A 46,289-nucleotide genomic window follows, 5' to 3' on the forward strand; every position below is an offset into this window, starting at 1 on the left:
AAGCAGCGCCCCGGGCGGCACATCACCCGGCACCTCCACGTGATACTCGGCGGCGACCGCGTCGAAGTACGCATCAGCGGGCACACTCGCCCGCCCCAACACCCCCCTGGCCACCACCGGAGCCTCCCCCGAAGCCCGGACCAGCGCCACCGGCAGCGCGCCGCCCGCACCGCCCACGTCACCGTCGCCCGCCGTCACCACCGTGTACCGGCTGAACACCCCGTCCGCCGTCTCCTTCACCGTGGCCCCGGCCACCACCGGAGCCCGCTCCAGGGCGGGCAGCACCGCGAACGACGGTTCCGGGGCCGAGCTGTGGACACGCACCTCCGACGCGTGGGCGTCGAAGACGACCCCGCCGTCGGAGAGGACGAGCCGCTCCGCGCCCCAGGCCCGCCCTCGGTAGACGGTACGGGCCGTCGCCGCGTCGAGGACGAGGAGACCGGCCCGGCCGCCGTCGGCCGTGTCGACCTCGACCAGCGCGTCCGTGCCGGCCCGCAGCCCGGTCACCAGGATGCGGTCACCGACGGCCGCGACCTCCCCCGAAGGCGCCGAGACAGCGGCCACCGTGCGGGCGTCCAGGGCGAGTTCGGGGGCGATGCCGTCCGTCGCTGCCAGGACCAGGACGGTACGGCCGCTGCCGTCGTCGACCGTGCAGACGGGCTGCGCGGTGGCCCAGTCGAGCCGTAGTCCGGTGATGTCGAGCCGCAACGGCCAGCAGCAGTAGGCGCCTTGGGGAACCGTGACGGGGACGGTCGGCAGTGTCAGGGGTGGGGCGTCGGGAAACTCGACCGTGAAGGTCACGTCCGTGTGGTCGGGCAACGGCTCGTGCGGTTGGTGGTTGTTGACGAAGAGGAAGCCCGACCGGTCGTCGCCCCGCACGGCCCACCTCAGGGTCTCCCGGTCGCCCTGGCCGGTCGGCCGCCGCTCCGGAAGGGCGGACTCCATGGGTGCGATCACATGGCCGAAGTCGGCCAGCAGCAGGTGCTGGAGGCGGAGTTCGTCGTACGAGGGCCGGTACTGGCCGTACTCGCCCAGCGGGGCCTGGAAGTCGTACGTGAGGGCCGGGAGGTCGTTGGGGTAGCCCGTGGCGTGGGACTCCTGGAGGGGAGTCAGCTCGCCGGGCGGGTTCGTGCCGCCGTGGAACATGTAGTAGCCCTGCCAGACGGAACCGCAGCCGATCTTGGTGAGCCCGAGGGCGCCGATGTCGGACGCGTCGACCTGCGGGCGGCGGTGGTAGGCGACCGCCATACCGCCGCCCAGCTCGCAGGTGGCCCAGGGGAATCGGTCGGCGAGGGCGTCGGGGTCGCCGCCGCGGACCGTCGTCGGTCTGAGGTCCGCGCCGATCCCCTCGTCGTCGCGCTGGTGGGTGAAGAAGAAGTGCTTGCGGCAGGTGTCGGGCCAGCCGCCGTCCGCCTCGGTCCAGAAGGTCTCGGGGTAGCCGCCGTACAGGGGCAGCAGTTCGTCGGGCGGCAGCTGGACGCCGCCCCAGGCGGTGGACGTCCACAGCGGGGCGGACAGGCCGGCCGCCTGGGCCGTCCGCTTCAGGGTGAGCAGATGGCCCGGCTGGTCGTACAGCTCGTTCTCGATCTGGATGGCGACGATCGGGCCACCTTTGGACCGGTCCAAGTCGTGCAGTTGCGCGGCGATGGCCTCGTACCAGGTGCGTACGGGGGCGAGGTAGGCCGGGTCGTCGGTGCGCGGGGCGTCCGTGCGGGCCAGGACCCAGTCGGGGAGGCCGCCGTTACGGACCTCCGCGTGGACCCAGGGGCCGATCCGAGGGATGAAGTCCAGGCCGTGGCGGGCGCAGAGCTCGGCGAAGCGGCGCAGGTCGCGGTCGCCGTCGAAGCGGATACGGCCCTCGGTCTCCTCGTGGTGGATCCAGATGACGTACGCGGCGACGACCGTCACCCCGCCCGCCTTCATCTTCAGCAGTTCCTCCTCCCACTCCCGGGCCGGGTAGCGGGTGTAGTGGAACTCGCCGGAGACGGGGAACCACGGACGGCCTCCCCGGGTGAGCCAACGGCTGTTGACCTCGATGGGGTCGGGCACGCCCGGCGCGTCGGAGAACGGGAGGTGGCCGCGCAGCGGGGGTCCGCCGGGCGCCGGGAGGCGCAGCCGGTGCGGCGGCGTCATCAGGGCTTCACCGGTCCCAGGTCGGGCGTGTCCGTGAACCGCGCGCGGGCGCCGGTGGTGGCGTTGAGTTCCAGCAGGACCAGGTCGTTGGCACCGGGGCGCAGGACGGGGGCGGGGACGTACAGGGTGCGTTGCGGGCCACGGTTCCAGTAGCGGCCGAGGTGGAAGCCGTTGATCCAGGCCTGGCCCTTGGTCCAGCCGGGCAGGGCGAGGAAGGTGTCGGCGGGGGCGCTGATGTCGAAGGTGCCGTGGTGGAAGGCGGGCACGGTGAGGGGGGTCGCCTCGGCCGGGGCGAAGGGGACCGTGGACACGTCGGCCAGCGGCAGCCGGTGGGTGTCCCAGCCGAGCAGCGCCGTGCCGTTGAAGGTGACCGGGCCGAGCAGGCCCTTGGCGGCGCCGATGCGCGGGCCGTAGTTGACGCCGCCCATGTTCTCGACCAGGACGTCGAGCGTGGCGCCGGGGTGCGGGACGCGCAACGGCAGGGTCTCGTCGTGGCGTTCGCGTTCCAGTACGCCGACGGGGGCGCCGTCCACGAAGACCTGGGCACGGTCGCCGACACCGCCGGTGAAGTGGAGCAGTCCGTCGCCCGCTTCGGGGAGCGTGGTGCGGTAGAGGGCGTAGCCGGAGCGCTGACCCAACTCCTCCATGGTGACGGGGTGTTCGGTGCGCACGGCCTGTCCACTGGCGCTGGTCGCGTACGGCAGCAGGGGCGCCCGGCGGTCCAACTCCACGGTGATTCCGGAGAGTTTGGGGGTGGGGGCCGGGGCCGGCTCGTCCGGGACGGGGGCGTGGCGGGCGATCACCTCGCGGAAGGCGTGGTACTTCGGGCCGGGGTCGCCGGACTCGGTGAGAGCGGCGTCGTAGTCGTAGGAGGTGACGATCGGCGCGTAGCACTGGTCGTGGTTGGCGCCGTTGGTGAAGCCGAAGTTGGTGCCGCCGTGGAACATGTAGATGTTGACGGAGGCACCGGCGGCCAGCAGCTTGTCGAGGTCGGCGGCGGCGTCGGCCCCGTCGCGGACGTGGTGCTCCTCGCCCCAGTGGTCGAACCAGCCGATCCAGAACTCCGAGCACATCAGGGGCCCTTCGGACTGGTGGGCCCGCAGCGCCTTCAGGGACTCCTCGATCCGGCCGCCGAAGGTGGCGGTCGACAGGACCCCGGGCAGGCTCCCGGCGGCCAGGTGGTGGCCGGAGCCCGCCTGGTCACACGTGAACAGCAGCTCCTCGACACCGCGTGAACGCAGCGCCTCGTGCACGTGCTTGAGATACGCGGTGTCGTCGCCGTACGCCCCGTACTCGTTCTCCACCTGGACGGCGATGACAGGGCCGGCGTTCGCTGCCATGTACGGCAGCAGCGGAGGCAGCAGCAGGTCGAGATAGCCGTCGAGGGCGTCCGTGAAGCGGGGGTCGCTGGAGCGCAGCCGGATGTCCGGGTCCGAGGTGAGCCAGGAGGGCAGGCCGCCGCCGTCCCACTCGGCGCAGATGTACGGGCCGGGGCGCAGCAGCACATGCAGGCCCTCGGCGCGGGCGAGGCGCAGATAGCGCGGCAGGTCGAGGAGGCCGTCGAGGACGAGGGCGCTGTCGGGGTCGGGCTGGTGGAGGTTCCAGGGGACGTACGTCTCCACGGTGTTGAGGCCCATCAGCCGGGCCTTGCGCAGCCGGTCGGCCCACAGGTCGGGGTGGACGCGGAAGTAGTGCATCGCGCCGGAGATGATCCGGAACGGCTCACCGTGGAGGAGGAAACCATCGGACGACGTGGTCAGAGCGGGCGTGCGCAAGGCTGTTTCCCTTCGACTCGGGCGTACGGGTAGCGGGGGGGGGACGAGGACGTAACTCGGTTACGGGGCAGACGAGTTGGATGTGGTGGCGCGGATCAGCCAGAGCGTGGCCAGCAGGCACAGTGCCGAGACCGCGCACAGCAGCAGCGGTACCGCGCGGACCCCGGACCACTCGATGGCCTTGCCCAGCGTCGGGCCGGCCGCCACTCCCCCGACCAGGGAGGCGGCGATGACGAGCGCTCCGGCCCGGCGGGCGCGGGGTGCGGCTTCGTTCAGCCAGGGCAGGCCGGTGGGGAAGATCGGGGCGATGAACAGACCGACTCCGGCGTAGGCGTACGGGGCGAGCCAGGGGACGGCGGCGAGCAGCAGGCAGACCGTCGTGCCGGCGCACGACACGGCGATGATCGTCCCGGGGGAGTACCGGAGGGCGATCGGGGCGACCAGGAAACGGCCGACGGTCATCATCAGCCAGTACACGGAGGTGGCGGTCGCGGCGGCCCCGGCGCCGTATCCGACCGTCTCCAGGTGGGTGGGTTCCCAGCCGCCGACGCCGGCCTCGATGCCGACGTGCAGGACGTAGAGGGCGACGAACACCGCGAGCACCGAGCCCAGGCTGCGACCGAGGGCCGAGCCGCCGGCCTCCCCGCCGGAGGTGCCGGCGGCCGGCTGGGGCACCCGGTCACGTACGCCGCGCAGGCACAGCAGCAGCGGCAGGTTGGCGGCGGCGAAGGCGAGGAAGACCGCCGGGTAGTGCTCGGCGCCGACGGTGGCGATCACGGCGGGGCCGAGGATCGCCCCGATGCCGAAGTGGGCGTTGAGGATGTTCAGCATCGCGGTCGAGCGGTGACCGAAGCCGACGGCGAAGAGCTGGTTGAGGCCGTAGTCGATGCCGCCGAATCCGAAGCCGGCGAGCAGGGCGGCGGCCAGGCAGCCGGGCCAGTTCGGCGCGAGCGCGAAGCCCGCCGCGCCGAGACCCATCAGCAGGTACGAGAGGCCGAGGATCCGCCGGTTGCCCATCCGCCCGTACAGCCGGTCGAAGAGCAGCACCCCCGCGACCCCGCCGGTGAAGTGGGCACTCAGCCCGAGCCCGGCGGCGGACGGCGACAGCCCGAACTCCTCACGGAAAGCCGGGATCGCGGGCCCGTAGAACGCCTGGAGCGCCCCGATGAGCATGAACCCGAAGCAGGACGCCACCACGGCGGCCGGGCTGAAAACTCTTGCGCCCGAGGCCACTTGAAGGTGCTTCACCTCTTGCACGGTCGGCATGTCGGGCATGCGGGACTCCACCTCGTCGCGGCCGGGACTTCGATAATGTTACCGGTAACATGCCGACCGTCAAGGTTGTTGACGGGCTCTTGTGGGATGGGGCGGGGGGCGGGCCGATGCGCGCGAGCGGGGCGCGCGCGAGCGGGGCGCGTCGATGGGGCACGTCGATCGTCATGACACCGGGGGCGGCCGGGCCGGTGCGCGTCGACGGGGCGCGAGGACGGGGCACATCGACCGCCATGCGCGCCGGCTGCGGCCGGAGCGCCGGGGCTCGGCCCGATGACCGGTCGTCGACGGGGCGCGTCAACAGGTCGCGTCGATCGTCATGACACCGGGGTCGGCCGGGGCGGCCGGGCCGGTGCGCGTCGACGGAGCGCGAGGACGGGGCACATCGACCGCCATGCGCGCCGGCTGCGGCCGGAGCGCCGGGGCTCGGCCCCATGACCGGTCGAACCCCGGCGCGTTCGTCTCGCGCCGGGCTTCCCTCGCGCCGGGTTTACCTCGCGCCGGTGTTCGACCGGATGTACTCACGGACAGCCCGCGCACCTGTCGCACAGGCCCCGCCCGGCACCCTCCCCCCGGCCCGCACCCTCATCCGCCGCTCGCCCGCCGCCCTCAGCCCGCACCGAACGGCCAGGCGCGCGGGCGCGCCCGGGAGCGGGCGCCGGGCGCGCCCGCGTCAGGGGCGGGTCAGCAGATGGTCTCGGTGCTGTTGACCAGGCGGTTGTTGCGGAAGGTGGTGTTCTCGCCGCAGGGGCTTTCCCGGATGGAGGAGTTGGTGACCGTGAGGTTCTGGACGGTGATGTCTCGGTTGTTGGCGAACTCCGAGCGGGCCGCGAGGCGGATCTCGCCGCCGCCGGAGACCGTGCCGCTCTGGGCCGCGAGGTTCACGTTGTAGCAGTTCTCGATCAGGATCGCGTTGTTGCCGGTGTTGGTGAGGTTGATCCGGTCGATCACCGCGCCGCCGCTCTCGGAGACACAGAAGACGCCGCGCCCGCCGCCGCGCGCGATCACCTCGCCGACCCGGATGTTGACCGGGTACGAACTGCCCACCCGGCCATTGCGGTTGGCCATCCGGAAGGCCGCGTAGCCGGTACCGGCGCCCGCGCCGTCCGCGTCCACCTTGGTGACCGTCGCGTTGATCGTCTGGTTGAGGAGCAGCCCGGACTCGCCGACATTGCGGGCGGTCACCGTCCCGACGGTGAGGCCGTCCACGCCGTACGTCTCGACCGCGTGACTGCTCGCGCCCGACACGTACACGTTGTCGATCCGGACGTTCCGGGTCCACTGGCTGGTGTCGCCCCGGTTGTCGATCCGGACGCCGAGGCCGCGCGAGAGACGCATGTCGAGCTGGCCGAGGACGACGTTCTGGACGTTGCGCAGGAAGATCCCGTACAGCGGGGTGCCGGTGAGGTTGAGATGCTGGACCTCGATGTCCCGGGTGCCGCGGGAGTACACCGGGGCTTGGTCGCCGGAGCCCGTGCCGGTGACGTCGATCGTGCCGCAGACGTCGAGCACGGTGTAGCTGGGCAGCGAGACCCGGGAGCCGGCACCGATGGAGCCCGAGCCCCGGACCACGACCCGTTCCTTCGAGGTCCGGCCCGAGGTGAGGCTGTTGACGGCGGCCTGCATCGCCGCGCGCATGTCGGTACCGGTGTACGTGACGCTGCCACCCCGCCGGGCGGTCCAGGTACCGCCGCTGAGCACGGCCTCCGCCTGGTACGAGCCCTCGCCGCACGCCGCCGCGACCCGCGCAGGGGCAGCGGCGACCGGGGCGGCGACCAGCTCCGCCGGGGCCGCGTCCGCGGGGGCGGTCAGCGCGGCGGCCCCGGTGAGCAGGGCGGTCGCGCAGGCCGCGGTGACGAGTGCCCGCGTGCGGCGGACGGTGGAGGTCGCGGGGGTGGCGGTGGAGGTCGCGGGGGTGGCGGTGAAGGTCGCGGGGGCGACCTCATCCGTGGGCGCGACCGCGTCTGTGGGCGCGACCGCGTGCGTCGGCGCGACCACGTCCGTCGGCGCGACCGTCGACGTGGCGGCGGAGCGGTGAGTTGCTGGTGCACTGCGTCGCATCTCGGCTTCTCCTGTGGGGGGATCGGCGCGCCTGCCCCTTCGTCCGCCGTACGCCGCCCGCTCCTCGTCGAATCCGATTCGACCGAATCGACTCGCGATCGAGGGGCCCACGAGCCGGATGAGGGCTCATGACCTGGAGCGGCGTGGCTCCGCACGACACCAGGGCGTACGCCGGTGATACGGGAGGCGCTTCATAGGGCGGGCCGCGAGTGTGGCAAGCGCTTTCCACGGGCGTCAAGGGTCAGGAGCGCCCTACTCCGTTCCCTCACGAGCCGTACGACCCTCACGCGTCATCGGCGGCTCGGCGGGCGTCTGCCGGGCGGGCCCGAAGAGGACGGCGCGGGCCACGGCCGGGGCGAACAGGGCGCCGAGCGGCTCCCTGAGGGAGACGACGGAGCGGAAGGCGCGACCCACGACGGGATCGCCCGGGGTGCGCTCCTGGATACGGCGCAGGTACCACCCGGCGACGCGGTCCGCGACCCCGACGGCGGCCGCGTCACCGATCACGCCCGGCATCTTCCTGTCCGCCCCGGCGGAGATGTCCCACGCCTGCCGCGACGCCCCGAGCAGCGCCTTCTGCACCCGGCGCGTGGTGGGCGTACGGCGCGGGTCGCCCAGTACGTCGCGCAGGGCCACGGCGCTCATCGCGGCGACGGCCATGCCCTGCCCGTAGACCGGGTTGAACGTGCACACGGCGTCGCCGGTCGCCAGGAACCCGGCGGGGCGGTGGCCGGGCAGGTCGTAGCGGCGCCGTACGTTCGCCGTCCGCCGGAAGCCGGAGACCGGCGACAGCGGCTCGGCCTCGCGCAGCCAGCGGTGCACCACCGGGTGCGGCAGCCGCTTGGCGTACTCCTCGAACCCGGCCTCGTCCGTGGGCGGTTCGTCGCCGCGCAGGCCGGAAAAGGTGGCCAGATGGGTACCGTCCTCCAGGGGCAGGACGACGACGCCGTACGGCTGCGCGGGGTTGGGGACGACATAGAAGCCGAGCGACGCGGCGGTCGGTCCGCTGCCGAGGGTGCCGGTCGTGTCGCGGTAGACGCGGGAGGCGTACGCGAGCCCCGTGTCGATGATCTCCTCGTGCGGGGCCTCGGCCCCGATGGCCGCCAGCCACCGCGGTGCCTTCGTGCCGCGGCCGGAGGCGTCGACGACCAGGTCCGCCGCCAGCTCCCGCTGTTCGCCCGACGGGCCGTCGCCGCGCTCCCGCAGCAGTACGCCCCGTACGCGCGTGGCGTCCCCGAGCAGGCCGACGGTCTCGGTGCCGTCGACCAGGGTGACCGAGGGGTCGGCGAGGACCCGACGCCGTATCAGCCGCTCCAGCTGGGCCCGCGACCCGGTGTGTATGTGGGTCGACGCGGGCACCCGCCGGAACCAGCGGCCGTCCTGCCACTGCACCAGGTCCTCCGGCATCCCGACACGCGGGGCGCCCGCGGCGTTCAGCTCCGCCATGAACCCGGGCAGCAGTGCGTCCAGGGCGAGTTGACCGCCCTCCAGCAGGACGTGCGGGTGGCGGCTCTGCGGTACGCCCGGCCGGGACGCGGTCCTTTCCCGAACCTTCGGCCCTTCCCGCGCTTCCCTGTCCTGTCGGCCCTGCCGGTCCTCGCGACCCTCCTGGCCCTGCCGGTCCTCCCGCTCCTCCCGCTCCTCCCCGTCCTGCTCGGGGAAGCGGTCGCGTTCCACGATCGTCACGCGCTCGGCGTGGCCGGTGAGGGCCCGTGCCGCGAGCAGTCCCGCGAGACTGCCGCCGATCACCACCGCGTGCCGGCCGGCTGAGCCGTCCGCCGTCCTTAAGGAATCCCAACGGCCGTTCGCGCGTACCGAGTTCACCGACTGCGCTCCTTCTCTTCGGTTCCTCGGAGGTTCATTTCCTCGGAGGTCCATTCGACGAACAGCAGTGTCACCGTCCCGACCACCGTCAGCGGGTCATGGTGGGCGGAACCGGCGCTGGCGCGTCCGCGGGAACGGGAGCTGCTGGGGCCGCAGTTGGCGCGGGCGGGGCAGCCGGTCGCGGTGGGTGAGAGCGTGGACGCGCTGTGGGGGCGACGACCGCCGAAGGACAGCGCGGTGAATGTGATCCGACGTCATGTGGACCCGCTGCCACGGCTGTTGAGGCCGGGCTTGCCCAACCGGGCCCGTCGGCCCCGAAGAGTGGACGTACCCGGTCGAGAAGGGCCGAGCCCGGCGTCGAGGTCACCATCAAGGCCGGGCGCCTTCCCCGGCATTTTCGCGCCGAGGTCACCGCCGAGGTCACCGCCGAGGTCACCGAGATCCGCGCCGTCTCCCCATTCCTGCTCGTGGTGCTCGGGGTGTGGCCGGTGCCCGGTTCTGCCAAGGCCACCGGCTCGGGGCACCGACTACCAGGACAGACACGGGTCCTGTACGTGCTCCGTCGAGTGCTCGGCCGGGGTCCCGCCCTGGCCCGTCCGGAACAGGACGCCTGGATCCGGGCTGTCCGCGAGCCACGGCGGAGGAGCCGCGTGGAACCGCCGGGTTCCCGGGATCTCCACCTCCGCCAGCACGCCGTCCCGGAACATCCACAGTCCGAAGCAGTCGTCGTCCTCGTCGTGGAGCATGACCTGGACGCACTCCGGGCTGTTCCACGGCAGCGACTCCAGGTCCTTCAGCACTCCGGAGCGCTGGCTCCTCCGAAAGAACTCGATGTACCAGCCGCCGACGAACCAGCCGGGTATCTGCTCGAATCGGCCTCTCCAGGTACGCGCCTCGTCGTACCGCGTCAGCGGCTCCATCACCTCGTCCTCGTACCGCGCCAGCACGATGATCTGCGCCATTCTGCTCATGGCCACATGCCATCGTGCGCGGCGCACCACGAGCAAGCCGTTTACGGCGTCCGCGGCCCCGACAGGTTCCGCCGTCCTCCATGGCCGGGCCCCACCGCCGGGTGGGGCCGCGCCCTTGACGGCCCTGGGCCGTTCAGCTCTCGTCGGCCGCGAGCCGCAGGGAGACGCTGTTGATGCAGTACCGCTGATCGGTCGGCGTCGGGTATCCCTCGCCCGCGAAGACGTGCCCGAGGTGCGACCCGCACCGGGCGCACCGCACCTCCGTGCGGACCATGCCGTGCGTGCGGTCGTCGATGAGTTCGACCGCGTCGCTGTCCTTCGGGTCGAAGAAGGACGGCCAGCCGCAGTGGGACTCGAACTTCGTCTCGGAGGTGAAGAGTTCGGCGCCGCAGGCCCGGCAGGAGTAGACACCCTTGGCCTTGGTGTCGGTGTACTCACCGGTGAAGGCGGGCTCCGTACCTGCCTTGCGCAGGACGGTGTACTCGGCCGGCGTCAGCTCCGCTCGCCACTGCTCGTCCGGCTTCTCGACGTCGTACGACATGAGCCTCAGCCCCTCAGCTCGAAAGACGGTCCAGGATCTTCGGGCCCAGGTCCGTCACGTCACCCGCGCCCATGGTGAGAACGAGATCACCCGGCTTCGCCATTCCCGCGATCGCGGCGGGGACCTCCGCCTGGTCGTGCAGGGCGGTGACGTCCGCGCCCGCCGCCCGCGCCGCGTCGATGATCAGCGTGCTGGTGACCCCGGGGATCGGGTCCTCGCGGGCCGGGTAGATGTCGAGGACGACCGACGCGTCCGCCAGCGTCAGGGACTGCCCCATCTCGGTGCCCAGCTCCTGGGTGCGGGAGAAGAGGTGCGGCTGGAAGACGACCAGGATGCGCGCGTCACCGGCGGCGGCCCGCATGGCCTCCAGGTCCGCCGTCATCTCGGTCGGGTGGTGCGCGTACGAGTCGATGACCTGCACCCCGGCCGCCTCGCCCTTCAGCTGCAGCCGCCGCTTCACCCCGGTGTACGCCGCCAGCGCAGGCGCCAGCTCCGCCGCCGGTACGCCGAGCGCGACCCCCGCCGCCAGCGCCGCCACCGCGTTGTGCGCGTAGTGCCGCCCGGGCACGGACACCGTGAACACGAGCTCCCGCCCGTCCAGCAGGACCGTGACCTCGCTCTTCAGCCCCTGCGCCACGACCGACAGCACCCGTACGTCGGCGTCCTCGCGCTCGCCGTACGTCACCACGCGGACCCCCGACAGCCGGGAGGTCAGCTCGCGCGCGCCCTCGTGGTCGGCCGAGATCACCAGCGTGCCGCCGGGCACGATCCGGCCGGCGAACGTCTCGAAGGACTCGTAGATCTCGTCCATGGAGGCGTAGTTGGCGTGGTGGTCCAGCTCCACGTTGAGGACGATCGCCACCTCGGGCGCGTACTTGTGGAAGCTGCGGTCGCTTTCGTCCGCCTCGGCTACGAAGATCTCCCCGTCGCCGTGCAGCGCGTTCGAGCCGGGCACGTCCAGGTCGCCGCCGATCGCGTACGACGGGTTCAGGCCCAGCTCGCCCAGCGACACCGCCAGCATGGACGTGGTCGTGGTCTTGCCGTGCGTGCCGGCCACCGCGATCGGCCGCAGCCCGTCCATCAGCCGGGCGAGCGCGTCCGACCGGTGGACCACCGGGATGCCCAGCTCGGCGGCGCGGGCCAGCTCCGGGTTGTCGGCGCGGATGGCCGACGACACGACCACGCACGTCGCGTCGTCCGCCAGGTGCTCCCCGGCGTGCCCGATGTGCACGGTCGCCCCCAGCGCCCGCAACGCCTGCGCCGTCTCCGACTCCCTGGCGTCACTTCCCGCCACCTTGGCCCCACGCTGCGCGAGAATCTTCGCGATCCCCGACATTCCGGCCCCGCCGATCCCGATGAAGTGCGGTCGGTCCATGGCGGTAGGAAGGCCGGGTGCCATGCGTGTGCTCCAAGTGACGTACGAAGACGATGAACGCCCCCAGCCTATTGCCTGGCGCGGGGCGCGCCCCAAGGGGGCGCTGGGGACCGCGCGACCGGCCACGACGAACGCGCGGCCGAAGAAACACAGCAACCCCTACGGCGCCTCCGCCTACGCCCGACTGTGCGAGAACAGCTTCAACACCGGCACCCCCACCTTGTGCCGAGCCCGAGAAGCCCAGTCCCGGTGGAAGAACTCCTCCACATAGTGCGGATCGGTCAGCACCAGCACCTCGTCCGCCCCGACCTCCTCCACCAGCGACTTCAGCGCATCCAGCGGATGCGCGTCGATCAACCGCCCCTCCGCCTCGCTGCCGGCGCCCCGCAGCGCCTGCAACGACACCTCAAGAGCCCGCTCCCCCGCGTCCAGCGCCTGCTCCCCCTCCGGCGTCTCCCCCTCCCGCGCCGCCTCGTCCAGCTCACCGAGGGCGAGGTCGTCGATGGCCCGCAGCAGCCGGTCGGCCTGATTGCCCCGCGGCTGGAGCAGCACATGGAAGGAGGCTGTCTCGTCGCCGTGCAGCGTCGTGACGAACTCCACGTCCGCGGACGTCAGGGCCTTCTCGATCATCAATACGCTCGTGAACGACACCACAGGCGCCCTTCTCCTCGGAGGGCCTGGCGGGCCCTCACTCCTCAGGGTTCTAGTGTGCCCGGCGAAAGCTAAACGGAACGGCAGATTCCGCCCGCTTTCACGTACGACGGTAGCGACCGAACAGGTACCCGGCCTCCTCCAGCAGAGACGCGAGCGCGAAGCGCTTGGGCACCGGCACCGAGGGGCCCCCGGCGATCCGCTGTGCGTCCCCCGCCGTGAGCATCGGGGAGACGGTCAGACACAGTTCGTCCAGGACGTCGGCCGCGATCAGCTGGCCGAGCAGGCGCGGGCCGCCCTCGGAGAGCAGCCGGGTCAGGCCCCGGTCGGCGAGGGCCCGTACGGCGCGGGCGGGGTCCACGCCCATGCCGTCCCCGGCGATCACCACCTGGACGCCCGCCTTCTCGGCGGTGGCGACCCGGTCGGGGGCCGCGGCGGCGCCGGTCAGCAGGATCGTGGGCGTCAGCGGGGAGGTGAACAGCGGCAGCGAGAAGTCCAGCTCCAGGCTCGCGCTCACCACCACGACGGCGGGCGCGGGCGTCTGCCCGGCCGCGAGGCGTGCCGCCGCGAACTGCTCACGCGCGCGTGCGGGCCGGTAACCCTCCTGGCGTACCGTCTCCGCGCCGACGATCACCGCGTCCGCGAGCCCCCGCAGCGTGCCGAAGATCCGCATGTCCGCGTCGCTGGAGATGGGCTGGGAACGCCCGCCGTGCTGGGCCGCGCCGTCGAGCGTGGAGACCATGTTGGCCCGCAGCCAGGGCGCGGGGCCGCCCGGCGGCGGCTCGGGATAGGCGTACGCCGCCGCCAGCTCGTCGAGGCTCCACTCCCGGTCCGCGAAATCCGACCCGCCGACCCCACCCGACGCCCCAACCCCGACCACACCGGATGGCCCAGCCCCGGCCATGCCCGATGCCCCAGCCCCGGCGACACCCGACGTCCGAGCCCCGGCCATGCCCGATGCCCCAGCCCCGGCGACACCCGACGTCCGAGCCCCGGCCATATCCGATGGCCCAGCCGGGGCCACACCAGGCGCCCGAGCCCCCGCCCCATCCGACGGCCCAGCCGGGGCCACACCCGACGCCCGAGCCCCGGAGGCATCCGATGGCCCAGCCGGGGCCACACCAGGCGCCCGAGCCCCGGAGGCATCCGATGGCCGAGCCCCGGCCACACCCGGTGTACGACCCCCGGCCGCATCCGATGCCCCGGCCCCCGCCGTATCCGGCGCCCGAGCCACCGCCGGGTCTTCCCCACTGTCCGGCACCCGCGTCCCCGCCGTGTCATCGCCGCCCCCCGCCGTCCGGGCCCCCGCCGGGAGGCGACCGCCGCCTGGCGTTCGAACCCCGGGCGCATCCGCACCGCCGGCCTTATCCGCACCGCCAGGCTTATCCGCACCACCGGCTGTATCCGCCCCACGGGCTGTATCCGCACCACCGGCCGTATCCGCACCATCGGCCACATCCGGCGTCCGGGCCGCTGTCTCTTCGGTCACAGGGAACAGGCGTCGCATGTCGTGCAGTGTGGCACGGCCCTTAGACTCGGTAACCGTGTCGTCGTCCTCTGCCACCGTGTCCGGAATCAGTCCGATACCCGAAGCGGTCCCCGTGTCCCTGTGCACCCGTGAGCCACGCGTCCCCGCGGACCGGCTCGTCGCCGAGATGGTGCCGCCGCCGCGCTTCGACTCGGTCCGCTTCGACACGTACATCCCCGACCCGAACCAGCCCAGCCAGACGGAGGCCGTGCGCGTCCTGAGCGGCTTCGCGGCGGGTCTCGGCGGGGCGCACGCGACGGGCGCGGCCGGAAAGCGCCGGTTCTTCGGCTTCGGCGGCAAGACTCCCAAGGTCCCCACGGGCCCGCGCGGCGTCTACCTGGACGGCGGCTACGGCGTCGGCAAGACCCACCTTCTCGCCTCCCTGTGGCACGCGACCCCGGCCGAGCCGGCGCTCAAGGCCTTCGGCACCTTCGTGGAGCTGACAAACCTGGTCGGCGCGCTCGGCTTCCAGCAGACGGTCCAGACCCTCTCCGGGCACCGTCTGCTGTGCATCGACGAGTTCGAGCTGGACGACCCGGGCGACACGGTCCTCGTGTCGACGCTGCTGGGCAAGCTCGTCGACGCGGGCGTGGCGCTGGCCGCCACCTCGAACACCCTGCCGGGCAAGCTCGGTGAGGGCCGGTTCGCGTCGGCCGATTTCCTGCGCGAGATCCAGGGCCTGTCCGCCCGCTTCCGTTCGCTGCGCATCGACGGCGAGGACTACCGCCACCGGGGTCTGCCCGAGGCCCCGGCGCCGTACTCCGACGAGGAGGTCACCAAGGCGGCGTACGCCACCGAGGGCGCCTCGCTCGACGACTTCCCGCATCTGCTGGACCACCTCGCGCGGGTCCACCCCAGCCGGTACGGCGCCCTCACGGACGGCCTGAAGGCGGTCTGCCTGACCGACGTCCAGCCGGTCCCGGACCAGTCCACCGCCCTGCGGCTCGTGGTGCTCGCCGACCGGCTGTACGACCGCGAGGTGCCCGTCCTCGCCTCGGGGATGCCCTTCGACCGGCTGTTCAGCGAGGAGATGCTGAACGGCGGCTACCGCAAGAAGTACTTCCGCGCCATCTCCCGCCTCACCGCCCTCGCGCGCGACGCGAGGCGACTCGTGGAGCACTGAGCCCACGGGCACGGCCCCTGGGCCGTGTCGTCCAAGCCCTCTCCAGGCGAACTCCCCCAGGTCAAGGGCCGTTTCAAGCCAACCCGCCCACGCTTTTCAGGCTCTCTTCAGCTCGAAACGTTAAGTTAACCCTGCAAACAACTTTGCAGGGTTAACGTGTTTCTTGACCAGTGGTTGACCATTGGTTGACCAAGTCGAGCAATTGCCGACGCCTGGGTACGAGGGCGCGAGACACCACGAACTGCCAGTGGGGAGGCTTGTGTTGCGAGGTAGGACGCCCAGAATCGTCGTAGCGGCCCTCGCCGCCGTGCTGCTCGCACTCCAGTTCTTCGCTCCCACGGCAACCTTCGCAGCCGCGCACACGCCCGGTCATGCCAAGGCCAAGGCTGAGCCCGGAAACCTCCCCAAAGCCAAGCCGGTACGTGACAAGGCCGTCACCTATCGCAAGTGCGCACCTTCGGAGGACCCGACCGGTCCCTTCCGTACACGCGACCGCCACCGTGCGGTCACCCACACCGTTCCCGGGACGCCCGCGCGTCCGCCGTTGGGGGAGAACCCGGCGGCCACGAGCGAACCGGAACGGCTCTCGACCCGGTACCACCGGGCGTCGAGACCCTTCGCGGCCCCCACCCCGGCCGCCCTCCAGGTCTTCCGCTGCTGAGCGGCGGAGCCTGCCCCCCCACATCTGTCGTGCAAGCCCGACGCGCCATCGAGGCGCGCCAGGAGGAGTCACCACTTCATGCAGCCCCTCATCGACAACGCCCGTACGTTCGGACAGCGCCCTGAGGAGTTCGCCAGGCTGGCCGAAGGCCAGTCCCCCGAGGTCCTGTTCATCACCTGCTCCGACTCGCGGGTCGTCCCGGCCCTGATCACGGGCGCCCGCCCCGGCGAGCTCTTCGAGCTGCGCACCGCCGGCAACATCGTCCCCCCGTACACCTCCGACCGCCCCACCGGCGAGGCCGCCACCATCGAGTACGCCGTGGAGGTCCTCGGCGTCACCGACATCGTGGTCTGCGGGCACTCGCACTGCGGCGCCGTCGGCGCGCTGGTGCGCGGCGACGACCTGACCGCCGTACCGGCCGTACGCGACTGGCTGACCCACGCGACTCCGCGCCCCCAAGGGGCGGTCGAGGACCCGACGGTCGCCGACGGCGTACAGAACCACGTCCTCAGCCAGCTCCTGCGCCTGCGCTCCTACCCCTGCGTGGAGAAGCGCCTGGCCGACGGCCGCCTCCGTCTGCGCGGCTGGTACTACGAGGTCCACACCGGTGCCGTGCGAGAACACCGTGCGGACACCGACCAGTTCGAGACCCTGTGAGCGGCGGGGTATCCGAGATGACCTCCACACAGTCCAAGTTCCCCTTCCTGCGGCAGGACTTCGCCGCCTCGCTCGTCGTGTTCCTGGTCGCCCTGCCGCTGTGCGTGGGCGTGGCCGTCGCCTCCGGGGTGCCGGCCGAACTCGGCCTGGTCACCGGCATCGTGGGCGGCATCGTCGCCGGCCTGATGCCGGGCAGCAGTCTCCAGGTCTCCGGCCCGGCGGCCGGTCTGACCGTGCTGGTCTTCGAGGCGGTGCGCCAGTTCGGCCTGCCGGCCCTCGGGGTGATCGTGCTCGCCGCCGGTCTGCTCCAGCTCGCCATGGGCGCGCTGAAGCTGGGCCGCTGGTTCCGCGCGATATCCGTCTCCGTCGTCGAGGGCATGCTCGCGGGCATCGGCCTCGTGATCATCGCCGGCCAGCTCTACGCGGCGGCCGGCCTGAAGGCCCCCGCCTCCGGCCTCGACAAGATCACGGGCCTGCCCGGAGCCGTCGTCGAGGCAGCCGGCAGCACCGCCGCGCTCGCCTCGACCGCGGTCGGCGCGGGCACCGTAGCCGTACTGGTGCTGTGGAAGCGGCTGCCGAAGAAGGTCCAGGTCGTCCCCGGCGCCCTCGCCGCGGTCGTCCTGGCCACCCTCGCCGGCCTGGCGTTCGGTCTGCCGGTGGCGAACGTCGAGGTGAAGGGCCTGCTGGACGCCATCCAGCCGCCCGGCCTCGACGCCTTCGGGGAGCTGGCGAACGTGTCGATCATCGGCACGATCCTCGCCTTCACGCTCATCGCCTCCGCCGAGAGCCTGTTCAGCGCGGCGGCCGTGGACCGGCTGCACGACGGTCCGCGCACCGAGTACGACAAGGAGCTGATGGCCCAGGGCGCGGGCAACACCGTCTGCGGGATGCTGGGCGCGCTGCCGATGACCGCGGTCATCGTCCGCAGCTCCGCCAACCTCCAGGCGGGCGCGAAGACGAAGGCGTCCCGTGTCCTGCACGGCGTCTGGCTGCTCCTCTTCGCCGCCCTGCTGCCGGGCGCGCTGGCCCTCATCCCGCTGCCCGCCCTGGCCGGCATCCTCGTCCACGCGGGCTGGAAGCTGATCCCGTTCCGGGAGACCGTCTCCCTGTGGCGGGCGCACCGCGGCGAGGCGCTGATCCTGGTGGCCACGGCCGTGTCGATCGTCTTCGTCAACATGTTCGAGGGCGTACTGATCGGCCTGGCCCTCTCCGTCGCCAAGACGGCCTGGGAGGCCTCGCACATCAAGCTGGAGGTCATAGACAAGGGCGCCGGCCCCGTCCAGGCCCACCTCTCCGGCAACGCCACGTTCCTCCGCCTGCCGAAGATCCTCGACAACCTGGAGTCCCTCCCCCAGGACCGCCCCGTCGAACTCCACCTCACCGGCCTCCACCACCTCGACCACGCCTGCCGCACCGCCCTCGAAAACTGGGCGGAACGCCACAGCGCGACGGGCACGGAACCGGTAAAGGTGACGTCAGGAACACACTGACCTCGCCACCCGCACCGCACCCGCACCCTGCGACACGGGTGCGGGTGCGTCGTGGTCGCTCGCGCAGTTCCCCGCGCCCCTAAAAACCGCTGGGCCCGCCCCATGCCTTTAAGGGGCGCGGGGAACTGCGCGACCAGCCCCCACCGAACCCGCACCCGACCCCCAATCCAGGCATATCGTGGCATTATCGGTGATACGGGACGGCTCGAAGGGGGTCGTCATGATCCAAGAGCTAGTCGTGGTGGCCGCAACAGCCGGCGCCGCCGCCATGGTGTACGTCGCGGCCGCGGCCCGCGTGGTCAAGCAGTACGAACGCGGTGTCGTGTTCCGCCTCGGCCGCCTGCGGGGCGCCCCACGGACCCCCGGTTTCACCATGGTGGTCCCGGGCGTCGATCACATCCGCAAGGTGAACATGCAGATCGTGACGATGCCCGTCCCGGCCCAGGAGGGCATCACCCGCGACAACGTGACCGTGCGCGTCGACGCGGTCGTCTACTTCAAGGTCGTCGACGCGGCGAGCGCGATCATCCAGGTCGAGGACTACCGTTTCGCCGTCTCCCAGATGGCCCAGACCTCCCTCCGCTCGATCATCGGCAAGAGCGACCTTGACGACCTCCTCTCCAACCGCGAGAAGCTCAACCAGGGCTTGGAGCTGATGATCGACAGCCCGGCGGTGGAGTGGGGCGTCACCATCGACCGCGTCGAGATCAAGGACGTATCCCTTCCCGACACGATGAAGCGGTCCATGGCCCGCCAGGCCGAGGCCGACCGAGAACGCCGCGCCCGGATCATCAACGCGGACGCCGAGTTGCAGGCGTCGAGGAAGCTCGCCGAGGCCGCCAAGGAAATGTCCGAGCAGCCCGCCGCGCTCCAACTCCGCCTGCTGCAAACGGTGGTGGCCGTAGCCGCCGAGAAGAACTCCACGCTCGTACTCCCCTTCCCGGTGGAACTCCTGAGGTTCCTGGAACGAGCACAGGCGGGCCCCCCACCGGGCCCCGCACACCAGCAGTCGCAGCAGTCACAGCAGTCACGAGAGCCATCACAGCCATCACAGCCACGACAGACGTCCGAAATCCCATCCCTCCCTCCCCCTCCGACCGAGTGACACCGGGACGACTCCCCCGCCTCCCTCTATGCGCGTGGTTCACGTGGCGTTAATCGCGTGATACCACAGGCGGGTCACATCCTGTCCGCCAACAGGAAGGTAGTCCCGTGTCAGTGACCCGACGTCAGGCCATCGCCCGTTCAGGTGCCCTGGGAGCAGGCATCGCGTTCTCCGGAGCCCTGTCCGAACTCTTCGCGGGCACGGCCGCCGCGCAGAGCGGCCCAGGCCACTCCGGCAACAGCAACGGCTACGGCCCGCTGATCCCCGACCCGAACGGCCTGCTCGATCTGCCGAAAGGTTTCCGCTACCAGGTCCTGTCCCGCGAGGGCGACCGGCTCCGCTCCGGCGAGGGCAAGGTCCCGAGCAACCACGACGGCATGTCCGCCTTCCCGGGCAGACACGGCCGCGTCCACCTGGTCCGCAACCACGAGAACCGCTACAACGCCGACATCCCGGTCCCCACGATCAAGGGCCTCACCTACGACCCGATGGGCAAGGGCGGCTGTACGGCGCTGACCCTCGACGCCCGCAACAAGGTCCTCTCCGAGCGGGTCGCCATCGCCGGCACCGCCGTCAACTGCGCGGGCGGGCCGACTCCTTGGGGCACCTGGCTGACCTGCGAGGAGACCGAGGACAGGGCAGGCACCAACGGCTACACCAAGGACCACGGTTTCATCTTCGAGGTCGACGCGGCCGACCCGCGCCGCTCCGGAGCCGTACCCCTGACCGCGATGGGCCGGTTCCAGCACGAGGCGATCGCGGTCGACCCGAAGCGTGGAGTCGTCTACGAGACGGAGGACGCCTTCGAGCGCCCCTTCGGCCTCTTCTACCGCTTCCTCCCCAACAAGCCGAAGGGCGGCCTCGGTTCACTGCGCGCGGGCGGCCGGCTCCAGGCGATGCGCGTGCCGGGCGTACCCGATCTCTCCTCCATCCAGGAGACGGGCGCCTGCTTCGAGCACATCGAATGGGTGGACGTCCCCGACCCGCTCGCCGCCCAAACCGCCATTCGTCACCAGGACTTCGGACCGAAGGGCATCACCCACGCCCAGAAGCTGGAGGGCTGCTACTGGGGCGGCCGCTGCGTCTACTTCGTCTCCTCCTTCGCCCGCAGCGCGGACGGCTCGGCCGCCGACCACTACGGCCAGATCTGGCGCTACGACCCCGACGACCGCACCCTCACCCTCGTCATCGTCTTCGGCCCCGACACCGACATCCAGCTCCCCGGCGAGTCCCCCGACAACATCTGCCTCGCCCCCAGCGGCGGCCTCATGGTCTGCGAGGACGGCAGCGGAATCCAGCACGTCTACGGCGTCACCCGCCACGGCCACGTCTACGCCATGGCCCGCAACGCCCAGAACATCGGCACCCCCACCGCCCCCGAATGGGGGGAGTTCGCCGGCGTCACCTTCTCCCCGGACGGCGACACGATGTACGTCAACTGCTACACCCCGGGCACGACGTTCGCGGTGACCGGGCCGTGGCGTCGATGACGGCCTCCGACGAAATCCTCACCGCTCCCTAGCGAACCCCAGCAGGTCCGCTTCACCGTCATCGTCCAGTACTCCCGCTACGCCAAGGACAAGTGCCCCGCCTGGATGAACCAGTGACGCGATACGAAGACCGTGAGCAGCAGGCGGCCGTCAGCCGCCTGCTGCTCGACCACCTGAACGCACCCCTCTGCGAAGGCTGCCGCCTGATCGGCGTCCTGCCCGCCCCCGGCGCCGTGCGGATCGCCATCCGCGCCGGGGACGACGAGGACGGCATCACCTTCCTCTACGAGATCCCGCACGACCTCGTGGCCCCGGCCCACATCCCCCGCATCCTGCGTACCACCCTGGCCGGAACCCAGCTCTACAGCAGCGACGAGATCAGCGACGTCATGGGCATGACCCTCATCCGCCTCCACCCGGAGGAGATCAGCCCCGCGCCCGAGTCCGAGGAGGAACAGGCACTCAGCTTGTCGTTTATCTGACGAGGTCGAAACGTGCCTCGAACTGAGTCGCTCACCTGGGCATTCGCGGGACGCGTGGGCGGCCTCGGCCTGATCATGTGCTCCGACCAAGGACGCACCTGACCAGACCGAGGCCGTGGAGAAGAGTGTGCTGCAACAGGGGTACAGGCATGAGGCGTTCGCGACGCTGTCACGCTTCCGTGGCGACTTCTACGACTGCCTGAACGGGCGGGCTGACGCACTGTTCGAGCTCACCGATGCCCTGCTGTGCACGGACGGGCCGGTCAGGACACTGGTCGACCTCGCCCTGGCGCCGGAACACCGCCGTGGTCACGGTGCCTTGTACGGCGGCTTGAACAAGGGGCATGTGGATATAGGCCGACTGCGGCGGAGGGTCGCGGGGCTGCCGCTGCCCAAGGCCGCCGACGGCCGCCTGGTCCTGGCGGTCGACGTCTCGCCGTGGCTGCGGCCGGACGCCGCGACCTGTCCGGACCGCTCGTTCTGCCACACCTACGGCCGGGGCGAGGCCAAGCACCAGATGATTCCGGGCTGGCCGTACTCGGTCGTGGCCGCGCTGGAGACCGGCCGCACCTCCTGGACTGCGGTGCTCGACGCGATCCGTCTTCAGCCGGGGGCCGACCTCGCCGCAGTCACCACCGCCCAGCTGCGCGAGGTCGTCGATCAGCTCATCGCCGCTGGTCAATGGAGCGAGGGGGATCCCGAGATCCTCATCGTGCTGGACTCCGGGTACGACGCCCCGCGCATCGCCCACCTGCTGGCCGACCTGCCCGTGGAGATCCTGGGACGGCTGCGCTCGGACCGAGTGATGCGCCGCCCGACACCACCGCGCGTCTACAACCCCAAGGGCGGCCGACCACCCAAGCACGGCGGCGAGTTCGTCTTCGGCCAGCCCGACACCTGGGGCGCCGAGCAGGCCGTGACAGTCACCGACACGCGGCTCTACGGGAAGGCGACCGCGCAAGCGTGGGACCGGCTGCACCCGCGACTGACCCGCCGGGCGGCCTGGGCCGACTGTGAGGGACCACTGCCCGTCATCGAGGGCACCGTCATTCGCCTGGTCGTGGAGAAGCTGCCCTCTGGCGGGGTCAACAAGCCGGTCTGGCTGTGGTGGTCGGGCACCGGCGCCACCGCGGCGGATGTCGACCGCTGCTGGCAGTCATTCCTGCGCAGATTCGACATCGAGCACACCTTCCGCCTGTTCAAGCAGACCCTGGGCTGGACGAAGCCGAGGCTCCGCAGCCCCGAGGCCGCCGACCGCTGGACGTGGCTGGTGATCGCCGCTCACACCCAGCTCCGGCTCGCCCGTCCGCTCGCCGTCGACCTGCGCCGGCCGTGGGAGAAGAAGGTCGAGCCGAACAAGCTCACCCCGGCCCGGGTCCGCCGGGGGTTCCGGAACCTCCACGCGAAGACGCCCTCTCCAGCGCGTGCACCGAAACCTGCCACTCCCGGCCCCGGCCGGCCGCCCGGCTCCAAGAACCGCCGGTCGGCGTCACGCCACGACGTGGGACGCGTCCTGGCCACCGGAGAGGCCTACACACGCCCCGCCCACCACAAGAAGGGCACCAAGCCCCGCCGAACTCAATAGGTGAGCACCCCGCCCCCGCAGCTGCCACGATGCACCCATGGATCTTGAGAACCCCGGCGAGCTGGTGGTGCGCCGCGCAGAAGCCTCAGACTGGACCGGATTGGCCAGGATCGACTCCACCGCCGCAGCGGGCGACCACGTGCGAGGCATGAGCATCCGACGCTGGTGCGAACAAGGCCTGCTCCTCCTTGCCCAGGACGCATCCGGCCCCTTGGGCTACAGCGTGCTGGAATACACCTTCTTCGAGCAGGGCTTCGTCACCATGCTGATGGTTGCGCCCACCGCCCGCCGAAAGGGCGTGGGCACACATCTCCTCAAGGCCACCGAAGCCGCGTGCACCACGCCGAAGCTGTTCACTTCGACCAATGTCTCCAACCAACCCATGCAACGCCTGTTGCAGTTCGTCGGCTGGAGCCCTGTTGGCCTGCTCCACGGCCTGGACGAAGGCGATCCTGAACTCTTCTACCTGTGCCCAAGCATCCGACTACGCGGCATAGCCGAGGCCGAAGGTTAAACGGCAAGCTCAGCGTCCTGCGCGCCCTGTCCGACCCCGGCGACGACGAGAATCCCTTCCTGATCGGCTTCCTGATGCGCGGCGACCGCCGGCTGCGCCTGTACGTACGCCGTCCCGACAGCACCGGAATCATCGGCGCCGACATCCACCTGACCGACACCCTCACCGCGCTGATCGCCTCCCTCCCCTCCCTCATCGAGGAAGAGGAGCGCCACCGGCCGGCCCCGGACGACCCGCACTGCGATCTCCTCGTGGACCTGACCGCTTGGCGAGAGACCCCGGAGCGCGCATGTACGGCGCCGGGCCGTACATGCGTGTTCGATGGACAGTACGCGTAACCATTCGTGACTCTGGGTGAGTTGATCGTGGGGAAGATCCCCGTCAGGTCCGACCCACCCGGAGGTGGCCGAGCATGAGCGTCGACTGGGAGCCCGACCCGTCCGACAGCCTGAAGACGTTCGGAGCGTTCGTGCAGGCGCTGCGCGAGCATCACGGCTATACGAGAGAGCAGTTCGCTCCGCTGGTGCAGTACAGCGTGCATACGGTCGCGTCGATCGAGCTGGGGCGGAGGATGGCGGACGAGGTGTTCGTGGAGCGGGCGGATCGGGTGCTGGGTGATACGGGGGCGTTGCTGCGCGCCTCGAAGTACCTGTCGCGACAGCCTGGGTTGGCGTCGTGGTTCCGCAAGTGGGCGCGGTTGGAGGGCCAGGCGGTCAGCCTGAGTACGTACGAGTGCCGGTTGGTGCCGGGGTTGTTGCAGTCGGAGCAGTACGCGCGGGCCGTGTTCGGTGAGAGCATTCCGCCCCGGACCGACGAACAACTCGAAGCGCAGATGACGGCACGCATGGAGCGGCAACGGTTGTTCCGTGAACGGCCCAGCACCTCGTTCAGCTTCATCATCGAAGAGGCCGTCCTCCGGAGGGATCTGGGCGGACCGGACGTCACGCGCGGGATGCTCGACCACGTGCTGGAGTACGTGCGGCTGCGGAACGTCGTGGTTCAGGTCATGCCGCTGAACAGCAGGCACCACGCCTGTCTCGACGGCCCCCTACGGCTCGTTGAGCTGCCGGACGGACGCCGTCACGCCTACTCAGAAGGACAGAAAAGCGGTCGGCTGATCTCCGACGTGAAAGAGGTCGGTGTGCTCTGCCAGCGGTATGCGACACTGCGCTCGCAGGCCCTCTCACCCGCAGATTCCGAGGGTCTGTTGGAGCGAATGCGAGGAGCGTAATGAGCAGGCCCGAGCTCGCCTGGTTCAAGAGCGGCTACAGCGGCACCGAGGGCGACAGCTGCGTCGAGGTCGCCCTCGTCTGGCGCAAGTCGACGTACAGCGGCACCGAGGGCGACGACTGCGTAGAAGTCGCCGCCTCCCCCTCCACCGTCCGCGTCCGTGACTCCAAGCTCCCCCGTAGCCCGGAGCTGGCGCTCTCCCCCGCGGCCTGGACCTCCTTCATCACCCAGGCGAGTGACTTCGGGCCGGACTCCCGGTAGTCGGGCAGCTAAACAGACAATCCGCAGGCGCCACCCGTTTACGTTCATGCGGTGATCGCACCTGTACGAAGAATCACCGTGCTCGCCGCGCTCTGCGCACTCGGCGCCGCCCTCGCCGCCTGCGGCACACAGCAGGCCTCGACCCGCATCGTCACCGCCACGACGCACCCCCCGGCCGTCGACGCCTCCCGGCCGCCCACGCTCGCGCCGGGGCCGGCCGGGCTGACCCCCGTGTTCGAGCACGGCCCCCGCGCGCGTCGCGACAGGACCGTGGCGCTCACGTTCGACGCGGACATGACCGTGGATCAAGGGGATCGGGCCGCTGCGGGCGAACGGTTCGACAACCCCGAACTGATCGCGGCGCTTCGGCAGTTGAAGGTTCCGGCCACGATGTTCATGACGGGGCGGTGGGCGGAGGAGTACCCGATCCAGGCGCGGTCGATCGGGCGGGACCCGTTGTTCGAGGTCGCGAATCACTCGTACAGCCATCACGCCTTCACCGAGGACTGCCACGGCCTGCCGACCATGGCGCCGGGGCGGATGCGGGCGGACCTGGAGCGGGCCTACCGGGTGTTCCGTGAGGCGGGGATCGAGGAACCGATGCCGTACTTCCGGTTCCCCGGCGGCTGCTACGACGGGCGCGCGCTGCGGAGTCTGAGCGCGTCCGGGGTGACGGCGGTGCAGTGGGACGTGGTGAGCGGGGACGCCTTCGCGACGGACGCGGACGCGGTGGCGCGGGACGTGCTGGAGGGGGTGCGGCCGGGCTCGGTGGTGGTCATGCACTGCACGCACAGTGCCGCGCCGGTCACGGAGAGGGCCGTACGGGCGATCGTGCCCGCACTGCGGGAGCGCGGGTACCGGTTCGTGAAGGTGTCGGAGCTGGTCGGGGCGACGGCGACGGCGAGGTAGGGGTCCGGTTCGCCGAGTCGTCCTACGCTGGATGTATGAGCGAGTACCGCGGCACCGAACCTACCCCTCCCGCGGCGCCGGCCCCGGCCGACGGTCCGCCCTTCGCCGACTGCGTGCTGTGCCAGGAGCCCACCGAGTACCCGGAGTCGTACAAGGGGATCACGCTGTGCCCCGTGTGCGAGTGGCGGGAGGCCGAGCGGACCGCCTGTTCAGGCTGAGCGGCGGGTCGTCAGGGCGCAGGCCAGGGCGATCGCGGCGGCCGTGAGGAGCGCGGCGGCCAGGGAAAGGACGGGGACGGGGATCGTCGCGCGCTGGGAGCCTTCCACCAGGGCGGTGATCGCCGCGTGGGCCGGGGAGCCCGAGACGACGAGGGCCAGCAGTGCGCCGAGGAGGAGTGCGGGGACGGCTCGGCCGGGCGAGCGCAGCAGGGGCCAGTTGGTGAGGGCGCCGACGGCCGTGCCGAGGAGGGCGCAGGCGAGGGTGGCCAGGAGGCCGGCGATGCCCGCCGGGAGGGCCGCGATCCGGGTCTGGTGGTCCGTGCTCGTCCAGTCGCTGATGACCGTGACGAAGAGGGTGGCCGCCGTGCCGAGGAGCGTGGCCGCCGCCAGCGCCACCAGCACACAGGCCAGGTGCGCACGGCCCGGTCCCGCTGCCGCTCCCGTACAACTCCGGGCCGCCGGGGGCTCGTTGGTGGCGCAGATCCGTACCAGCCAGGCGGCGACGGGCAGGAGCGCGGCGGCCGAGTAGCCGAGCGAGTCGAGGATCGGCTGCCCGCTCTGCACACCGATGGCGAGGAACGTCGCGTACAGGATGACGGGCGGCAGCCAGCGCTGGGATCGCAGGAGGAGGGCGGCCTGGTAGCGGAGGAGGGCGGTCATCAGGAGCTTTCCACTTCCAGTTCGGCTGCGACTTCGGCTTCCGCTTCGGCTTCGGCTTCGGCTTTGGCCGGGACGGGTGACTCCGCGCCCACGGTCACCACATGCCAGGGCGGACGCGCACCCAGCAACGCCCGCAGCAGCGCGTCCGACCTCGCCTCCGGGACGGTGAACCGGTGTGTACCGGATGCCGTTTCCTCTACGCCGGTCGCCAACTTCGCTATCTCGTCCGGGACTTGAGCCGCGTACGGTCCTTGCCCCTCGACCAGCACCACCGGGTCGTCCGTCGCCGCCCGCGAAAGTACCTTCTCCATACGGAGGTCGAGGGCGCCCCCGACGACCGCGTACGTGGCGTCCGGTACCCCGGTCAGGCGGCGCGGGTCGTGGTCGACGAAGACGACGGCGGCCCCGGCCCCGGTGCGCTCGACGACCACGCGCTCCAACTCGTCGCGGGCATCGGCGTCCAGGCCGGTCCAGGCCTCGTCGAGAACGAGCAACTGCGGTTCGGCGAGCAGGGCTTGGGCCACGGCGACCTTCTGGCTGCTGCCCTTGGAGAGCTCCGCCATCGGCGTACGGGCGTACTCGGCGGCGCCGAAGCGCTCCAGCCACTCGTCGGCCGCGTCGGCGGCGGCCGGGCGGTCCAGGCCGTGCACCGCGCCGAGATGGGTGAGGTACTCGGCGGCGGTGAACGGCAGCGCGGCCGGGAAGCGTTCGGGGACGTACGCCGTGCGCGGGCGTCCCGTGGCCCGGCCCTCCGTGGGCGCGTCGAGGCCGGCGAGGACGCGGAGCAGCGTCGACTTGCCGGTGCCGTTCGCGCCCTCCACCCGGATCAGCGCGCCGGGGGCGATCTCCAGGTCGACGCCCCGCAGCACCCAGGGGCCGCGCAGCCCGTAACGGCGGCCGACACCCTCCAGCCTCAGCAGTAACTCACGTTCCATGCGCCCATCCTCTAACAACGGCGCGAGGCGGATACGCGCCGGGGAAGGGATCTGCCGCCTGGCAGACTGGGCGGGTGACCATCAGTGACCCCGCTTCCACCCCCGCTTCCGCGCAGGACAGCCCCTTCCGGGACGAGCGGACCTCCCGCGACGAGGCGCCCCAGTTCGTGCTGCCCCTGGTCGCCCACATCGAGAAGGCCGCTCCCCCGGCGCGTACGGACGCGCTGGAGACGGCGGCGCGGGCCGTGCTGGTGATGCTGAGCGACGCGCGGGCGCTGGGGGACGGGGAGTGGGCCGAGGCGGTGCGGAGCTGGCAGGACGCCCGGATCCGCAAGGTGGTCCGGCGGGCGCGCGGCGCGGAGTGGCGCCGGGCCGAGGCGCTGCCCGGGATCACGGTGACGGGCAAGTCGGCCGAGGTGCGCGTCTTCCCGCCGGTCCCCCTCGACGGCTGGCCCAAGGACCTGGCCCGTCTCCAGGTCTCCGGCACGGACCTCGACGACCCGGAGCCGCCGGCCGGCCCCGGCCCCGCCGCCCCGGTCCTCTGGCTGAACCCGACGGTCGACATGTCGGCGGGCAAGGCCATGGCCCAGGCCGGCCACGGCGCCCAACTCGCCTGGTGGGACCTCTCCGACGCGTCCCGCACCGCCTGGCGCGACGCGGGCTTCCCCCTCGCCGTCCGCACCGCCGCGCCCGCCGACTGGCCCGCCCTCACCACCTCCGGCCTCCCCGTCGTCCGCGACGCCGGCTTCACCGAAGTCGCCCCGGGCTCCTGCACGGTGGTCGCCGACCACCGGCCGCTGCGCACCGGCTGACGGCCCCCGCGCCCGGACCCGCCCCGCCGCACTCCGCCGCACTGACTCGTGTCGGGGACCCCGCCTGCGCCCTCTCAGCCCGTTCAAAGCTCGTTGAACAACCCCGCCGCGCCGTACGTATCTCCCTGCACTGGCCAAGCAACTGTCCCAACGACCAGTTGGCATCATCCGGGAGGATCACTTTGCGGCGTCTCAACGGCTCGCTCATCGCCGGCCTGGCCCTCGTCGTCACCGCCGGCGCGCTGGCGTTCCCCGTATGGTCCTACGCCGACCGTTCAGGCACCGGTCAGGCCAATATGGCCGCCGGTACGGTGAACACCCAGTGGGGGCCGCTGACGGCCTCCGACCGGGATCTGATCATTCGCGTGCGGCTCGCCGGACTGTGGGAGCTGCCGGCCGCCGAGCAGGCGATGCAGCGGTCGGACAGCGCGACCGTGAAGGAGGCGGCGGACCACCTGATCGTGGGCCACAAGGACCTCGACGAGCGGGTGCGGACCGTGGCGAACCAGCTGGGCGTCGAGCTGCCGAACCAGCCGAACCCCCAGCAGCAGGCCTGGCTCCAGCAGATGAGCAACGCCACGGACGACCAGTACGACCGCACGTGGGCGAACCTGCTGCGGTCCGCGCACGGCAAGATCTTCCCGGCCATCGGGCAGGTGCGCAACGGCACCCAGAACACGCTGGTGCGCCAGCTGGCCTCGGACACGAACCAGACCGTGCTCGACCACATCACGTTCCTCGAGGCCACCGGAGAGGTCGACTTCGACGCGATCGCCAACGGCACGATCTGACGCGGTCACAGCTTCACCACCCCCCTCAGCGGTCAAGCCCCACGACCCGGGCGGCCCCGCAACCCCAAGCAACAGTCAGTCCCCAACTCTCAGTTGGTTTCCTCCGGGAGGCTCATTTGCGACGCTCGAAGGGCTCTGTCCTCGTCGCCCTGGCGATCGCCGGCACGATCAGCGCGGTCGCGTACCCCGTGATCTACTCGTACCCCAACCGCAACGCCACGGCCGCGGCCGCGGCCGCGCTCACCGGCGACACGGTGACCACCCAGTGGGGGCCGCTCACCCCCGCCGACCGCGACCTGATCGTCCGGGTGCGGCTGGCCGGTCTGTGGGAGCTGCCGGCCGGGCAGCAGGCCCTGGAGCGGGCCTCCAGCCAGACCGTCAAGGAGGCCGCGGACCACCTGATCGTGGGCCACGCGGACCTCGACAAGCGGGTACGGATCATCGCCGCGAAGCTGGGCGTCGAGCTGCCGAACCAGCCGACGGCGGAGCAGCAGGGCTGGCTGGACCAGATGACCGCCGCCAAGACCGAGGCGGACTACAACAAGACCTGGGCGAACCTGCTGCGGGCCGCCCACGGCAAGATCTTCCCGGCCATCGCCACCGTGCGGAACACCACCCGCAACACGCTGGTACGGCAGCTGGCCTCCGACGCCAACCAGACCGTGCTCGACCACATCACGATCCTGGAAGGCACCGGCGAGGTCGACTTCGAGACCATCGCCAACAACTCCGTCGGCGGCACCGCCAGCCCGACCGGCCCGCCGCCGCCCGAGCCCGGCCAGGTGCCGCCCGTCGCGCCCGCCGCCGAGCCGTCCACCAACCCCGACGTGAAGTCGAAGCCGTCGCCGACCACGCCCGGTCTGGTCCCCACCGGGCGCCCGGACCCGGAGGAGCTCAACGGGGAGCAGGGCGAACCGCAGATCCAGCAGTAGTTCAGCAGCAGTTCAGCAGTTGTCCGACAGGCGGAGAGCCCGGAAAGCTCAAATGTTGCTCTGAAGGTCCCCTCCACGGGGTTCGGCCCCGGCTGCCGGGGCCATCACTCCGTCACGCCGGAACACAGGTCCGCCGTAGGAGACGCACACAGGGTCCTGGTGAAGCCGTGGCCGACGTGATCGAGGAGGGGACGATGGAGCAGATCGCACAGTTGGGGACGGGCATCGGCTGGCGGCCGGAGATCGCCGACGCGGTCGAGCGTATGGCGGGGTCGAAGGGCTCGAAGGGCTCGGAGGGCGGTTCGCGGGGCGGTGTCGACTGGGTCGAGGTCGTCGCCGAGAACGTCTGTCCGGGCCACATCTCCGAGTCGCTGCTGCGGCTGCGCGAGCGCGGCGTCACGGTCGTCCCGCACGGCGTCTCCCTCGGCCTCGGCGGCGCCGACCGCCCCGACGAGCAGCGCCTGCGCTCCCTCGCCGAGCGCGCGGAGGCCCTGGGCGCCCCCCTCGTCACGGAGCACATCGCCTTCGTACGGGCGGGGGGCGCCCTCACCGCGTCGCCGCTGCTGGAGGCCGGGCACCTGCTGCCGGTGCCGCGCACCCGGGACGCCCTGGCCGTGCTCTGCGAGCACGTGCGCATCGCCCAGGACGCGCTGCCCGTGCCGCTCGCCCTGGAGAACATCGCGGCCCTCATCAACTGGCCCGGCGAGGAGATGACCGAGGGTCAGTTCCTGTACGACCTCGTCGACCGCACCGGGGTCCGGCTCCTCATCGACGTGGCGAACCTGCACACCAACCACGTCAACCGGGGCGAGGACCCCGCGAAGGCGCTCGAGGAGCTGCCGGTCGAGGCCATCGCGTACGTCCATGTCGCGGGCGGATTCGAGCGCGACGGCGTCTGGCACGACAGCCACGCCCACCCCGTCCCCCGGCAGGTCCTCGACATCCTCGCCGACCTCACCTCCCGCGTGACCCCACCGGGCGTCCTCCTGGAGCGCGACGACAACTTCCCGGAGCCGGGCGAGCTGGTGCGGGAGCTGGGGGCGATCCGGGGGGTGCTGGAGAAGGCCGAGGTGCGTGACCTGGGGAAGCGCGAGGAGACGGCGTCCGCCTGCGCACCCGCCACGGCCGTGGCGGCCGAGCCCGCCGCCCGGCAGCGGCTCGGGCTGTCGCAGGCCGCGCTGTTGTCCGCGCTGGTCGCGGGGACGCCGGTGCCCGAGGGGTTCGACCGGGTGCGGCTGGGGGTCCAGGCGCGGGCTCTCGCGGCCAAGCGGGCGGACGTCGTGGCGAAGGTGGCGCCGGAGCTCCCGGAGATCCTCGGTTCGTCGTACCGGCCGGCCTTCGTCGCGTACGCGCAGGGCCATCCGATGGCCGACGGCTACCGGCGGGACGCCCTGTCCTTCGCCGAGCATGTGCTGCTGACGGACCGGCTGGAGGACGCGGAGGCCCTCCGTGAGCTGCGCCAGTGGTGGCTGGAGCGGTCGGGCCCCGCCCCGCTCTCCCAGCGTCCGACGGCCCGGCTGGCCCGCGCGACCCGCAGGGTGCTGCTACGCCGTTGAGCCGGGGTGCTCGACCCAGATGTGCTGCGATTAACAAACCCGGCCCCCACACACGGGCTTGACGTCCTTTTCACTCCGCTTTCACACCACCTGTCCATGGCGTCGCGTACCCCATCCGACGCGGTTTGTCCCCTCCTCAACCCTTCCTCCTCCTACGGCAGTTGGCGTAGACCGGGCAGTAACATGCCGATCCGAAGGCCAACGAGCACCCGAAGCGCACTAGCGTGCCGTGCCGCGAGCAGGAGGCACCATGCGATCCACCAACCGCAGAGGAGGACTGTTCAGTGGGACAGGACTCATCGTCGCCGGGTTGACGGCGACCCTCATCGCGCTGATCTTCCCGATCTGGTCCTACGCGGACCGCTCCGGAACCGGCGTCAGCGTGCTCAACGCGTCCACCGTGACGACCCAGTACGGTCCGCTGTCGGCCCTGGACCAGGAGTTCATCACCAAGGTCAGGCTGGCCGGGCTGTGGGAGCTGCCCGCCGGGCAGCAGGCCGAGACCAAGGGCACCACCGAGGCCGTACGGACGGCCGGGGCGCATCTCATCGAGGGGCACACCTTCCTCGACGCCCGCGTGCGCAACGTGGCCGCGCGTCTCGCCCTGCCGCTGCCCAACCAGCCGAGCGACCAGCAGAAGGCATGGCTGGACACGCTGACGGCGGCGCGGGGCGAGCAGTACGACCGCGAGTTCGCCAACGTCCTGCGACTGGCCCACGGCAAGGTCTTCTCCGTCGTCGCCCAGGTCCGCGCCACCACCCGTAACTCGCTGGTCCGCGACCTCGCCGACGACGCCAACACGACCGTCCTCGACCACATCAAGGTCCTGGAGGCCACCGGCCTCGTCGACTACGACGCCATCGCCCGCGACGCGGCCTCCGCGAGCGCCCCGCCCCTCACCAACTCCCCCGCCCCACCCGGCCCACTGAACGCCCCCGGCTCCCCGCTCCCGGTGACCCCGTCGCCGACCGCCCCGCCGACGTCGTCCCCGCCCGCACTGCCGCCGGCCGCCAACGGGCCGGGGTCGGGCGACGACTAGGCAAGCGGCCCGTGCGGGGCCCGGCCATCACCGGGCCTGGCAATTGCGGGCCGCAACGGCGAACTATCGGAAGAGACCGGGCACGTTCCCTCCGGATTGCGGACATCGCGCGGCGGCGGACCGGGCCGGTCGCGTAGAAACGCGCCATGATCTGGCTCCTCTTCCTGCTGCTGGCGTGGGCAGTCGCCGGTGTGTCCTGCGCGCGGCTGTGCCTGGCCTCGATGCGCGCGGCGGCGGCCGACTCGGACGTCCACGCGCCGCATCACCACCGCTGTCACCGGCTCACGCTGTACGAGGCGGCGTTCCTGTCCGGCGGCCCGGCGCGCGTCGCCGACCTCACCCTCGTCTCCATGGCCCGCCAGCGCCGGCTCCTGCTCGCGCACACCGGGTGGGCGACCGTCGTGGACCCGGACGGGCGGGACGAGATGGAGCGCTCGGTCATCGGGGCGATAGGGCCCGGCGGCCAGTCCCGCATAGCGCCCGTACGGCGGTCCGCGGCGGGCGCGGAGTCCGTACGACGCCTCGCCGACCGGCTCGTCGTGGCGGGGCTGGCCATCCCGGACCGGGCGCGGACGGGCGTCGCCGACGCGGTCGGGCAGGTGCGGGGCGCCGCGCTCGCCGTGTGCGCGTTGGGGACGCTGGCGTTTCTGCTGCCCTCGCAGGGGGTCCGGGAGCAAGGGGTCCAGACGCAGGGGGCTCAGGCACAGGGGCTGCCGGTCGCCCTCTGGTTCGCGTTGCCCCTCGTGCTGACCCTCGCCTGTCTCGTGGTCGCCCGGATCGAGGCCCATCCGTATGTGCGCTGGGCCTCGCCCGCCGGGGTGCGGATGCTGGACGCCGCGGTGGGGCGGGGTGGGGGCGACTGGGCGGACCTCGCCTCCGTGGCCGTCTGGGGGATCGGAGCGGTGGAGTCGGCGGAGTTGCGGGCGGCGTTCGATCACCGGTAGCGGCGCGGGGGCGACACCAGGGGCCGATGTACGGGCGGTGCTTTACATTCACCCCTTTATAAACCAAACATCCCTTTTGTTGCTGTCGTGCTTCGGAGGGATTCGCGATGCGAGCTGCTGCCGTTCTCTACGGAACTGTCGGGGCGGTGCTGCTGAGCGCCCTCGGCACACCTCCCGCCTCGGGTGACACGGGTTCGGTGGCGGGGCAGGCCGTCGCCGCCCGGCGCGCGGCGGACACCGGGATCCGGTTCGGGAAGTGTCCCGTGGCGGAGGGGCTGCCGGACGGGGTGCGGTGCGGGACGGTCAAGGTGCCGCTCGACTACGCCCGGCCCGACGGCAGGCAGATCGCGCTGACCGTCAGCCGGATCAGGGCCACCGGTAGGGGCGCCGGCGGGAAGGGGACCAAGGCCGCCAGGCAAGGGGCGCTCGTCTTCAACCCGGGCGGACCCGGCGGCTCCGGCATGTACTTCCCGCTCATCGGCTACCTCCCGGAGTGGAAGCGGATCGCGGCCGCGTACGACCTCGTCGGGTACGCCCCGCGCGGGGTGGGACGCTCGGCGCCGCTGTCCTGCGAGGACCCCAAGCGGCTGCACCGGGGGCCCTCGGCGGCGCCGACCCACCCTTCGGAGTCGTACAAGAAGGAGCGGATCGCGCGGGCGAAGGCGTATGCGCGGGGGTGTGCGCGGCGGGGCGGGAGCGCGCTGCGGCACTACCACTCGCTCAACAACGCCCGCGACCTGGACGTGCTGCGGGCCGCGCTCGGCGAGCGGCGGCTGACGTTCATGGGGGCGTCGTACGGAACCTATTTCGGGGCGCTGTACGCGACGCTGTTCCCGTCACGGGTCCGCCGGATGGTCTTCGACTCGGCGGTGAATCCGGATCCCGAGCAGATCTGGTACCGCAACAACCTCGACCAGTCGGCGGCGTTCGAGGGGCGCTGGGCGGACTTCCGGGCGTGGGTCGCCAAGCACCACAAGGTGTACGGGCTGGGTGACACCCCGCGGAAGGTGCTGCGGAGCTACCAGCGGGCGGCGGCGCGCCTAGCCGCCGCGCCGGCCGGCGGCAAGGTGGGGCCGGGGCAGTTGCAGGGCGCGTTTCTGCAGGCCGCGTACTACGACGACTACTGGCCGCAGCGCGCGCTGGCCCTCTCCGCGTATCTGAAGGGCGACCCGAAGCCGCTGGTCCAGCTCGCCGGGCCGTACCCGGAGGCGGCCGTCGAGCAGGAGAACGCCAATGCCGTCTACACGGCCGTCGAGTGCAACGACGGGCCCTGGCCGACGCGGTGGCCGGTCTGGGACCGCGACAACACGCGGCTCGCGCGCACCGCGCCCTTCGAGACGTGGGACAACGTGTGGACGAACCTGCCCTGCGCGTACTGGGGCGGGCCGCGCCAACAGCCGCTCGATGTGCGCACGGGGCCGGGTGAACTGCCGCCGACGCTGATCCTGGCGGCCGAGCGGGACGCGGCCACGCCGTACGACGGGGCGATCGAGTTGCACCGACGGCTCTGGGGATCGGTGCTGGTGACCGAGCGGGACTCGGGGAACCACGGGGTCGGCGGTGGGCCGAACAAGTGTGTGAACGGGTACTTGGAGGCGTACCTGTTGGAGGGGCGGGTGCCGGAGCGGCGTGCGGCTTGTGCGCCGCACGCCGAACCAAGGCCTGGTGCTCCGCGGTCAGGGGCCGGGCGATCAGGTGGTCGGGCGGCTGCGGGCCCGTCGTGGCCGATCGCGCAGTTCCCCGCGCCCCTTAAAAGCACGGGGCGCGGGTGGTCCGCCTAGGCGAGGCCCTCCACCAGCTCGGCCACCGACCTGCGGCGGCCCGTGTAGAAGGGGACCTCTTCGCGGACGTGCATGCGGGCCTCGGAGGCGCGGAGGTGGCGCATGAGGTCGACGATGCGGTAGAGCTCGTCGGCCTCGAAGGCGAGGAGCCACTCGTAGTCACCGAGGGAGAACGAGGCGACCGTGTTGGCGCGGACGTCCGGGTAGCCGCGGGCCATCTTGCCGTGGTCGGCGAGCATGCGGCGGCGGTCCTCGTCGGGCAGCAGGTACCAGTCGTAGGAGCGCACGAAGGGGTAGACGCTGACGTAGTCGCGGGGCGTCTCGTCGGCGAGGAACGCCGGGATGTGCGAGCGGTTGAACTCGGCCGGGCGGTGCAGCGCCATGTTCGACCACACGGGCGTGAGCGCGCGGCCCAGCTTCGTACGGCGGAAGAGGTTGTACGCCTCCTGGAGCTGGTCGCTGGTCTCGGCGTGCCACCAGATCATGAGGTCGGCGTCGGCGCGCAGGCCCGACACGTCGTACGTGCCGCGGATGGTGACGTCCTTCGCGGCGAGCTGGTCGAACAGCTCCTGGACCTCGTCGGCGTAACCGGCGCGGTCCTGCGGGAGTACGTCCTTCAGCTTGAAGACGGACCACAGCGTGTAGCGGATGACCTCGTTGAGGTCCTTGGCCAGCTTGCCCTTGTTCGGGATCCGGCCGGACTCGGTGGTGGGGGCGTCGTCGCTCATGGTTCCTATTCTCCCGCTCCGCCGTGCGGGCTCCGCACCGGGTTGGCGGTGAGGTCCTGCACAGCGCGCAGGTCTCCGTGGATCCGGTCGACGGCCGCGGCGGCGCTCGCGACGCAGGCCGGGATGCCCACGCCGTCGTACGCCGCGCCGCAGACCGCGAGGCCCGGCAGCTTGGCGACGTGCTCGCGGACGCGGGCCACGCGCGCGTGGTGGCCGACCGGGTACTGGGGCAGGCCGTCGTCCCAGCGGGTGACGCGGGTTTCGAGGGGCGTGGCGGCCAGGCCGGTGGCCTGCTGGAGGTCGTGTCTCGACACGTCCACGAGGTGGGTGTCGTCATGGTCCAGGATCGCCGTCTCGCCGTGCCGGCCGACGGAGGTGCGCAGGATCAGCAGGCCGGGGTCCTGGTCGGCGATCCAGGCCCACTTCTGGGAGGCGAACGTGGACGCCTTGATGGTGCGGCCGTCGACCGGCGGCACCAGGAAGCCGCTGCCCTCGGGGAGGGTGACATCGGCGCGGCGGTAGGCGAGGGTGACGAGGGCCATGGAGGCGTACTCGACGGCGGTCAGCTCGGCGGCGGCCTCCGGGGCCTCGGCGCGCAGCAGTCCGGCGGCGACCGGGGCGGGCACGGCCACGACGACGGCGTCGGCGTGCAGGACGCGGTCGCGGTCCCCGGTGACGACGCGCCAGCCGCCGGGACCCCCGCGGCGCAGCTCCGTGACGGGGCTCCGGGTGAGGATCTCGGCGCCGCGCGCCCGTACCGACTCGGCGACGGCGAGCGGCAGTTGGCCGACCCCGCCCTCGATGCCCATGAAGACCGGCCCGGTCTGCTGGGCGGCGGCCGCGCGGGCCTGGATGCCTCGGACTGCCTCGGTGAGGGAGGTGTGGGTCCGGGCGGCCTGGAAGAGCTGCGGGACGGCCGAGCGCATCGAGATGCGGTACGCGTCGCCCGCGTAGACACCGCCGAGCAGAGGCTCCACCAGGCGGTCGACGACCTCTCGGCCGAGGCGGGCCGCCACGTACTCCCCCACCGCCACGTCGTCGCCGACCTCGGTGCGCGGCAGGTCGGCGTCCCGCTCGATGCGGGCCAGGCCCTCGTCGGAGAGGACCCCGGAGAGGGCGGACGCGGTGCCGGGGACGCCCATGACGTGGCCCTTGGGCATGGGCCGCAGGGCGCCCCGGGTCCACAGGGAGGCCGTGGCGGTGGCGGGCGGCCGGAGCCGGTCGGCGAGGCCGACCTCGCGCGCGAGGGCCACCGCCTCGGGGCGGCGCGCGAGCATCGACTCGGCGCCGAAGTCGACCCGCGCGCCAGCGATCTCGCCGGGCAGCAGCTTGCCGCCCACCCGGTCCGACGCCTCCAGGACGGTCACTCTCGCACCCCGGTCCAGCAGCCCGTGCGCGGCGGCCAGCCCCGCGATCCCGGCCCCGATGACGATGACGTGCCCGGCGTCCGCATGCGATCCGCTCATGGCTCCACCTTCTCAGATGTCACTGACAGTCATGTCGGTCAGTGCCGCCGTCAGGCCTGGCGGGTATGTGGCCGCGCCGAGTCCGGACCGTGACCGCTTCGGGACCGCCGGGGGCAAACGTCCCGGCCCGCTCCGGCGTCGAAGGACCGTCAGCAAGGCAAGCGGATCAAGCAGATCCGGTCACGACCCTCGGGGGGTACGCCGCAATGGCGCAGACACACGTACGACGTTCCCGGCGGCCCGCGGGGGCCCTGGCCGCACTCTTCCTCGCCGCCGCCCTGGCGCTCACGGGCTGCGGCGCCAACGCCGAGGGCGGCAGCTCGGACGGCGCCGCCCAGAGCAAGGTCGACGACGCGGCGGGCCGGCAGGGGGGCGCGCTGAACGGCGAGAGCTCCAGTGACAGCGACAGCAAGGGCAGCGCCGCCGACGCCCCGGTCGACCCCGTCGTGAGCCACATCATCCGCACCGCCACCCTGACCGTGCGGGTCAAGGACGTGCCGAAGGCCCTGGACGAGGCCCGCACCACCGTCGAGAACGCGGGCGGGTTCGTCGGGAACGAGTCCACGACCCGTGACGGCGAGGACCGCGAACGCACCCGCGTCGTCCTGCGCCTGCCCACCGAGAAGTACGAGGAGGTCCTCACCGAACTGGAGGGCACCGGCACGCTGATCGAGCGCAAGACCAAGGCGGAGGACGTCACCGGCCAGGTCGTCGACGTGGAGAGCCGCGTCAAGACGCAGCAGGCGAGCGTCGCCCGCATCCGCGAGCTGATGGACCGGGCGACCAAGCTCAGCGATGTGGTCACCCTGGAGGGCGAGTTGAGCAGCCGTCAGGCCGACCTGGAGTCGCTGCTCGCCCAGCGGGAATCCCTGAAGGACCGCACCAGCCTCGCCACCATCACACTGTCCCTGTCCGAGACCGCGGTGAAGAAGGCGGACAAGGACGACGATCCCGGCTTCCTGGACGCGCTGGCGGGCGGCTGGAACGCGTTCGTCGCCCTCTTCCGCTGGCTGGCCATGGCACTCGCCGCGGTCCTCCCCTTCGCCCTGACCATCGCCCTCCTCCTGCTGCTGTGGTCCCGCTTCGCCCGCTCCCGCCGGCCCCGGCCGGCCACGGCATCGGGCCCGGCCACGGCCCCGGCGGGCACCACCGGCTCGCTCCCGGCCGCCGCACCGGACGCGGACGAGCAGGACAAGGAGTAGCGGGAAAGGGGTAGCGGGAGCAGGACCAGCCGGAACCGGAAAAGGACCAGCGGGGCTGAAACGCGGGGCCCCCGTAGCGTGTTCCCATGAACATGAACCGTGCTGAACGCTCCGATCCTTCGAGTCGTTCGAGTCGTTCGAGTCGTTCAAGGGAACGTCTGGTCGTCATCGGCGGCGACGCGGCGGGCATGTCCGCCGCGTCGCAGGCGCGCCGGCTGCGGGGACCCGGCGAACTGGAGATCGTGGCGTTCGAGCGGGGCCACTTCACCTCCTTCTCCGCGTGCGGCATCCCCTACTGGGTGGGCGGCGACGTCCCCGAGCGCGACCGGCTCATCGCCCGCTCGCCCGAGGAGCACAGGGCCCGCGGCATCGATCTCCGGATGCGTACGGAGGTCGTGGAGATCGATGTCGAGGGGGCACGCGTGCGCGCGCGGGACGTCGAATCCGGTGCCGAGTCCTGGACCGCGTACGACAAGCTCGTCATCGCGACCGGCGCCCGCCCGGTCCGCCCCGACCTGCCGGGTGTCGACTCCCCCGGTGTGCACGGGGTGCAGACCCTGGACGACGGCCAGGCCCTCCTCGACACCCTGGAGGCCACCCAGGGGCGCCGCGCGGTGGTCGTGGGCGCGGGATACATCGGCGTCGAGATGGCCGAGGCGCTCATCAACCGCGGGTACGAGGTCACGGTCGTCAACCGCGGCAAGGAGCCCATGTCCACGCTCGACCCGGACATGGGCCGCCTGGTGCACAAGGCGATGGCGGGCATGGGCATCACCATGGTCGACGACGCCGAGGTCACCGGGTTCCGCACCGGCGACGACGGCCGGGTCCGCGCGGTCGCCACCGAGGACGCCGAGTACCCGGCCGACGTGGTGGTCCTGGGCATCGGCGTGCGCCCCGAGACGACGCTGGCCGAGGCGGCCGGCCTGCCCCTCGGTGAGCGCGGCGGCCTGCTGACCGACCTCGCCATGCGGGTCCGCGGCCAGGACGACATCTGGGCCGGCGGCGACTGCGTCGAGGTCCTCGACCTGGTCTCCGGCCGCGAACGCCACATCCCGCTCGGCACCCACGCCAACAAGCACGGCCAGATCATCGGCGCCAACGTCGGCGGCGGTTACGCCACCTTCCCCGGTGTCGTCGGCACCGCCGTCAGCAAGGTCTGCGACCTGGAGATCGCCCGCACCGGCCTCCGCGAGAAGGACGCCGACCGTGCCGGTCTCCAGTACGTGACGGTCACCATCGAGTCGACCAGCCGCGCCGGCTACTACCCGGGCGCCGCCCCCATGACGGTCAAGATGCTCGCCGAACGCCGTACGGGCCGCCTCCTGGGCGTCCAGATCGTGGGCCGGGAAGGCGCCGGAAAGCGCGTGGACATCGCCGCCGTAGCCCTCACAGCCGGCCTGACGGTCGAACAGATGACCACCCTGGACCTGGGCTACGCCCCGCCCTTCTCCCCGGTATGGGACCCGATCCTGGTGGCGGCGAGGAAGGCGGTGGCGGCGGTGAGGTCGGCCGACTCATAACAAGGGCTGGGCCCCGGGCCGTTGAGGGGCGCGGGGCCGCATCGATCCGCGGCTCCGCCGCGTGGGCGCGACCAGCCACGACGATCCGGCAGCCGAGGAAGCCCAGCACCCCCACGGCGCCCCCCGCTCAGCAGCCCGGCTACATCGCCGACGTACCGGTGATCCGGTCGATCGCCTGCCGAGCCTGCTCAGCCGGCGGCCGAGCCGGCAAGGAGGAAACGGACGCGGACGAGGTCACGGCGGCCGGCGGAGCAGCCGGCGCCGTCGTCGGCTTCGCATGCGCCGCGCTCGCCCGCGCCGACCGCAACCGGTGACTCACCGCCTCGTCCAGGGTCACCGGCCGCTGCATCCGCGCCGCCAGCCGCCCGGCCTCCTGGCCGAGCGCGGCAACGTCTTCCCAGGGCAGCCGCACCACCAGGGAGATCTCGGCCTCACCGTCGGGAGTAGCGTGCATCGAAGGAGTAACTCGGTCGTTCATCGCCTGTTCCTCACCTAGATCCGCGGTCGAGAAGTCATACGCACGACCCGGCGCTCACGTTCACCGGCGCCGCGCACACTGATTCCGCGCCCGTATCCAGGGCACAAGTCCGTTGTGGTCATTCCCGTCCATGATGTGAACCCCGTGGGCCGTACGCCCTACGTGACCTACGCCCTCATCGCCGCGAGCGTCTTCGTCTTCGTCTTCATGCCGGGTCTCGCCGGCTCGGTGCCCGGTGACGGCGAGCTGGCGCGGCTGTGCCACACGCGGGCGTTCCTGGAGCAGTACGCGGCGGTGCCGCAGGAGTTGATCCACCATCAGTCGGCGCAGCTGGTGCCCACCGGCGAGTCGGGCCGCTCTGGCAGCTGCGCGATGGGCCCGCCGGGCTACGACAAGTCGCCCGCGCTGTCCGTCCTCACCGCGCTGTTCCTGCACGGCGGTTGGCTGCACCTGCTGGGCAACATGCTCTTCCTGCTGATCTTCGGCAACAACATCGAGGACCGCCTCGGCCATGTGCGGTTCGCGCTGTTCTACGTGGCGTGCGGTTACGCGGCGACGTACGGCTACGCGTTCCTCAACGCCGACTCGGGCGAGCCGCTGATCGGGGCGTCCGGGGCGATCGCCGGGGTGCTCGGCGCGTATCTCGTCCTCTACCCGAGAGTCAGGGTCTGGGTTCTCGTCCCGTTGCTGGTCTTCCTGCCGCTGCGGCTGCCCGCGTGGCTGGTGCTGGGCTCCTGGTTCGTGCTCCAGGCGGTGTACTCGTCCGGCGAGGGCGTCTCCGACGTCGGAACGGTGGCGTACGCGGCGCATCTCGTCGGCTTCGTCGCGGGCATGCTCCTCGCCTGGCCGCTGCGCCCCGGCACCCCGCCACCGCCCGAACCGCGCGCCCTGCTGTTCAAAAGACGCGCACGGCCGCGCTGGTGAGTCCGGCGGGAGCGGCGCGGGGACGGCGGCTCCCGTCGTTAGGTAATTTTGCGAATCGCGCGAAGCACACGCCTCGGTCTGGCGTCGGTTGCCGAACGATCGGCGACCGGCTCGTCGGCCGGCCAGATCCTGGGAGCCCATGTGAGCACGGCCGTCGTGGTGGGAAGTGGCCCCAACGGTCTTGCGGCCGCCGTCGCGCTCGCCCGGGAGGGCGTGGAGGTCACCGTCCTGGAGGCCGCCGACACGATCGGCGGCGGTACCCGCACCAGCGAACTGACCCCGGGCCTGCTGCACGACCACTGCTCGGCCAGCCACCCGATGGCCGTCGGCTCGCCCTTCCTGAGCACCCTGGGGCTGGACCACTACGGCCTGCGCTGGTGTCTGCCCGAGATCGACTGCGTACACCCGCTGGACTCCGGTGACGCCGGCGTCCTGCACCGCTCGGTGCGGGAGACGGCACAGGCGCTGGGCGGTCCGGACGGGGAGCGGTGGCAGCGGGTGTTCGGCCCGCTCGCCGAGGGCTACGACGCGCTCGCCGAGGACCTGATGGGCCCTCTGGCCCGGCTGCCGAGACATCCGCTGCGCCTGGCCGCGTTCGGGCCGGCGGCGCTGCTGCCGGTCGCGTCGGTGGCCCGGCTGTGGCGGTCGGAGACCACCCGCGCGCTGTTCGCCGGTGTGGCCGCGCACGCGTTCCGCCCGTTCCACCGGCCGGCGACCGCCGCCGTGGGGCTGATGATCATCGCCGCCGGTCACCGGTACGGCTGGCCGGTGGCCGCCGGTGGTTCCCGGGCGATCAGCGACGCGCTCGCCGCGCTGCTCGCCGACCTCGGCGGCCGGATCGAGACCGGCGTACGGGTGCGGTCCTCGGCGCAGCTGCCGCCCGCCGACGTGGTCCTGTTCGATCTCGCGCCGGGTGCGGTGGCCGACATCCTGGGCGACCGGCTGCCGGGGCGGGTCGCGCGGGCCTACCGCAGGTTCCGGCACGGTCCCGGCGCCTTCAAGGTCGATTTCGCGGTCGAGGGCGGCGTCCCGTGGACCGACCCGGCCGCCCGCCGGGCCGGCACCGTCCATCTGGGCGGACCGTACGCGGAGGTCGCCGGCACCGAGCGGATGATCCAGGCCGGCCGGATGCCCGAGCGGCCCTTCGTGCTCGTCGGCCAGCAGTACCTGGCCGATCCTCAGCGTTCGAAGGGCGACCTCCACCCGGTCTGGACGTACGCGCACGTCCCGCACGGCTACGACGGCGACGCCACGGAGGCGATCACCGGGCAGATCGAGCGGTTCGCCCCCGGATTCCGCGAGCGGGTCATCGACATGTCCGTCCGCTCACCGGCCGGCTTCGAGTCGTACAACCCGAACTACGTCGGCGGGGACATCGTCACCGGGGCCAACACCGCTCTCCAGCTCGTCATGCGGCCCCGTATCGCCCTCGATCCCTACAGCACCGGCGTGCCGGGCGTGTACATCTGTTCCGCCGCGACACCACCGGGCGCCGGCGCCCACGGAATGTGCGGAGCGAACGCGGCCGCCTCCGCGCTGCGGCACCTCGAAAAGGGCTCCCACGACCCTGGCTGAGCCGAATCCCCGAGTTCACGGCCAAGACGTCACTCCCGTCGGATCGACGACGGAAGTGACGTCTTTTTCGTTCCATCAATCCCACCCCATTCTCACGTGAACTGCGTCACACGCGGAATAGGTATTTTTCTCGATGAGGGAAATCGGTCGAGCGGGCATTGTTGTCTCCAGAAGCGCACCGGAGAAACAGGATTCCGGAAGCGCCTTTCGAAAGGAATCGAGAATGAGCCACATCGCAAAGGCAGTGGACCAGCTGGAGATTCCCCTGGTGGGTGTCGTCCTCACGTCCGCCCGCCCGACCCTGGGCACCCCGCGCATCGGCCGCGTGGCCAACGCCGGCAACGCCCTGAACGCGCTGGGCGGACTCGCCGACCTGGCTCAGGCCGCGGGCGGTGTCGCAACCGTGGTCGGCGCCGCCTGCGCCGTGGAGGCCAACAACGCCGCCGCGGACGCCAACCAGGCGGTCGCCAACGCGGCGAACGCGCAGGCCGCGGCGGCCGGCGGCGGCGTCTGATCCGCCCCCGCCTGATCCCATTCCGCCAGATGGGACCCGTCGGCTCGTAGCTCCCCGCGGAGCCGACAGGGGAAGTGCGTGCAAAAAACTGCCGGGCCAGAGGTGAGTTCTGGCCCGGCAGCGTGCTTTCAAGACAAGAAAAAGGTCTTCGGCCGAGACTATCACGAATAGCTGTCACGAATGGAGGTACCGTGAAATTCTCCGGAAAAATCCCTTCCGTCATTCCCGGAAGGATCACCTCTGCGGTGTTCGGACCGGCTCCCATCAGCCGGGATCGGGCCATGGGCCTGTCCGAGCGGCTGGCCGCCGTGTCCAGTCTGACGTCGTCCCTGGAGTACCTGACGCAGCGCAAGGACATGGACAAGGGAGGCATGAACGACTGGGAGGTCGCCAGGCAGTACCTGATGGGCGCCGGTCCCCTGACGCGCCGTCTGGTCGACAGTGTCAGCGGGGTACGGACCACGACGGCCCTGCACGTCGCCCGCTCCGCGGTCTCCGTCGGCATGCTGCTGCCCGGCAACTCCCGCTGGCGAGGCGCCGGCAGCCTCTTCCTCGGCGCCTCCTCCGCCCTGCTCTCCCCCCGTCATCACTACGGCGGCGACGGCTCCGACCAGGTGGCCACGCTGGTGCAGCTCGCCACCGGCACCGCCCGCCTGGCGCCGTCACCGGCGGCCAAGGACGCGCTGCTCTGGTACGCCGCCCTCCAGGCCAACATGGCCTACGCCGTGTCCGGCTGGGTCAAGCTGTTCGGCAAGCCCTGGCGGGACGCCACCGCGCTCAGCGGCGTGATGCGCACCCGCACCTACGGGCACGACGGCATGTTCCGCTGGACCCAGGGGCATCCCCGGACCGCGAAGGTGCTGACCCACAGCGTGCTGGCGCTGGAGTGCCTCTTCCCGCTCGCCTATCTGGGCGGCGGCAAGCTGACCCGCTCCATGATCACCAGCGCCGCCGCGTTCCACGTGGCCAACGGCTACTTCATGGGGCTCGGCAGGTTCGTCAGCGCCTTCCCCGCGATGCACCCGCTGGTCGCCTACACCTCCGCGCCCCGCTCCCACCCCGCCGTCGCCGGTCGCGACGACCGCGCCCTCGGCACCGCCCTCGCCCTTCTCGCGGGCGGTGCGGCCGTGGCGGGCGCCACCGCCGTACAGCGGTGCATGCGCACCACGGAGGGCTGGCACACCTCCCGCGTACTGACCACCCGGCACGGAAACCGGCTCCAGTACGAGGAGTACGCGCCGGGCGCCGACGACCAGCCGGTCGTCGTGCTCGCCAGTGGCCTGCTGTCCACCAGCGAGCACTACGCCTGGATCGCGGAACGCCTCTGCCACGAGACCCGGTACGGAGTCGTCGCGTACGCCCGTGCCGGATATGCCGGAAGCCGCCGCGGGGCCACCGGTTCCTTCCGCCTGTCGGAGTCCGTCCACGACCTCGTCGACCTCGTGAACGGCGCCGTCGACCCCCGGCGCAAGGTCATCCTCGTCGGCCACTCCATCGGCGGGGAGCTCGCGCGCCGCGCCGCCGCGCACCTGGGCGACCGGCTCCAGGGCGTCGTCTACCTCGACTCCTCCCACCCTGGCCAGCTGAACAGCGGGGCGGGCCTGGCCGACAAGAGCCTCACCGGCAACTTCGCCGCCATGAGCCGCGCCCTGCGCCTCGGCACCGGAATCCTGCTCAACCGTCCGGCATGGATCAACGAACTGCCGTTCGCCTACCGCAATAAGGTCTACGCCCAGTTCGCGGACGCCCGTATGTGGGAAGCCGCCCGCCGCGAATGGAAGGCGGTACGGGCCGACTTCCGGTCCTTCTCCGGGGAGCTCGGCCGGATCGAGGGGGTGCCCGGCCTGGTGATCTCCGCCCAGCAGACCGTGGACCGCACCCCGGAACAGCTGCTGCTCCACCGGGAACTCGCCAAGGCGCACGCCGGCACACGCGCCGAGACCGTGGTCATCGAGGGCGCCACGCACGAGACCCTGCTGATCAACAGCCGCTACGCCCACCAGGTGACGGACCGCATCATCGCGTTCTTCCGCGACGCCGACAGCCACGCCGCGGCCGCCGAACCCACCCGTCCGGTCACCTTCGCCAAGAAGCCCGTCCCCCTGAAGGAGGCCCTCCAGCTCCACGAAGGCCGCAACCGCGCCACGTTCTTCTCGCCGTACCCGGAGGCCGGCACCGGCCTGCAGAGCCACTCGCTCCTCGTCCCCGAGGAATCACTGTGGCACCTCTCCCACATCTGGTACGAGGCCGACGGCAGCACCCGCGTCGGCACCGAGATCTCCCGGCTGACCTCCCCCGAGGAGATCGACGCGTACGCCCGTACCGCCGGCCTGGAACCGGAGAACCGCTTCGGGGACTGGGACCCGGAGACGGAACCGCACCACGACCTGTCACCGTTCCTAAAGACTGAGCGGGAGTGAGTCCTGTTGCCAGAACTCATGCTCGGCCGAACGCCCCGGACGGTGTGGGGCGTTCTGGTCCACCGCGTTCGTTCCGCGTCCGGGCGGCACGGATCGTGTCCGTGGTCCGGGGATGCGGGGGCGGTATTCCTCACGCCCCGGGACCACCGGTGC

General features: G+C 71.7%; 42 protein-coding genes and 1 pseudogene. 27 read left to right on the forward strand and 16 right to left on the reverse strand.

The features are described from left to right. The 10 genes from I8N67_RS31655 to I8N67_RS31700 form a co-directional block, all read right to left on the reverse strand. Positions 1-2,133 (reverse strand): beta-galactosidase (locus I8N67_RS31655; protein WP_200307680.1); only part of this gene is annotated, 2,133 nt, incomplete at its 3' end. Further along, complete coding sequence (locus I8N67_RS31660) at positions 2,133-3,908, reverse strand: glycoside hydrolase family 35 protein (RefSeq protein WP_200307681.1); 1,776 nt, start codon at positions 3,906-3,908, stop codon at positions 2,133-2,135. The genes I8N67_RS31655 and I8N67_RS31660, both read right to left, overlap by 1 nt. Before the next feature lie 60 nt (positions 3,909-3,968). Beyond that, a complete protein-coding gene (locus tag I8N67_RS31665; protein ID WP_234046619.1) occupies positions 3,969-5,183 on the reverse strand; it encodes an MFS transporter in 1,215 nt (404 codons plus the stop codon). A gap of 681 nt (positions 5,184-5,864) precedes the next feature. Then, the gene (locus I8N67_RS31670; RefSeq protein WP_234046620.1) at positions 5,865-7,241 is read right to left on the reverse strand and encodes a hypothetical protein; all 1,377 of its coding nucleotides are present in this window, start codon (positions 7,239-7,241) and stop codon (positions 5,865-5,867) included. 252 nt (positions 7,242-7,493) lie between these two features. Next, on the reverse strand, positions 7,494-8,987 hold the full coding sequence (locus I8N67_RS31675; RefSeq protein ID WP_372443843.1) for an FAD-dependent monooxygenase family protein: 1,494 nt from the start codon (positions 8,985-8,987) through the stop codon (positions 7,494-7,496). 605 nt (positions 8,988-9,592) lie between these two features. Further along, a complete protein-coding gene (locus I8N67_RS31680) occupies positions 9,593-10,036 on the reverse strand; it encodes a hypothetical protein (RefSeq protein WP_200307683.1) in 444 nt (147 codons plus the stop codon). 133 nt (positions 10,037-10,169) lie between these two features. Next, the gene (gene msrB, locus I8N67_RS31685) at positions 10,170-10,577 is read right to left on the reverse strand and encodes a peptide-methionine (R)-S-oxide reductase MsrB (protein WP_200307684.1); all 408 of its coding nucleotides are present in this window, start codon (positions 10,575-10,577) and stop codon (positions 10,170-10,172) included. A gap of 13 nt (positions 10,578-10,590) precedes the next feature. Next, positions 10,591-11,976, reverse strand: coding sequence for a UDP-N-acetylmuramate--L-alanine ligase (murC, locus tag I8N67_RS31690; RefSeq protein ID WP_200307685.1), 1,386 nt, complete (start codon positions 11,974-11,976; stop codon positions 10,591-10,593). Positions 11,977-12,126: 150 nt separating this feature from the next. Next, positions 12,127-12,582 carry an indole-3-glycerol phosphate synthase gene (locus I8N67_RS31695; protein ID WP_200307717.1) on the reverse strand — a complete coding sequence of 152 codons (456 nt, stop codon included), beginning with the start codon at positions 12,580-12,582 and terminating at the stop codon, positions 12,127-12,129. 121 nt (positions 12,583-12,703) lie between these two features. Then, positions 12,704-13,507 carry a pyrimidine reductase family protein gene (locus I8N67_RS31700; RefSeq protein ID WP_200307686.1) on the reverse strand — a complete coding sequence of 268 codons (804 nt, stop codon included), beginning with the start codon at positions 13,505-13,507 and terminating at the stop codon, positions 12,704-12,706. 640 nt (positions 13,508-14,147) lie between these two features. Between I8N67_RS31700 and zapE the strand changes: the two genes are divergently transcribed. The 14 genes from zapE to I8N67_RS31775 all read left to right on the forward strand — a co-directional run bounded on the left by zapE (position 14,148) and on the right by I8N67_RS31775 (position 25,856). Beyond that, positions 14,148-15,254 carry a cell division protein ZapE gene (zapE, locus tag I8N67_RS31710; protein WP_372443841.1) on the forward strand — a complete coding sequence of 369 codons (1,107 nt, stop codon included), beginning with the start codon at positions 14,148-14,150 and terminating at the stop codon, positions 15,252-15,254. Positions 15,255-15,513: 259 nt separating this feature from the next. Further along, entirely contained in the window at positions 15,514-15,915 is a 402-nt protein-coding gene (locus I8N67_RS31715) for a hypothetical protein (RefSeq protein ID WP_200307688.1), read from the forward strand. Between the two features lie 78 nt (positions 15,916-15,993). Beyond that, positions 15,994-16,572: a carbonic anhydrase gene (locus tag I8N67_RS31720; RefSeq protein ID WP_200307689.1), complete on the forward strand. Its 579-nt coding sequence runs from the start codon at positions 15,994-15,996 to the stop codon at positions 16,570-16,572. A 17-nt stretch (positions 16,573-16,589) separates the two neighbouring features. Further along, on the forward strand, positions 16,590-18,062 hold the full coding sequence (locus I8N67_RS31725) for a SulP family inorganic anion transporter (RefSeq protein ID WP_200307690.1): 1,473 nt from the start codon (positions 16,590-16,592) through the stop codon (positions 18,060-18,062). A gap of 220 nt (positions 18,063-18,282) precedes the next feature. Then, positions 18,283-19,167 carry a slipin family protein gene (locus I8N67_RS31730; protein WP_200307691.1) on the forward strand — a complete coding sequence of 295 codons (885 nt, stop codon included), beginning with the start codon at positions 18,283-18,285 and terminating at the stop codon, positions 19,165-19,167. A gap of 107 nt (positions 19,168-19,274) precedes the next feature. After that, positions 19,275-20,657, forward strand: a complete 1,383-nt coding sequence (locus I8N67_RS31735) for a PhoX family protein (RefSeq protein WP_200307692.1) — start codon at positions 19,275-19,277, stop codon at positions 20,655-20,657. A 113-nt stretch (positions 20,658-20,770) separates the two neighbouring features. After that, positions 20,771-21,139, forward strand: a complete 369-nt coding sequence (locus tag I8N67_RS31740) for a hypothetical protein (RefSeq protein WP_200307693.1) — start codon at positions 20,771-20,773, stop codon at positions 21,137-21,139. 127 nt (positions 21,140-21,266) lie between these two features. Continuing rightward, the gene (locus I8N67_RS31745; RefSeq protein WP_307835430.1) at positions 21,267-22,724 is read left to right on the forward strand and encodes an NF041680 family putative transposase; all 1,458 of its coding nucleotides are present in this window, start codon (positions 21,267-21,269) and stop codon (positions 22,722-22,724) included. Positions 22,725-22,761: 37 nt separating this feature from the next. After that, the gene (locus tag I8N67_RS31750) at positions 22,762-23,238 is read left to right on the forward strand and encodes a GNAT family N-acetyltransferase (RefSeq protein WP_200307695.1); all 477 of its coding nucleotides are present in this window, start codon (positions 22,762-22,764) and stop codon (positions 23,236-23,238) included. Further along, positions 23,193-23,576 (forward strand): hypothetical protein, encoded by a 384-nt coding sequence (locus I8N67_RS31755; RefSeq protein WP_200307696.1) that lies wholly within the window; start codon positions 23,193-23,195, stop codon positions 23,574-23,576. The genes I8N67_RS31750 and I8N67_RS31755 overlap by 46 nt, the downstream gene beginning before the upstream one ends. Positions 23,577-23,650: 74 nt before the next feature. Then, positions 23,651-24,469 (forward strand): helix-turn-helix domain-containing protein, encoded by an 819-nt coding sequence (locus I8N67_RS31760; RefSeq protein WP_200307697.1) that lies wholly within the window; start codon positions 23,651-23,653, stop codon positions 24,467-24,469. Beyond that, positions 24,469-24,729, forward strand: coding sequence for a DUF397 domain-containing protein (locus I8N67_RS31765; RefSeq protein ID WP_200307698.1), 261 nt, complete (start codon positions 24,469-24,471; stop codon positions 24,727-24,729). Before I8N67_RS31760 ends, I8N67_RS31765 begins: the two co-directional genes overlap by 1 nt. A 51-nt stretch (positions 24,730-24,780) precedes the next feature. Further along, entirely contained in the window at positions 24,781-25,638 is an 858-nt protein-coding gene (locus tag I8N67_RS31770; protein ID WP_200307699.1) for a polysaccharide deacetylase family protein, read from the forward strand. 35 nt (positions 25,639-25,673) lie between these two features. Beyond that, positions 25,674-25,856, forward strand: a complete 183-nt coding sequence (locus tag I8N67_RS31775) for a hypothetical protein (protein WP_200307700.1) — start codon at positions 25,674-25,676, stop codon at positions 25,854-25,856. Here the strand turns inward: I8N67_RS31775 and I8N67_RS31780 are convergent. Beyond that, positions 25,848-26,516, reverse strand: coding sequence for an ABC transporter (locus I8N67_RS31780; RefSeq protein ID WP_200307701.1), 669 nt, complete (start codon positions 26,514-26,516; stop codon positions 25,848-25,850). The two genes, I8N67_RS31775 and I8N67_RS31780, sit on opposite strands and share 9 nt — an antisense overlap. Next, complete coding sequence (locus I8N67_RS31785; protein WP_200307702.1) at positions 26,516-27,451, reverse strand: ABC transporter ATP-binding protein; 936 nt, start codon at positions 27,449-27,451, stop codon at positions 26,516-26,518. The genes I8N67_RS31780 and I8N67_RS31785 overlap by 1 nt, the downstream gene beginning before the upstream one ends. 80 nt (positions 27,452-27,531) lie before the next feature. On the opposite strand from I8N67_RS31785, the gene I8N67_RS31790 reads away from it, so the two are divergent. From I8N67_RS31790 to I8N67_RS31820, 7 genes are all read left to right on the forward strand, one after another. Next, positions 27,532-28,263 carry a peptidyl-tRNA hydrolase gene (locus I8N67_RS31790; protein WP_372443844.1) on the forward strand — a complete coding sequence of 244 codons (732 nt, stop codon included), beginning with the start codon at positions 27,532-27,534 and terminating at the stop codon, positions 28,261-28,263. A gap of 182 nt (positions 28,264-28,445) precedes the next feature. Beyond that, positions 28,446-29,054, forward strand: a complete 609-nt coding sequence (locus tag I8N67_RS31795) for a DUF4142 domain-containing protein (protein WP_200307704.1) — start codon at positions 28,446-28,448, stop codon at positions 29,052-29,054. Between the two features lie 116 nt (positions 29,055-29,170). Then, entirely contained in the window at positions 29,171-29,986 is an 816-nt protein-coding gene (locus I8N67_RS31800; protein ID WP_200307705.1) for a DUF4142 domain-containing protein, read from the forward strand. Between the two features lie 194 nt (positions 29,987-30,180). Beyond that, entirely contained in the window at positions 30,181-31,542 is a 1,362-nt protein-coding gene (locus I8N67_RS31805; RefSeq protein WP_200307718.1) for an MbnB/TglH/ChrH family RiPP precursor modification enzyme, read from the forward strand. A 250-nt stretch (positions 31,543-31,792) separates the two neighbouring features. Continuing rightward, complete coding sequence (locus I8N67_RS31810; protein ID WP_200307706.1) at positions 31,793-32,581, forward strand: DUF4142 domain-containing protein; 789 nt, start codon at positions 31,793-31,795, stop codon at positions 32,579-32,581. Between the two features lie 146 nt (positions 32,582-32,727). Further along, positions 32,728-33,525 (forward strand): TIGR04222 domain-containing membrane protein, encoded by a 798-nt coding sequence (locus tag I8N67_RS31815; protein ID WP_200307707.1) that lies wholly within the window; start codon positions 32,728-32,730, stop codon positions 33,523-33,525. A 107-nt stretch (positions 33,526-33,632) separates the two neighbouring features. After that, positions 33,633-35,306 (forward strand): alpha/beta hydrolase, encoded by a 1,674-nt coding sequence (locus I8N67_RS31820; RefSeq protein ID WP_200307708.1) that lies wholly within the window; start codon positions 33,633-33,635, stop codon positions 35,304-35,306. Here the strand turns inward: I8N67_RS31820 and hemQ are convergent. After that, positions 35,303-36,034 carry a hydrogen peroxide-dependent heme synthase gene (gene hemQ / locus I8N67_RS31825; RefSeq protein ID WP_200307709.1) on the reverse strand — a complete coding sequence of 244 codons (732 nt, stop codon included), beginning with the start codon at positions 36,032-36,034 and terminating at the stop codon, positions 35,303-35,305. The genes I8N67_RS31820 and hemQ overlap by 4 nt on opposite strands. 5 nt (positions 36,035-36,039) lie before the next feature. Beyond that, entirely contained in the window at positions 36,040-37,500 is a 1,461-nt protein-coding gene (gene hemG, locus I8N67_RS31830) for a protoporphyrinogen oxidase (protein ID WP_200307710.1), read from the reverse strand. Between the two features lie 206 nt (positions 37,501-37,706). Here hemG and I8N67_RS31835 point away from each other — a divergent pair, with 206 nt between their 5' ends. Then, complete coding sequence (locus tag I8N67_RS31835) at positions 37,707-38,702, forward strand: DUF4349 domain-containing protein (RefSeq protein ID WP_200307711.1); 996 nt, start codon at positions 37,707-37,709, stop codon at positions 38,700-38,702. 86 nt (positions 38,703-38,788) lie between these two features. Further along, positions 38,789-40,225, forward strand: a complete 1,437-nt coding sequence (locus tag I8N67_RS31840) for an FAD-dependent oxidoreductase (RefSeq protein ID WP_372443842.1) — start codon at positions 38,789-38,791, stop codon at positions 40,223-40,225. A 139-nt stretch (positions 40,226-40,364) separates the two neighbouring features. On the opposite strand, the gene I8N67_RS31845 is transcribed toward I8N67_RS31840, so the two are convergent. Beyond that, positions 40,365-40,703: a hypothetical protein gene (locus tag I8N67_RS31845; protein ID WP_200307712.1), complete on the reverse strand. Its 339-nt coding sequence runs from the start codon at positions 40,701-40,703 to the stop codon at positions 40,365-40,367. 114 nt (positions 40,704-40,817) lie between these two features. Between I8N67_RS31845 and I8N67_RS31850 the strand changes: the two genes are divergently transcribed. From I8N67_RS31850 to I8N67_RS44365, 4 genes are all read left to right on the forward strand, one after another. Then, positions 40,818-41,627: a rhomboid family intramembrane serine protease gene (locus I8N67_RS31850; protein WP_200307713.1), complete on the forward strand. Its 810-nt coding sequence runs from the start codon at positions 40,818-40,820 to the stop codon at positions 41,625-41,627. A 141-nt stretch (positions 41,628-41,768) separates the two neighbouring features. Then, on the forward strand, positions 41,769-43,202 hold the full coding sequence (locus tag I8N67_RS31855) for a phytoene desaturase family protein (RefSeq protein WP_200307714.1): 1,434 nt from the start codon (positions 41,769-41,771) through the stop codon (positions 43,200-43,202). A gap of 223 nt (positions 43,203-43,425) precedes the next feature. Next, positions 43,426-43,716, forward strand: a complete 291-nt coding sequence (locus I8N67_RS31860; RefSeq protein ID WP_234046623.1) for a hypothetical protein — start codon at positions 43,426-43,428, stop codon at positions 43,714-43,716. Between the two features lie 281 nt (positions 43,717-43,997). After that, positions 43,998-46,136 (forward strand): alpha/beta fold hydrolase, encoded by a 2,139-nt coding sequence (locus tag I8N67_RS44365; RefSeq protein ID WP_372443846.1) that lies wholly within the window; start codon positions 43,998-44,000, stop codon positions 46,134-46,136. On the opposite strand, the pseudogene I8N67_RS43215 reads toward I8N67_RS44365, so the two are convergent. Then, a pseudogene (locus tag I8N67_RS43215) lies at positions 46,116-46,289 on the reverse strand (IS200/IS605 family accessory protein TnpB-related protein); the annotation flags it as partial. The gene I8N67_RS44365 and the pseudogene I8N67_RS43215 sit on opposite strands and share 21 nt — an antisense overlap.

It is taken from the genome of Streptomyces adelaidensis (assembly GCF_016598475.1).
GTDB classification, from domain to species: domain Bacteria; phylum Actinomycetota; class Actinomycetes; order Streptomycetales; family Streptomycetaceae; genus Streptomyces; species Streptomyces adelaidensis.

Coding starts and splice junctions, on each gene's coding strand:
- I8N67_RS31725 (WP_200307690.1), top strand. CDS start 16,590: ATGACCTCCACACAGTCCAAGTTCCCCTTCCTGCGGCAGGACTTCGCC.
- I8N67_RS31695 (WP_200307717.1), bottom strand. CDS start 12,582: ATGATCGAGAAGGCCCTGACGTCCGCGGACGTGGAGTTCGTCACGACG.
- I8N67_RS31860 (WP_234046623.1), top strand. CDS start 43,426: ATGAGCCACATCGCAAAGGCAGTGGACCAGCTGGAGATTCCCCTGGTG.
- I8N67_RS31785 (WP_200307702.1), bottom strand. CDS start 27,451: ATGGAACGTGAGTTACTGCTGAGGCTGGAGGGTGTCGGCCGCCGTTAC.
- I8N67_RS31815 (WP_200307707.1), top strand. CDS start 32,728: ATGATCTGGCTCCTCTTCCTGCTGCTGGCGTGGGCAGTCGCCGGTGTG.
- I8N67_RS31760 (WP_200307697.1), top strand. CDS start 23,651: ATGAGCGTCGACTGGGAGCCCGACCCGTCCGACAGCCTGAAGACGTTC.
- hemG (WP_200307710.1), bottom strand. CDS start 37,500: ATGAGCGGATCGCATGCGGACGCCGGGCACGTCATCGTCATCGGGGCC.
- I8N67_RS31820 (WP_200307708.1), top strand. CDS start 33,633: ATGCGAGCTGCTGCCGTTCTCTACGGAACTGTCGGGGCGGTGCTGCTG.
- I8N67_RS31720 (WP_200307689.1), top strand. CDS start 15,994: ATGCAGCCCCTCATCGACAACGCCCGTACGTTCGGACAGCGCCCTGAG.
- I8N67_RS31730 (WP_200307691.1), top strand. CDS start 18,283: ATGATCCAAGAGCTAGTCGTGGTGGCCGCAACAGCCGGCGCCGCCGCC.
- I8N67_RS31670 (WP_234046620.1), bottom strand. CDS start 7,241: ATGCGACGCAGTGCACCAGCAACTCACCGCTCCGCCGCCACGTCGACG.
- I8N67_RS31765 (WP_200307698.1), top strand. CDS start 24,469: ATGAGCAGGCCCGAGCTCGCCTGGTTCAAGAGCGGCTACAGCGGCACC.
- murC (WP_200307685.1), bottom strand. CDS start 11,976: ATGGCACCCGGCCTTCCTACCGCCATGGACCGACCGCACTTCATCGGG.
- I8N67_RS31665 (WP_234046619.1), bottom strand. CDS start 5,183: ATGCCCGACATGCCGACCGTGCAAGAGGTGAAGCACCTTCAAGTGGCC.
- I8N67_RS31805 (WP_200307718.1), top strand. CDS start 30,181: ATGGAGCAGATCGCACAGTTGGGGACGGGCATCGGCTGGCGGCCGGAG.
- msrB (WP_200307684.1), bottom strand. CDS start 10,577: ATGTCGTACGACGTCGAGAAGCCGGACGAGCAGTGGCGAGCGGAGCTG.
- I8N67_RS44365 (WP_372443846.1), top strand. CDS start 43,998: ATGGGCCTGTCCGAGCGGCTGGCCGCCGTGTCCAGTCTGACGTCGTCC.
- I8N67_RS31700 (WP_200307686.1), bottom strand. CDS start 13,507: ATGGCCGGGGCTGGGCCATCCGGTGTGGTCGGGGTTGGGGCGTCGGGT.
- I8N67_RS31780 (WP_200307701.1), bottom strand. CDS start 26,516: ATGACCGCCCTCCTCCGCTACCAGGCCGCCCTCCTCCTGCGATCCCAG.
- I8N67_RS31835 (WP_200307711.1), top strand. CDS start 37,707: ATGGCGCAGACACACGTACGACGTTCCCGGCGGCCCGCGGGGGCCCTG.
- I8N67_RS31810 (WP_200307706.1), top strand. CDS start 31,793: ATGCGATCCACCAACCGCAGAGGAGGACTGTTCAGTGGGACAGGACTC.
- I8N67_RS31845 (WP_200307712.1), bottom strand. CDS start 40,703: ATGAACGACCGAGTTACTCCTTCGATGCACGCTACTCCCGACGGTGAG.
- hemQ (WP_200307709.1), bottom strand. CDS start 36,034: ATGAGCGACGACGCCCCCACCACCGAGTCCGGCCGGATCCCGAACAAG.
- I8N67_RS31750 (WP_200307695.1), top strand. CDS start 22,762: ATGGATCTTGAGAACCCCGGCGAGCTGGTGGTGCGCCGCGCAGAAGCC.
- I8N67_RS31840 (WP_372443842.1), top strand. CDS start 38,789: ATGAACATGAACCGTGCTGAACGCTCCGATCCTTCGAGTCGTTCGAGT.
- I8N67_RS31680 (WP_200307683.1), bottom strand. CDS start 10,036: ATGAGCAGAATGGCGCAGATCATCGTGCTGGCGCGGTACGAGGACGAG.
- I8N67_RS31775 (WP_200307700.1), top strand. CDS start 25,674: ATGAGCGAGTACCGCGGCACCGAACCTACCCCTCCCGCGGCGCCGGCC.